Genomic DNA, 57671 nt, shown 5'->3' on the forward strand with positions numbered 1-57671 from the left:
GCAGGCCCACCCCGACCGCTACGCGAACCCCGACTGGCAAGCGCCCGGCGTCGTCCTGGTTTGGGGCAACGAGCCCATCAAATCGAACGCCGACGGCTTCTTGGGCCACTGGCTCGTGCAGTGCGTGCAGATGGGCTCGAAGATCGTCTCCGTCGATCCGCGCCTCACCTGGTGGGGGGCACGTGCCGCGTACTGGCTCCCCGTGCGGCCCGGCACCGACGCCGTGGCGGCCATGGCGCTGCTCAACGTGGTCATCGAAGAGGATCTCTACGACCACGACTTCGTGGACCGCTGGTGCTACGGCTTCGAGGCACTCGCCGAGCGCGTGGCCGACAAGACGCCCGAGTGGGCCGCGCCCATCTGCGAGGTGGACGCCGACGCGCTGCGCGGCGCCGCCCGCCTCATCGCCACGTCGTCGAGCTGCGCCTGCCAGTGGGGCCTCGCCTTCGAGCAGCAGATCGCCGCGCTCGGCGTGACCGAGGCCGTGGCCGACCTCATGGCCGTCACCGGCAACATCGACAACCCGGGCGGCAACGCGCTGTACCGCTGCGCCTTCCTCATCGAGAAGCGCTACGGCCTGGGCGACGAGTACATCGACCCCGAGGTGTACGCCAAGAAGCTCATACCCGCCACCTCGGGCATCAACGAGTCCAACATCGTTTCATGCGCCGACACCGACGCCATCCTGGCAGCCATCGAGACGGGGGAGCCCTACCCCATCCAGATGTTCTGGATCCAGAGCTCCAATGCGCTGGCCTGCGCTTCCATGGACCCGGCCCGCACGCGCGCAGCCCTCATGAAGGTGCCGTTCATCGTGGTGGCCGACCCGTTCATGACGCCCACGGCCCAGGCGGTGGCCGACATCGTGCTGCCCGTGGCCATGAGCTGCGAGCGCAATTCCTGCCGCACCTGGTGGACGCCCGTGCGCACCATGGTGAAGGTGACCGACTACTACGAGGCGAAGTCAGACGAGCAGATCTGCCTCGAACTGGGAAAGCGCATCAAACCCGAGCACTGGCCGTGGGCCGACGACAAGGAATGGTGCACCTGGTACCTCACCGACCAGCTGGCGCCCGGCGGCACCGAGTACGACCGCACCTGGGAGGACACGGTGCAGAACCCGAGCGAGAACAGCTGCAACGGCACCGCGTACTGGGACTGGGACGCCACGTACCATAAGTACGAGAAGGGCATGCTGCGCCCCGACGGCCAGCCGGGCTTCAACACGCCCACCGGACGCATCGAGCTGTGGTCGTTCGGCTACGACCACTGGGGCGTCGACCCGCTGCCCTACCATATCGAGCCGCCCGAGAGCCCGCTCTCCACGCCCAAGACCTTCGAGGAGTTCCCGCTCATCCTCTCCGGCGGCGGGCGCTCCTTCGAGTTCTTCCATTCGGAGCACCGCCAGCTGCCCACCATGCGCGAGTTCCACCCCGACCCGCTCATCATGGTGAGCCCGGAGGACTGCGAGCGCTTTGGCGTGCGCGACGGCGAATGGATCTGGGTCGAGAACAGCCGCGGCGCCCGTTTCAAGCAGAAGGTGAAGGAGACCATTGAGGTCATGCCCGGCCGTGTGCATGCCGAGCACGGCTGGTGGTTCCCCGAGCAGGACGGCGCCGAGCCCAACTTCTACGGCACGTACGACTCGAACCTCAACAACATGACCGAGGCGTTCCGCACGGGACAGGGCGGCATCGGGTCCGCCATCAAGAGCATGCTCTGCAAGATCTACCCCGTGCAGGAAGGCGACGTGCTCCCGCACGAGGTCATCGCCGAGAAAGGCGACTTCGCGCCCTACGAGCCCGGCAAGCCCTACCAGCCGGTCGAAGAGCCCGTCGTCACGGTCATGAGCTAGGAGGCTCGCATGGAAGGCATACTGGTCAACTACGAGTACTGCACGGGCTGCCACTCCTGCGAGGTGGCCTGCCGCAACGCCCGCGGCCTCGCGGCCGGCGAGTTCGGCATCAAGCTCGCCGAGGTGGGACCCTACCGCTACGAGACGCCCATCGACGCCGACACGCCGTATGAGTGGGTGTACAACCCCACCCTCACGAAGGCGTGCGACCTGTGCGCGGAGCGTACCGCCGCAGGCAAGATGCCCGCCTGCGTGCAGGCCTGCCAGGCATGGTGCCTGTACCACGGCGAGGTGGAGGAGCTCGTGCGGAAGATGGACGGCAAAACCCGCTGGGCGCTCTACACTCCCGCAGGAAAGTAACCGCAACCGATCGCCGGCCCCCTTGCCCCGGCGGCAAGGGGGCCGCGCACAAGGAGGGATACCATGGAGATCAACGTGACCATCAGGGGCGAGGAGAAGTTCCGCGCGTTCGTCGAGGAGCACGCGCACATTGGCTACGATGCCGCGAGAAACGACCTCGAGGAGCAGTTCCTCGCCGACGAGAAGGCCGGCCGCTACGTCCTGGCGCCCGAGAAGGCCAAGGACGGACAAGAGCACGTGAAGCCCTGCATGGGCGTGTGCCTGGCCTACGACGCCCAGGGAACGCAGCTCGGCGGCGGCAAGGCCTACCTCGACAAGGGCCAGGAACCGGCCCGCAAGGACCTCACGATCGTGTTCATGTAGGAGCATCGCGGCTCCCTGCCGGGCATTCGGCATACCGGGAACCCGAACGTGCGACGGCCGCCGTCCCCCCTGGGACGGCGGCCGTCGCTTTCCTCCTGCCAAACTTGCGCAGCGCTACGAGGGCCGCTGCCCCGCCTCCAAAATCGGGTGCTCCCGCGCCCATCGCCGGCCGTACTTCTCCAGCTCGTCGCTCACGACGGCATCGTTCCACGCGCGGAAGCACTTTCCGCTCGGGATGGAGGGGTAGAAGCGCCCTGCCGGGCAGTACGCGTCGATGGCGCGGCGCACCTCGGCCCTGATCTCATCCTCGGTGATGTTCTCGATGTCCACCGCCGGGGCGTCGATGCCGCCGATGATGGCCAGCTCGCCCCGCGTCCTCTCCTGAATGGCGGGGAGGTCGTTCTGCGGTATGGCCCCCTGCCAGATGTCGATGCCCATCTCCACCATGTCCTCCACTATGGGCTCGCAGATGCAGTCGGCGTGGTGCACGAACAGCATGCCGCACTCGTGCGCCGCCGCCACGATCTCGGCATGCAGGGGCTTGATCAGCTCGCGCCACACGGTGGGCGGCAGGAACAGGTTCTGCTTCGATCCCCAGTCGTCCTGGAAGAACACCACGTCGGGCTGGAACTGGCGCGCCGCCTCCCGCAGGACGGCTATCTTGTAGTCGGCTATCGCGCGCAGCATGTCGGCCATATCGTCGGGCTCCTCCAGATAGGCGCAGAACGCATCCTCCATGCCCATGAGGAAATGGGAGCGCTCGAACAGCCCCTGTGCCGAGAAGAGCCCCACGAACCGCTCGCTGCGGTCCGCACCGGCGGCGAATTCCCTCGCCGCGCTCCAGTCGAGCCCCTCGAGCGCGGGCACCTTCAGCTGCTCGCGCCATGCCGTGACGTCTTTCACCACGGCGTTCTCCGGCGTGACATGGGGGTGCTTGCCGGGAGAGCCGGGCAGCTTCACGCACACCGTGCCCCAGCTGTCCCGATGCTCCAATCCGTCGTCGGGCACGCTGTCCGCCGCGAAGACGGGGTCCGGCGCGAAGTCGAGCGCCGCCATGAAGTCGCCGTAGTAGTCCGGCTGCTCCCGGTTGAATATCGCCATCATGTTCTCTCTGGGTTTCATGTGTCCTCCTCGTTTGAAAAGCCGCATCTTCCGGTTACCTGCAAGGAAATCCTCCTCGAAGCCCCGCCGTCCCGCCCTACCGTGCGTAGAACTCGTCAACGGCAGCAAAGAACGCGTCGATGTTCTCCAGAGGTGCCATCGGCGGCACGTCGCACCCGGTGGAGATCACGAAGTTGGGATAGCCCGCGCATGCCTCCAGCACTTCGAGCGTCGCCGCACGCACGGAGTCCGGCGTGCCGTTGCGCAACTGCTCGGCGGGGGCTACGTTGCCCATGGCCACACGGTCGGCGGGAACGAGCGGCATCACGTCGGCCATGGAGATGGCGTTGCCGAAGTGGAAGGCGGCGGCGCCGGTGTCCACGATGGAGTCCATCATCTTGGGGACCCCGCCGCCGCAGTTGTGGTAGACCACGGCGAACGAATCGGTTTGCACCTCTTTCACGATGCGGCGCACGTAGGCCGAGGAGAACTTCTCGGCGAGATTGGGCGACAGCAGGCCCGCAAGCGGCTCGGCCAAAACCACGCCGTCGGCGCCCGCCGCGCGGAAGGCGTCCGCGTAGGCGGCCACGAACCCGGCGGCCTTCTCGAGCACGGCATGCACGAGCTCGGGTTCCTCGTAGCACATCACCATGACCTCGGACACGTCCATGAGCCGCCCTGCCAGCGAGAACGGGCCTATGGCACCGGCGAGCACCGGGCGGTCGTCGATCAAGGGAGCCACCTTGGCTATGGCCTCCACGTACAATCCCGTGCGCCCTGCGCCCACCGCGGGCACCACGATGCCGCTGGGGTCGGTGTCCTCGTCGACGAGCGCGCCCACCACCGTGGGAACCTCGTCATCGCTTACGACCGTCTCCGCTCCGAACGCCTCCGCCTCCACGGACAGATCCATGAACGACACCGCAGCCGCTGTCGGATACCTCTGCGCAACAAGGCGCATGGCCTCAGCCTGGTAGTCCGACGACCCGATGAGGTCGCGCACCGAGATGCCCATCAGCTGCACGGCGGGAAACGAGAGCACCGGCAACGCCTTCTTCCTCTCCGACGCAATGATGCCGGAGAGCCACTTCCTCATATCCATGGGATACTTCCCCTCCTTCCGGGCACGCCGCCCATCTTTTACGCGCCCACCAGCTCGGCGGCCTTGACGGCGGCCGCGCCCGCGTCGAGCGTGTACGCATCGGCGCCCACCTCGTCGGCATACGCCTGCGTCACCGGGGCGCCGCCGATCATGACCTTCACCTTGTCGCGCAAACCCGCCTCCTCGATAGCCCTGATAGTCGCTCCGATCTCGGGCATCGTGGTGGTGAGCAGCGCCGAGCAGCACACGATGTCGACGTCGTCGTGCTCCTGCAGAAAGCTCACGAACGCCTCCGGCGCCACGTCTACGCCCAGATCCGTCACCTCGAAACCCTTGCCCTCTATCATCATGCGCACGAGGTTCTTGCCGATGTCGTGCATGTCGCCCTTCACCGTGCCGATGACAGCCTTACCCAAGGGCTCAGCCCCCGCCTCGGCGAGATGCGGCTTGAGCACCTCGGTACCCGCGGACATGGCACGGGCGGCCACCAGCATCTCAGGCACGAACGCTTCGCCAGCGCTGAAGCGATCGCCGATGACGCCCATGGGGGCGATGAGCCCCTCGTCGAGGATGGCCTGGGCCGCCACCCCCTCGTCGAGAGCCCGCTGCACCAGCGGACCCACCTCCTTTTTCTTGCCACGCATCACCGCACTGGCTATTTCCTCGGTCGTTGTCATGAAAGCCCCTCTTCCTCTCGTAGTAGACAGTCGATCGCCTCAGTCTAGGAAGACGCGGCGAAAAGGGCATGGGGCGAGAATGCTTATTTCGGCCGTTCGGCCGTTCGACCCCGGGCCGTGCATCAGGCCCGGTACCCGAAGTTGACCTTAGGGGCCATACGACAGTGCTTATCTTGGGTTTGCGAGCTCCCGACGCCCGCCCCTATGCGCTACCATGCACCTCCCAAGAAGGAATGGGGGGATCATATGGACGTGATCGTGCACGGTCAGGACGGCAACATCAGACTCATCGAAGCGGAGGCGGGACAGACCCTGCTCGAGGCCCTGCGCGAAGGCGGCGAGGCACTGCTCGCCCCATGCGGCGGCGTCGGCACCTGCGGGAAATGCCGCGTGCTCGTGCGCGATAAGGCGGGCACGAGCTATCGCCTCGCCTGCCGGACGAACGTGGCGGCCGGCATGGAGGTCCTGCCCGACGATCTGGGAACCTTGCCGGTAGCCGGAAGCGAGGCGACGACCGCTTCGGGGCCGGCGACACAGGGTGAGAGCGATCGCCGTCTCGGGCTCGCCGTAGACGTGGGCACCACCACGCTGGCGCTGCACCTGGTGGATCTCGACTCCCGGCTCATTGTGGCCAGCGTAGGCAAGGTGAACCCCCAGGTGGCGTTCGGAGGCGATGTGGTAGCGCGCATCGCGGCCGCCTCGGCGGCGGAGGGGTTGGAGGCTCTTTGCTCCTCCCTGCGCGGAGGGCTCGACGACGCGCTCGCCGCCCTCGGGCTCAGTGCGGGGCAAAGCGTCGGCTGGCAGGATCTCGAACGCGTGGCCGTGGCAGGCAACACGGTCATGGAGCACTTCGCCGCCGGCCTCGACCCAAAGCCGATAGGCACCTTCCCCTTCGCGCCCTTCGCGCTCTTCGGGAACGAGTGCAATCTGTGGCAGCCGCACGACTGCGACGAGCCCCCTGTGCGCGCATACCTGGCGCCCGCCGTGGCGGGATACGTAGGCGGCGACGTGACGGCCGGCCTCCACATCTCGGACATGGCAGCCTCCCCTGCACTCCAGCTGTACCTTGACGTCGGCACGAACGGCGAGATGGCGCTCGGCAACAGCGAGCGCATCGTATGCTGCGCCACGGCGGCCGGGCCCGCGTTCGAGGGTGCCGGTATAACGCTGGGCATGCCGGCCCTGAGCGGTGCCGTAAGCGCCGTCGCGCTCGAAGGCGACGGACTCGCTATCGCAACCGTGGGAGGCGCCGAACCGGTAGGCATCTGCGGATCGGGGCTCTTAGACGCTGTCGCCTGCCTGCTCGAGCTAGGCATCGTCGACGAGACCGGGCGCCTGCTCGAAGCCGGGGAGGTCGGCCCGCGCCTCGCGTGGCGCCTGGGCACAGAGCAGGAACAGCGGGTATGCTACCTCGACGCCGAAAAGCGCGTGTATCTCACCCAAGGCGACGTGCGCGGCGTGCAGCTGGCCAAGGCGGCCATAAGGGCGGGCATCGACACGCTGATGGACGAGATGCACGTCTCCTACGACGACGTGCGCCGCGTCGCGTTGGCAGGCGGGTTCGGAGCGCACCTCAGCGCGGCGAGCGCGGCCCGCATCGGCCTTGTGCCCGCCGCCCTCGAGCACAAGGTCGACCTGCTGGGAAACGCGGCAGGGAAGGGGGCAGCGGCGGCGCTCTTCCCGGAAGGGCGAGCAGCCCTGGAGAGCGTCGCCGCCTCCTGCTCGCACGTCGAGCTCTCCACGAGCGCGGCGTTCGCCGCCCACTATCTCGATGCGATGGGCTTCGAGCCATGACGTGCGCAGTATGCGCCTGCCGCGATGCAGGCTGCGCAGGTGAAATGGACGCCCGCAGGGGCGCCTTCGTCTGCGAGCTGGCGGCGCGGGCCCGCAACCGGGGGTTCACCCACTACGGATGCGCTCCTGCAACAAGCCTGTCCGTGAACCCCGCAGTACGCTCCCTGTGTGCGGAGAACCGCTGCCGATCCTATGGACGGAACTGGACGTGCCCGCCCGCGTGCGGAACCCTGGACGATTTCTCGGCAGCCTTGGCAAGCCGCTCCGTCGCACTCGTCGTGCAAACGGTCGGGCAGCTGGAGGACGAGTTCGATGTCGAGGGAATGATGGCGGCGGAACGGGTGCACAAGGAGCGGTTCGCGGTGCTTGCACAAGATGCCCTCGATGGCTTCAACACCGGCAGACAGGGGCTGGGATCAGGCATCCCTCGTCCCCTGCCCCTGTCTGCCGGCGCATGCACGCTCTGCACCACATGCAGCTGTCCCGACGCGCCCTGCCGCCACCCCGATCGCGCGCTCGTCTCGATGGAGGCGGCGGGCCTGATGGTCTCCGAAGCATGCGAGACGGCCGGCCTACCCTACTACCACGGCCTAGGCACCATCTCCTACACCAGCTGCATCCTGCTCTAAGCACTTTCGCCAACTAGCCGCCCTACGCCCGCCCCTCTTCGCCCAGCCCAAGGCGCGCGAGGGGAGTCGTCCCGGCACATGCATCCATCCCCAGCCGGACGAGAAAGCGCGCGCGAAAAGCAAAGGAACCGGCCTAAGAGCCGGTTCCTTTGCTCATAAACGATGCTGCCCTGCCGCTACTCGGCCGCAGGAGCCTCGTTCGGATCCTTCACGGTGATGTCCGCGTGCTCGAGGAGCCACTTGTTCGCCTTGATGCGCTCGGCCGCCTCGCGCAGCGCGAAGCCGCGGCCCGACTCCTCCATCTGGCGACGCACGCCCTGGGGGTTCTGCGGGTTCATGGCAGCGCAGGCCTCCTGCACGTCCTCGTCGCTCACCACCAGGCCCTCGTGGCGGAACAGGGCGTCCAGCGCGTAGCCCTGCACGAGCATCTGGCGCGTCTGCATCATCATCATCATGTTGAACTGCTGCTCGCCGCCCTGCTGCTCGACGAACTGGTCCCATGTCATGTTCTGCTGCTCTACCTCGGCGCGCATGTTGTTCATGAGGTTGCGGGACATGGACTCGTACACCTCGTCGGCGATGCTGCCCTGGAAGCGCTTAGCCAGCTCGCCGGCGGCCATGTTGCGCTTGTAGTTCTCGTACTCGCCCGACAGCTGGCGGTTCAGGCCGCGGCGGATGTCGTCGCGCATGGCGGCAACGTCCTTGTACATGGGCATGAACTTCGCCACCCAGGCGTCGTCGATGACGGGGGCGACCTTCTTCTGGATCTCCTTGACGGTGACGGTGCACTCGATGGTCTCGACGATCTCGTTGCCCTCGTCGTCGATGCCGGGGCCCTCGAACGTGAAGGTCTTCGTCTCTCCCACGTCCATGCCGATGATGTTCTCGTCGAAGCCGTCGGGCATGAGGCCGGCGCCGGCGGAGTACGTGCGCGCGTCGGTGGTCAGTCCGGGCAGCTTCTCGCCGTTCTCGTAGGACTCCATGGCCAGCAGGCAGCTATCTCCCTTGCGCACGGGGTGCGGGTCGTCGGCCACGAACTCGGCGTAGCGCTCGGCAACCTGGTTGATCTGCTCGTCCACCTGGCGCTCGTCGATCGACACCTCCTGGATGGTGATGGAGACCGGCTCGTAGGACGTCAGCTCGTAGTCCGGCTTCGGCGTGAGGTGCAGGCCGAACTGGAACGTCTGGCCGCGCTTGAGCGCCGTCTTGGGCTCGGGCTGCGGCGGGAACGCGGGGATGACGCCGACCTTGTCGATGGCGAACGGCACGAGGGCCTCGACCGCCTGGTTCATGACGACCGAGTCCAAATCCTTGATGCCCATGCGCTCCTCGGCGGCCTGGGCCACCGTCTTGTCCTTCTCGGGGCGCATGCCCATCTGCTGGGCGAACGCGAGGTGCGCGTTGTTGAGCGCGTTGCTCACCTCGGCCGTCGAGGCAACGGCGTCGATCAGCAGGCGGCCGTCGTCGAGCTTCTTCTGAGTGACTTTCATCTTGGTTCCGTCTCCTTCTTACGAGCACTGCGGCGCAGGGCGCCGGATGGAGGCGGAAACGGCGTGCCGACCGCAATGCGATACGTGCAGAAACCGTGCACGGACGTTCCCCTCCAATACCTTGCTAGCTTGCAATTGTAGCGCACATCGCCGCCCACCGCGACGAGATGCCCGCAAATATAAGGCGATGTCCAACCGGCTGTCCTCCGGGGAAAAGAGACTGCACGGCATGCGTTCCGCGAAGCCCAAGAAGGGCGAACGAGGTGCGGGAGGTCTATTCAGGGGGTTCAACCTCCGCACCCGCGCGGCGCATACCGTGCAGCACGCCCCGTACTATACGGAAAGGCCGCTCGAAGTGCATTATACCAAGGGGGCTATTTTGCACCCAGGCCTCATACCAGACGTACCAGATTCCCGGCTGTACGCGGGGAAACGCGCGCCATAGGCCCTCTTGGAAGACCCCATCAGGCCCCGTCACGCCTTAGAACCGCGTTGCCACCGATCCCCTCTTCCCTTTCCCGCACGTCCGCCGCCGCCTCGGCACCCGATACGACAAGACCCCCGGCAAAGAGCGGCCGGGGGTCTGCGTTCGCCGTTGAAGAGGAGGTCGGCGAAAGGGGATAGCTACTTGCCGGGGGTGCCGGGGGCGGCAGGGGGCTTCGGGGCGCCCGGGGCGCCGGGGGCCTTCGGGGCGCCGGGAGCGCCGGGCACGCCGGGAGCGCCCGGGGCGCCGGGCATACCCGGGGCCTTCGTCGCCTTGGCGCCGCAGCTCGGGCACGCGTCCAGGCTGGGGTCCACTTCCGCGCCGCACTTGGGGCACTTGATGGGGCCGTTCAGGTCAACCGCTGCTGGTCTGAAGCACATGAGGAGATCCTTTCTCTTTTATGGTCCGATCGGTCCGTCGCGAAACCCCGGGCCCTGCTCGGGCTTGCGTGGTCTTCGAGGATCGGCCCGGAGCGTGCAGGGGGGCTTGCGCCGGGCCGATCCTCGAAGCGAACTCGACCTCTCGCAGACTACTCTAGCGTTCAGTACCGGGGCCGAGCATCCCCTATAAGCGCTTAAATAGTTGAAAAGCCGTAATACCTATGGTCTGATTCATTTCCACGACCTGCGGTTTTGTCCACAGGGAGAGTTTTGGGAAATCCTTCACGGAAGCGAGCCCTACAAAAACACACCCACTCGCAGGTCGCCCCTCTCACCTGCCGAACGTCAAGCGAGTCGCGCTTGCGGAGAGCGCCTCGGGGCGGCGCTTGATGCGAGTTCCACACGAGCCGAACGCCCCAGCGGGGCGTTCGTGCGAGCCAGGACTGCCCGAGCAGCAAGCGCCGCCCCGAGGCGCTCCTGGAAGGCTTACTCGTTGGACTTCAGGCTCTCCACCATGTCCACCCGTGCGAGCTTGCGGCGCATGGCCAGCATGACCAGCACGGTGAACAGCATGGTGAGCAGAAACGCTATCACGAAGCTCGCCGCATGGATGGTGCGGCCGAACATCACCTGGTCCACTTCCGCCGTCACCACCACGAAGCCCTCCATGAACACGCCGAGCACGAGCCCGACCGCGCACCCGATGACCGACAGCAGCATGGTCTCGCGGTAGATGTAGGCGCTCACCTCGCGCGGCGTGAAGCCCAGCACCTTGAGCGTGGCTATCTCGCGCTGCCGCTCCGTGATGTTGATGTTCGTGAGGTTGTACAGCACGATGAACGCGAGCGCCGCCGCGGCCACCACGAGCACGATCACGATGAGCCCCACGCTCTTGAGCATGGACTTGTACGCGTCGATCACCTCGTCGTTGTAGGCCACGGTCTTCACCCCGTCTATGGCGCGCACCGCGTCGTTGAACTGCGCGCGCTCCCCGGCGTCGGAGCTCGTCACGGCGTAGTACGTGGAGAACGCCGGCTGGCCGCCCTCCATGCGCGCGTACTCGCCCGGGCCGATGAACACGTAGTTGTAGATGTAGTTCTCCATGACGCCCGTGACCGTGAGGTCGAACGTCTTGTCCGTGGCATTGCCCATCTCGTCCTGCTCGGCCAGGCGCACCGTGTCGCCCACGCCCACCCCCAGCTCGTTCGCCAGCTTCTCGGCCAGCACCACGCCGTCTTCGCCGATGGACAGCGGCTCATGGCCCACGCGCGTGCGCACGGTGAGGAAGTCGGCGAGCCCGCCCGGGTCCTCGGGCACCACCACGGACGCATGCACGTCGGCCTTGTCCGGCCCGCTGGCCACCATGCTCGCGCTCTGCACGCGCGTGAAGGACTCCACGGCGCCGCCTGCGCCCAGCAGGTCGTCCAGCTCCTGCTGCGACGCGGCCGGCAGGTCGTCCTCCGTGGTCACGACGGCGTTGTAGTGCACAATCTCGCCGTACTGCTTGTCGATGATGTCGTTGATGGCGTCCTGCAGGCCCAGGCCCGTGAGCAAGAGCGCTGTGCAGCCGGCGATGCCGATAACCGTCATCACGAACCGCTTCTTGTAGCGGAACAGGTTGCGGAACGTGACCTTCCACGAGAACGACAGCCGCCGCCACAGCGGGGCGATGCGCTCGAGCAGGATGCGCTTGCCGGCCTTCGGCGCACGCGGCAGCATGAGGGTGGCCGGACGTTCGCGCAGCGTAGCGAACACGGCCGCCCAGGTGGCGACAAGCGTCACGCCCACGCCGAGACCGGCCGCCAACCCCGCGAGCCCCAGGTCGATGGGCAGCGGCCCGTGTGGCACGAAGTAGATGATGGCGTAGGCCTCGGAGATCACGGCGGGCAGCACCTGCGACAGCACCACGATGCCCAGCACGCTGCCCGTCGCGCTGGCCACGGCAGCGTACAGCAGGTACTTCGAGGCGATGCGCGCGCGGCTGTACCCGAGCGCCTTGAACGTGCCGATGAGAACGCGTTCCTCCTCCACCATACGCGTCATGGTGGTGAGCGCCACGAGCGCCGCCACGAGGAAGAAGATGAACGGGAACACCTGCGCGATGGAGTCCACGCGGTTCGCGTCGGACTCGAAGCTCGCCACGCCGTAGTTCTGGTCGCGGTCCATGACGAGCCACGACGGGTTCTCCAAGTCGTCGATCTTCTGCTGTGCGTCGGCTATTTGCCGCTCGGCATCGGCGAACTGCGCGTCGGCGTCGGCCTTCTGACGCTCGTACTCGGCCAGGCCGCTCTCGTAGTCGGCCCTGCCCTGCTCGAGCTGCGAGCGCCCGCTCGCTATCTGCGCCGCCGCCTCGTCGAGCTGCTGCTGCGCCGCCGCGATCTGCGCGTCGGCCCGCGAGCGCGCGGACGCCAGGTCGGCAGCACCCTGCTCGACCTGCGCGACGGCGGCGTCGAACTGCGCCTTCTGGGCATCGAACGCGGCCTGCTGGGCGTCGAGCTCCCCCTTCGACGCATTGACCGCCTGCTGCTGTGTTTCGAGCTGGGCCCTCCCCGCTTCCGCCTTGGAGAAATCGGCCTGATGATCCCTCTGGAATTGCGTGAGCTGCCCCTTGAGCGCGTCGCGCTGGGCCACGAGCATCCCATAGCTCGGATCGTCCGGATCGAGCGCGCCGATCTGGGCGTCGAGCGCCGCGATCCCCTCCTCCATCTGCTGCACGGCGGCATACAGCGGGTCGGCAAGCGCATGCCACTCGCCCCACCCCGCCGCCAGCGCGTCGGCTCCCTGCTGCCACTGCGCCCAGGCGTCGGCCAGCTGGGCCTGCCCCTGCTCGATGGCGGGGCGGGCGGCGTCGGTCTGGGCGCGGCCGTCGGCGAGCTGCCGTTCGGCCTCCGCAAGCTGCGCCTCGGCGCTCGCGCGCTGGCTCGCCAGCTCGTCCGCGCCGCGGTCGTAGGAAGCTTGCGCGTCGGCGAGCTTCTGCTCGTTCTCGGCGATGGCCTCAGCCGCCTCGTCCAGCTGGCGCTGCGCATCGTCGAGCTGCTGCTCGGCATCGGCCCGCTCGCGCTCGTAGTCGGCGCGCTTCTCGTCGAGCTCCTTCTGGGCATCGGCGCGCAGCCCGTCTACGCGGGCCTGCTCGCGCGCGGGGGCGAGGGCCTCTATGCGGTCCTCCACCTCGTGCACGCGCTCGAAGTAGGCGTCGCTTCCCGAGAACTCGCCCGCCGCGCCCGCCACCGTGACGAAGGCCTCCGTGTAGGGCAGATCCTTCGAGAAATCCGATTCCGGCACGTACATGAACTGCTGCACCGAGCCCGACCCGAGCGAGGTGGTGCCCATGGACGTGGACGACACGTAGTACGAGGAGTGCACGTAGCCCACCACCTGGTACGTGCGCGTGGCCAGCACGTCGTCCACGTCCTGCGAGCCCTCGGTGATCTGCACCGTGTCGCCGATCTTCGTGGGCGTGTTCATCACCTTGTCGGCCGACAGCACGCACTCGCCCTCGCGCACCGGCCACGAGCCCTCCACGAGGACGGGCCGGTTCAGGTAGTCGGCGGCGCCGGAGACCGCGTTCACGCCGTCGCCCGTATCGCTTTCCGCAGCGGCGGCGGGCAGCGAGTGCACGCGGATGGCGTACTGCTCGTCGTTCACCGTGGCCATGACGTCCGTCTCGTAGGCGCCCATGACCTGTGCGACGCCCTCCACGCCGCGCAGGGCGGCCAGGTCGCCGTCGGTGAGGCCGAGCGTCGACACCACGCGGATGTCCATGAGGTTCGCGCCGTCGTAGAACTGGTCGGCCGCGAGCTTCATGTCGGGGGCCGTCATGCGCAGCCCCGCGTAGAATCCCGTGCCCAGCGCCACGATGCCGGCGATGGCCAGGAAGCGCCCGAGCGAGTGCGTGACGGAGCGGAGGACGTCCTTGTTGAATGCGCCCCTCAAGCCCGCTCCCCTACCACTCCAGGACGTCGGCCGACAGCGGCGCCTCGTTGATCTCGACGCCCGCCACGCGCCCCTCGCGGATGTGGATGACGCGGTCGGCTATGGCCGTGAACGCCGAGTTGTGCGTGATGAGCACGACGGTCTTGCCGGTGTCGTAGCACGTGTCCTGCAACAACCGCAGGATGGCCTTGCCGGTATGGTAGTCCAGCGCACCGGTGGGCTCGTCGCACAGAAGCAGCTTCGGGTTCTTCGCCAGCGCGCGGGCGATGGCCACGCGCTGCTGTTCGCCGCCGGAGAGCTGGGCGGGGAAGTTGTCCAGCCGATGCCCCAGCCCCACCTGGGCAAGCACCTCGGCCGCATCGAGCGGGTCCTTGCAGATCTGGCTCGCCAGCTCCACGTTCTCCAACGCCGTGAGGTTCTGCACGAGGTTGTAGAACTGGAACACGAAGCCTATGTCGTAGCGGCGGTAGTAGGTGAGCTTCTTGCTGTTGAACGCGCTGATGTCGCGCCCGTCCAGCATGATGGTGCCCGACGAGCACCCGTCCATGCCGCCCAGCATGTTCAGGAGCGTGGTCTTGCCGGCGCCCGAGGGCCCCACCACCACCACGAGCTCGCCGCGCTCGATGTCGAACGTCATCCCGTCGACGGCCGCAACCTCCACCTCGCCCATCGTGTACACCTTGCGCACGTCGCGGAACTCCACGAATGCCAAATCGATCCCTCTCTTCACCCTCGCAGCTGCGTTTGCCCCACCATACACCAACCGTCCCGTCCGCGCACGCGAGCATACAAACTCGCCATGCGCCCCGGCCCTCCCCCAACACGAAAAGCGCCCCGCAGATGCGGGGCGCTCCAAAGCTTCGGACGGCTCGATAGCCTAGCTGGCGAACAGCTCGATCGTGTCGCCTTCCTTCAGCGTGACCATGGCCTTCTTCCAAGTGCGGGTCTGGCCCAGCTGGTAGCGGACGCGCTTGGGCTTCGGCTTCACGTTCAGCGTGTTCACCTTCACGACCTTCACGTTGAAGATGGCCTCGACGGCCTGGGCGATCTCCACCTTGTTGGAGTCCTTCGCCACCTCGAACGTGTACGTGTTCTTCTCCATCATGTCGTAGCTATGCTCCGTGATGATGGGGCGGATGATAACCTCGCGGGGATCCTTCATTATGCGAGCACCTCCTCGATGTACTTGAGGGCGTCGGCCGTCACCACGAGCTTCTTGTTGTCGATGAGCTCGTAGGTGTTGATGTCGGACACCGGGATGATGTTCACCTTCGGGATGTTGCGGAACGACAGGTACGTGTTCACCGCGTCGTCGGCGATGACGAGAGCCACGCGGCCCTCGAGTCCGAGCGCCTTCATCGCGGCCACGGCGGCCTTCGTGGAGGGCTTCTCGAACTCGAAGTCCTTCACCACCACCAGCTCGCCGTCGGCCAGCTTGGCGGACAGCGCGGAGCGCATCGCCAGCTTGACCTCCTTGTTGTTCACGCGGAACGCGTAGCTGCGCGGATGCGGGCCGAACACGGTGCCGCCGCCGGCCCACTGGGGGGCGCGGATGGTGCCCTGGCGGGCACGGCCGGTGCCCTTCTGGCGCCACGGCTTCTTGCCGCCGCCGCGCACCTGGCCGCGGGTGAGCGTGTTGCTCGTGCCCTGGCGCCAGGCCGCGCGCTGCGAGCGAACGACCGTGTGCATGACGGTCATGTTCGGCTCGATGCCGAAAACGGTAGCGGCGAGGTCGGCGGAACCGGCCTTCTTCCCGCTCGCGTCTTTGATCTCAATCGTGGTCATTTAAACTCCTTATTACTTTCGATCCACGTTTACGCCATGCGGACGCGAACGATGCCATTCTTGCCGCCGGGGACGGCGCCCTTCACGAGGATGAGGTTCTGATCCTCGTCGACGCGCACGACCTCGAGGTTCCTCACCGTCACGGTGTCGCAGCCCATGTGGCCCGGGAGCTTGAGGCCCTTGAACACGCGGGACGGCGTGGCGCACTGGCCCACCGAGCCGGGAGCGCGATGGAAGTGCGCGCCGTGGCCGCCCGGGCCGCCGCGGAAGCCGTAGCGCTTCATGACGCCGGCGAAGCCCTTGCCCTTGGACGTGCCGGTCACGTCGACCTTCTTCGTCTCGGCGAACGCGGCGACCGTCTGCTCGTCGCCCACGTTGTACTCGCCGGCATTCTCCACGCGCACCTCGCGCAGGTAGCGCACGGGAGCCGCGCCCTGCTTCTCGAAGTGGCCCTTCATGGGCTTGTTGACCTTCTTCTCCTTGATGGCGCCGAAGCCCATCTGCACGGCCTCGTAGCCGTCGGTGGCCTTCGTCTTCACCTGGCAGACCTTGTTGGGCTCGGCCTGGATGACCGTCACCGGGATGACGCGGTCGTCCTCGCCGAAGATCTGGGTCATGCCGATCTTCTTACCGTAGATTGCGTTGATCATTATCGCCTGACCCCCTTTACAGCTTGATTTCGATGTCGACGCCAGCGGGGAGATCGAGACGCATCAGGGAATCCACCGTGTTCGGGGTGGGCTCCAGGATGTCGATGAGGCGCTTGTGCGTGCGCATCTCGAACTGCTCGCGCGAATCCTTGTCGACGTGCGGGCCCTTGACGACGCAGTACAGGTTGCGCTCCGTCGGCAGCGGGATGGGACCGGACACCTTGGCACCCGTCTTCTGCGCGGTATCGACGATGAGCTTCGTGGACTGGTCCACGATCTCATGGTCGTACCCCTTCAAGCGGATGCGAATCTTCTGATTAGCCACTTACTTACCTCCGTTATGCTTCAGGTCGCGCGCGCTTACGCGTTCCCGCCGGCCTTGCTGATAATTTCCTCCGCCACGCTCTTGGGCACCGGCTCGTAGGAGTCGAACTGCATGGTGTACACAGCCCGGCCCTGCGTGCCGCTGCGCAGGTCGGTGGCGTAGCCGAACATGTTGCCCAGCGGCACCTTCGCGCTGACCACGATGGCGTTGCCGCGCTTCTCCTGACCCTGGATCATGCCGCGGCGGGAGGGGATGTCGCCCATGACGAAGCCCGTGTACTCCTCCGGCGTCTCGATCTCCACGGCCATGACCGGCTCGAGGATGACCGGGCTGGACTTGCGGAGCGCTTCCTTGATGGCCATGGAGCCCGCCACCTTGAACGCCGCCTCGGAGGAGTCGACGTCGTGGTACGAGCCGTCGACGAGCTCCACGCGCACGTCCTCGACCGGGTAGCCCGCGAGCACGCCGGAGTTCAGCGCCTCCTGGATGCCCTTGTCGATGGAGGGGATGTACTCCTTCGGCACCACGCCGCCCACGATCTTGTTCTCGAACAGGTAGCCTTCGCCGGCCTCCTGCGGGTACATGTTGATGACCGCATGGCCGTACTGGCCGCGACCGCCGGTCTGGCGCACGAACTTGCCCTCGGCGTTCATGACCTCCTTGCCGGGACGCTCGCGGTAGGCAACCTGGGGCTTGCCCACGTTGGCCTCGACCTTGAACTCGCGCAGCAGGCGGTCGATGATGATCTCGAGGTGCAGCTCGCCCATGCCGGCGATGATGGTCTGGCCGGTCTCGTGGTTCGTGGACACGCGGAACGTCGGGTCCTCCTCGGCGAGCTTCTGCAACGCCACGCCCATCTTGTCCTGCTCGGCCTTCGTCTTCGGCTCGACGGCGATGTCGATGACCGGGTCGGCGAACTCCATGGACTCCAGGATGATGGGATGCTTCTCGTCGCAGAGCGTGTCGCCCGTGGACACGTCCTTCAGGCCCACCACGGCCACGATGTCGCCCGCCTGGCAGGCATCGATGTCGACGCGCTGGTTCGAGTGCATCTGCAGAAGGCGGCCGATGCGCTCCTTCTTGTCCTTCGACGCGTTCAGGATGTAGGAGCCGGAATCCAGGCTGCCCGAGTACACGCGCAGGTAGGTGAGCTTGCCCACGAACGGGTCGGTCATGATCTTGAAGGCGAGAGCGGAGAACGGGGCCTTCACGTCGGAGGGACGCTCGTCCTCGGCACCCGTGTCGGGGTTCGTGCCCTTGATGGCCGGGATGTCCACCGGGGAGGGCATGTAGTCCACCACGGCGTCGAGCAGCTCCTGCACGCCCTTGTTCTTGTAGGACGAGCCCACGAACACGGGGTGGATCTGGCAGGCGATGGTGCCCTTGCGCAGGGCGGCCTTCAGCTCCTCGACCGTGACCTCCTCCTCCATGAGCACCTTCTCCATGAGGTCGTCGTCGCAGTCGGCGGCGGCTTCGAGCAGCTCCTGACGGCGCAGCTCGGCCTCCTCGGCGAACTCGGCCGGGATGGCGTCCATGGGCTCGGGGTAGGTCATGCCCTTGTCGTCGGCCTTGAAGTCCCAGGCCGTCATCGTCACGAGGTCGATGACGCCCCAGAAGTTGTCCTCGGCGCCCATGGGAACCTGCGCGGCCACGGCCGGCGCGCCCAGGCGGTCCTTCATGGTCTGGATGGCGTTGAAGAAGTCGGCGCCCACGCGGTCGTACTTGTTGATGTAGGCGATGCGGGGCACGCCGTACTTGCTGGCCTGGCGCCACACGGTCTCGGACTGCGGCTGCACGCCGGCCACGGCGTCGAACACCGCGACGGCGCCGTCGAGCACGCGCAGGGAGCGCTCGACCTCGGCCGTGAAGTCAACGTGGCCGGGCGTGTCGATGATCTGGAAGCGGTACTCCTTGCCGTCGTCGGCACCGCCGGGGTACTTCCAGAAGCACGTGGTGGCGGCGGCGGTGATGGTCACGCCGCGCTCCTGCTCCTGCACCATCCAGTCCATCGTCGCGGCGCCGTCGTGCACCTCGCCGATCTTGTGGGTCTTGCCCGTGTAGTAGAGGATGCGCTCGGTCGTCGTCGTCTTGCCCGCGTCGATGTGGGCCATGATGCCGATGTTGCGCGTGTCTTGTAGAGACATTTTAGCCATAGACTGGGTCCCCCTTAGAAGCGGTAGTGCGAGAACGCACGGTTGGACTCGGCCATCTTGTACAGGTCCTCGCGCTTCTTCACCGACGCGCCGGTGTTCTCGGCGGCGTCCATGATCTCGGCGGCGAGGCGCTCCTTCATCGTGTGCTCCTTGCGCTTGCGCGAGAAGTCCACGATCCAGCGGATGGCGAGCGTCGTCGAACGGCGGGAGTTGACCTCCATCGGCACCTGGTAGGTGGCGCCGCCGACGCGCTTGGGCTTGACCTCGAGGGTCGGGCGGACGTTGTCCATGGCCTTCTTGAACACGGCCAGCGGGTCGCCGCCGGTCTTCTGCTCCACGATGGCGAACGCACCGTAGACGATGCCCTCGGCGGTGGCCTTCTTGCCATCGAGGAGGACCTTGTTGATCAGCTGCGTGACCAAACGGTTGTTGTACTGTGCGTCCGGCTGAACTTCACGACGGACTGCTGCTGCACGACGCGGCATGTATTTCTCCTTCTGGTTCCTGCGCGCTTCCGGGCGGCTCTTCGTCCCGCCCATTAGGCCGCCGCCCCACGCCCCCTTTGGGCGGAAGCGGCCTTAGCGGCCCGCGCGTCTTATCGGTTGCTTACTTGGGGCGCTTGGCGCCGTAACGGCTGCGGGCCTGCTTGCGGTTGTCCACGGCGGCGCAGTCGAGCGCAGCGCGGATGACCTTGTAGCGGACGCCGGGGAGGTCCTTCACGCGGCCGCCGCGCAGCAGCACCATGGAGTGCTCCTGCAGGTTATGGCCGACGCCCGGGATGTAGGCCGTCACTTCCATGCCGTTGACGAGGCGCACGCGGCAGACCTTGCGGAGAGCCGAGTTCGGCTTCTTCGGCGTGGTCGTGAACACGCGGGTGCACACGCCGCGCTTCTGCGGGTTGCCCTTCAGGGCCGGTGTCTTGCTCTTGTCGACCGTCTTTTTGCGGCCCTTGCGGACCAGCTGGTTGATAGTAGGCAAAGCTTCTCTCCTTTTACCTCTTGCTTGTTCCGATTACCTTTATATAGATAGGGAATCGCTTCTGCGGTGCCTCCCTGTGCGCTCAGCTGATTCGCACAGGAAAACATACGCCCACGTGGGACGCGAACGAGAACTTTATCATCGCCCCCGCAGCTTGTCAAACGCCACGCACCCGGGAGTATCTATAGTCTTGCTCTGCGTTTCGCCTGATGGAACGCCTGATAGGCGATTCGATGGGCGGGAGCCTCCACGTAATCTCGAATTTATTCCGCGTCGGCCGCCGCGGCACGGGCGCGCAGGAGCGCGCGCATGTCGACCGGGTCGAGGCAGGCCACGGGCGCGTGGCGCAGCAGCGCCCGGTCCGACGTGACCACGTAGTCGGCATCGACGCGCGCGGCGGCGGCCAGCAGCAGGTCGTCCTCGAAGTCGTCGTGGAGGTCGCGGTAGGTCATGGCGCGCAGGGCCTCGTTCTGACCCACGGGCACGATCAACGAGAGCCCCATGACGTTGCGCACGCTCGACCACGCCGATTCCCGTACCGCCGCGGCAAAATGCTCGTCAACAGGCTCGCCATGCTCCCGCAGATACCGCTTCGTCTCCTGGCAGAGCAGGAAGAAAAGGTCGGGCATCGTTGCCGACGAGGTGTACAGCGCGGCATCGGCCGCCGTCGCCTCCGCCACGAATCCCATCGCCGCCTCGTGCGCCTCGGGCCTGCGCTCGAGGAAGTAATCGACCCATACGTTCGTATCGACGAGCAGCTTCAGCGGCAGGCTCATAGCAGGCCTCTCTCGCACGCCTTCTCGAGGTACGCCTCGTAGCGCAGATCGTCGTAGTAGGCCTCGTGGACCTCGTCGTCGTCGAGCTCCTCCTTCGGCTTGCCGAAGTACTCGTCCTCGCGCAGGTCCTCGGGCGTGATCTTGCGCGGCCCCGGCACGGGCAGCCCGTTGTCGATGAAGAACTTCCGCCAGATGTCGGCCCCCTCGCGCACGAGGGCCAGACGGCGCTGCACCTCGGCGTCGTGCTCGGCGTCGAGCGCGGGGCGCATGAACGCGGGCGGCTCGCCCTTCTCCTCGGCGTACTCCCACACGGCGCGCACCACCTGCGAGGGCGTGAGCCCCCAGCGGGCGAACACCTCGTCGCCGCGGGCCTTCGTCTCCTCGTCGATGCGCACGTTCATCTGCACGGCGGGCATGGCGCCTCCTTTGCGGTCAGGCTGCTTGCTGCTATATAGTATAGCACAGAGAAGGACGCCGCCGGTAGGCGGATCCCGGCGGCGGACGCTACACGGCGCCTTCCTTCACCAGCGCCTCCACGAGACGGGCGGTGCCCTCGAGGTCGGCCACGGAGATATGCTCCTCCGGCGAGTGGAAGGCCGTCATGCCCACGCCGAGCGTCACGGCGCGCACGCCGCGGGCCGCCAGGACGTTCGCGTCGGAGCCGCCGCCGTCGTGGCGGAAGCACGGTTCCAGGCCGGCGGCGCGCGCCGCGCGGGCGGCCGCCTGCACGAGCGCGTCGTCCTCGTCGTAGAGCACGGCGCCGTAGCTCGGCGTCCAGTCGATGCCCACCGTGCCGCCGAAGCGCGCGGCAGCCTGCTCGAGGGCGACCGTCATGGCGGCCTTCTGCGCCTCGGCGCGCTCGGGGTAGAGCGAGCGGCACTCGCCGCGCAGCATGCACGCCTCGGGCACGACGTTCGTCTCGCGGCCGCCGGCGATCACGCCGATGTTGGCCGTGGTGGCCTCGTCGATGCGCCCGAGCGGCATGGCCCCGATGGCAGCCGCGGCCATTTGGATGGCCGAGATGCCCGCCTCGGGCACCACGCCCGCGTGCGACGCGCGGCCGGCGAACGCGGCTTCCAGCGTCCAGTGGCAGGGCGCGCCCGTGATGACGGTGCCGGGCGCGCCGTCGGCGTCAAGAACGTAGCACGGCGCACCGGCGGGCAGCGCATCCGGCGCGAGCGCGCCGGAGCCCAGCAGGTGCAGTTCCTCGCAGGTGGTGAGGAGCACCGTGACGTCGGGGCGCGGCGCGCCCTCCTCCACCACCGAGCGCACGCCCTCCAGGATGGCCGCGACGCCGGCCTTGTCGTCGGCCGAGAGGATGGTGTCGCCGGCCGAGCGCACCACGCCGCCCTCCACCACCGGCTCGATGCCCGCGCAGGGCTGCACCGTGTCCATATGCGCCGAGAGCACCACGTGCCCCGGCGCCGTGCCCGGCAGGTGCGCCACGAGGTTGCCCGTGTCCGCCCCCGTCTGCGCGGCCGAGTCGTCGAAGCGCACGGAGAAGCCCAGGCCCCGCAGCTCGTCGGCGCAGCGCGCGGCCATGGCGGCCTCGTGGCGCGAGGGGCTCTCGATGCGGACGATCTCGCAGAACAGGTCGAGCAGGCGGGTGGGGTTCATGGGTCCTCTTCTTTCTCTTGTGGCAGTGTCGCAAGTTCATCTATTCGCGCGCCGGCGCGAAAACAGCCGCCCCGGTTGGCGCAGCAAGTCAGCGAGGGCGCCTGCAGCACCCGATCTTCGTGCGATCCCGGAGGCTCGCGTGCCCAAGGCACGCTTCGCCTCCGCGATCCCGCGAACCTCGGGCACTGCAGGCGGCCGCAGCGTCGGGCGATTCCGGCGGCCGTCAGGCCGCCGGAACTCCTAGGCTCCCAGGATCTTCGCGGCCACCTGCTTCTTGCGGCTCAAGACGCCCGGCATCCAGGCGCCGCCCTCGGCGGAGCAGTCGATGTTGAACACGCGGTTCACGGTGCGCGGGTTGCCCTCGCACAAAAACTGGCTGCCCTCGGCCAGGATGTCCGTCACCATGAGCAGCACGAACTCGTAGCCGCGGTCGTCCTTCAGGCGGCGCATGTAGGCGCGGATCTCGTCCTCGCGCTTCATGACGGCCGGCAGGTCCACCGTCTCGTGCTGCGCGATGAGCACGGTGGAGTCGCCCAGCTGGAACTCCTTGGAATCGGCGCCCACGAGCTTCGCGACGGGCATGTTGTCCTCGCCGCCGCGGCACTTGAACACGGCCAGGCCGAACGCGGTGGGGTCGACGCCGGCCACGTCCGCCAGGAAGTCCACGATCTCGTGGTCGACGTAGGTGGCGGTGGGCGACTTCAAGATCACCGTGTCGGTCATGACGGCCGAGAGGAGCACGCTCGCGATGGCGGGGGGCATCTCCACGCAGTGGCGGCGGAACTCCATGGCCACGATGGTGGCCGTGGAGCCCACGGGCAGGTTCAGGAACTTGATGGGGTTGGCCGTCATGACGTCGGCGATGCGGTGGTGGTCGACGATCTCCACGACCTCGGCCTCCTCGATGCCGTTGGCAGCCTGGCGCGTCTCGTTGTGGTCCACGAGCACCACCTTGCGCCGCGGGTGCACCGCCACGTCGGAGCGCGTGACGATGCCGATGGCGAACCCGTCGTCGTCCAGCACCACGGCCTCGCGCAGGGCGCTGGCCATGAGGTCCTCGACGGCCTCCTTCAGCAGGCCGTCCTTGGCCAGCTCCAGCACGTCGGTCTCGGTGATGTCGTTGACCTTCTGTCCCAGAGACGCAATGAGGTCGCCCGCCACGGCCATCTCGTTCGCGCCGCCCTCCTCCAGCACGTCGGTGGCCGCGATGTAGCGCTCGGCGATCATGCGGGTGGTGATGAGGCCCCGGTAGGTGCCGTCGTCGTTCGTCACCACGAGCGCGCGCACGTTGTGCTGGCGCAGCAGGCGCCCCGCCTCCAGGAGCGTGGCGTCGTGGGCGATGGAGATGGGGTCGGGCGTCATGACGTCGGACACGCGCGCATGGACGTGGCCCACGACCTCGGGCAGCGGCAGGCCGTTCTCCTTCAGGATCCAGCTGCTCTCGGGGGGCAGCGGCCCCAGGCGCGCGGGCACGTACACGGCCGGCACCTCCCCGTCGCGCGCCTCGCGGCGCGCCAGCTCGTTCTTCAGGTAGGCGTAGCCCACCGCAGCGCAGATGGAATCGTTGTCGGGGTTCTTGTGGCCCACCACGATGATGGGTGCCGCTGTGGCCATGCTCGCTCCTTCGCCGCGCGGCGCCCCGGGCGGGGCGCCTTCGTCTGCCTTTTTTCGTATCGGAGTAGGGCCGCGCGGGCATGCCCGCGGCCTTGATGGGATAACAGTATAGCGACGAAGGGGCGGGCACCGCGGTTTTACCATCGTTTCGTCGTGGAATCTCACGAAATGAGCGGTCGGCGGAGCGCGCTTGCCGTCTTTGCGCTACTATGGCAGCGCAGCAGGCGCCCCGCCGATGAGGGCAGGGCAGCCGGAGCCCGCCCTGCCCCGCCTGCTGACGCAGGGCTGCACGGAGGGCGGTCGGGCCAGCCCCGCAGCAACGGCACACGAAAGGACGCGCATGGATACGTTCGGGTTCGCCGACATCGTCGGCCCCATCATGGTGGGCCCCTCCAGCTCCCACACGGCGGGCGCGCTGCGCATCGCGCGCATGGCGCGCAGCCTGCTGGCGGCGGCGCCGGTGCGCGCGGAGTTCACGCTGTACGGCTCGTTCGCGCACACGCAGTCGGGCCACGGCACCGACAAGGCGCTCGTCGCGGGCCTTTTGGGCCTGGAGCCCGACGACCTGGGCGTGCGCGACTCGTTCGAGCGCGCGCATGCAGCCGGGCTGGCCTTCTCGTTCTGCTGCGACCGCGAAGCCGCCGTGGAGCATCCTAACACGGTGGACGCGCGCATCGTGGACGCGGAAGGCGGCGCGCTGGAGGTGCGGGGCGTGAGCGTGGGCGGCGGCGCGGCCGTCGTCACGCGCATCGACGGCATCGACGTGAACGTCACCGGCGAGCACACGAGCGTGGTCGTGCGCCAGCGCGACGAGACGGGAGTGCTCGCGCACATAGCAGGCTGCTTCTCGGACTGCGCGGTGAACATCGCCACGGCGCGCATGTACCGCACGCGCCGCGGGTCAGAGGCGTTCACGGTCATGGAGCTGGACGGCCCGGCGCCCGCCGAGGCGAAGGCCGCCATCGAGCGCCACCCCGCCGTGCGCGACGTGCGCATCGTGCCCGCCGACGGCGCAGCGGGACGGGCGGCGGGCGATGCCGCGGGACGGCCCGCGGGCGGCACGGGCGCGTGCGCGACCGCAGGTGCGGAGCAGGCCGAGGAGCGCTTCGCCGCCTGCGACTTCGCCTCGGGCGCCGAGCTGCTCGCCCGCTGCACCGAGCAGGGCACGGGGCTGGCCGGCGCGTTCCTGGCGCGCGAGCAGGCGCTCGCCGCCCTCGACGGGCGCGCGTGCGACGCCCTCCCCTACGCCGACCGGGTGCTCGCCGTCATGCGCACCTCGGCCACGGAGCCCCTGCGCGAGCCCGTGCCCTCCATGGGCGGGCTCATCGGCGGCGAGGCGCGCGACGTGCGTCGCTCGCGCGAGCAGGGGCCCGCGGTGGTCGACGGCCTTGCGGGCGCGGCCATGGAGTACGCGCTGGCCGTGCTGGAGACGAACGCGTCCATGGGCCGCATCGTGGCCGCCCCCACCGCCGGCTCGGCCGGCGTCGTGCCCGGCGTGCTGCTGGCCCTGGAGCAGGAGCGCGGCCTGGACGCCGCCGCGCTGCGCCGAGGGCTGCTGGCCGCCGGTGCCGTGGGGTACCTCATAGCCCGCAACGCCACGGTGTCGGGCGCCGAAGGCGGCTGCCAGGCGGAGATCGGCGCAGCCGCCGCCATGGCCGCCGCGGCCGCCGTGGAGATGGCGGGCGGCACGCCGGCGCAGGCGCTCGATGCGGCCGCGAACGCGCTCTCCTCGCTCATGGGGCTGGTGTGCGACCCGGTGGGCGGCCTCGTGGAGGTGCCCTGCCAGAAGCGCAACGCCACCGCCGCGGCCACGGCGCTCGTGAGCGCGCAGATCGCGCTTGCGGGCGTGGGCAACCTCGTGGGCTTCGACGAGACGGTGGCCGCGATGGATGCCGTGGGACGCACGCTGCCCTTCGAGCTGCGCGAGAGCGCCCTCGGCGGCATCGCCGCCGCCCCGAGCGCCTGCGCCTGGTGCGCCGCGCACGCCTAGCCGGACGCCCGGGTGAGCCGTCCGGGCGCATGAGAGCCGCACGGCCTCCGGCTTTCCGGGCGTTCTGCCCGGAAAGCCGGAGGCCGTCGGAGAAGCGGCGGGCGAACCAAAGAGGCGCCGGTCCGGGCGAAGCCTACAGCGGCTCGCTCACGCGCACCTGGCACGGGCGCAGCTCGCCGTCGGGCTGCTCGGTCTTTCCCTTGCGGCAGGGGTTGTAGCACACCTCGCCGCAGATCGTGCAGGTCACCGGCTCCGGCAGGGCCAGGTCGGTCAGGTCGAAGCCGCATTTGGTGCACGGGTTGGGCTTCGAGAAGTGCTCGAGGTCAACCGCGTTGAACATGCCGCATTCGGGGCACTTCACCGGGCGCTTGCGCGGCGGCCGGCAGCCGCCGCAGATGGGATTGCACGACCAGCACATTAGCGGAAGTCCTCGCCCTGGTCGCCTCCCAAGAGCTTCGCCTGCTCCTTCAGGTGCTGCGCCTTCTCGGCGGCGGACACGAAGTCCTCGGGGGCGTCCTCCACCTCGAGCAGCTCCACCTCGAACGTCAGGCTCTTGCCTGCCAGGGGGTGGTTCAGGTCGAACGTGACCAGGCCGTCCGTTATGTCCAGCACGGTGGCGGGCATCGGCGCTCCGTCCTCGCTGCTCGACAGCATGATGCGCTTGCCCACCTTCACGTCGTTCACGGGAATCTGCTCGAGGGGGATCTTCGCCACGTGGCCCTCGAGGTACTCGCCGTAGGCGCCGTACTCGTCCACCGTGAACGTCTTCTTCTCGCCCGCCTCGTTCATCTCCAGGATGGCCTTCTCGAAGCCTTCGATGGCCATGTCCATGCCCGTTTGGAACTTCATGGGCTTCTCTTCCGTGGCGAAGCCGAACACCGTGCCGTCGTCGAGCTTGCCCGTGTACACCAGGGTTACCGTTGAGCCAAGTTGCATCGTCTTGATCTCCTTCTTTCGCATTGACAGGAACGTAAACCGACGGCAAGGCGCGGGCAGGGGCCCTCCCCTCCCCGCGACCACGCGGCGCATGCAGCGCCGAGGGTCCGCGAGCCGTCGGGTCGCCTTCGATTGGATGCCGCAGGAGGGACAGAGGCCCCGCGGCCGGCCTTCAGGTAAGCCGCGCGTCCCGCAAGGCCCCGGCACGCCGGGACGCAGCACGACGAACGGGCTGGGAACGAATGACCGCTTTGACAGTTCTACCGAGTGGACTCCATTGTAGCACACGGACGCCGCCCCTGCCCGCCGTGCCGGCGCCAATCGGCGCCCTCGCCCGACCGGCCCCCGCCCTCACGCCGGATCGGCCGTGTTGAGGCGGATGGCGCACCGCTGCAGCTCGTCCACCATGTCCTGGCTCGGCGGCGCGTCGAGGGGCACGCCCGCCTCCATCCGGCCGTCAAGCTCGAAGCAGGAGCGCACGAACGCCTCGTCCTCGGGCTTGAGCATGCCCAGCCTGCGCGCCTCCCTGAAGCCATCCTCTACGTCAGTGGACCTCGCCACACGCCAGAGATGCAGCGTCACGAGGCGCACCGAGCCGCGGAACCGCCTCTCTATCGAAACCTCTGCCATACCGTCCTCGCTTCCGTTTTCCGACCACAGTCTACCACGAACGGCGACTCGTGCCCTATAATGGAAAGCCGCAGATAACGAAGGAGAATCCCCATGTCGAATGAAGCCCTGGACGCAGCCCTCGCAGAGTACGAGGCGGTGGGTGCGCGCTACGTTGCGGCGCTCGAGGAGAAGGGCCTCGTGTTCGCCGAGGAAGGTGCGGGAGAGCGGCGGCGCGCCGAGCTGCGCGCACAGCTGGCGGCGCGCGGCGTGGCCGTGCGCAACGCGGGCGCCAGCCTGAGCGCGGGGCACTTGTCCCCTGCCTGCGTGGAGTGCACGGGCAATCGCGGGTCGGAGACGTTCTCCACCACGTTCAAGTGCCACCGCGACTGCTACTTCTGCTTCAACCACAACCAGCCCGACTACGAGAAGTTCTTCCGCGAGGGCTGCCCATGGGAGGAGGGCGTGGACCGGGCGGCGGCCGAGAACGGCGCGCTCGCCTGCGTGGGCCTGACCGGGGGCGAGCCGCTGCTCGACCTGGAGAACGCCCTGCGCTTCCTCGGCCGCGCGGGCGAGCTGTGGCCCGGCGCCCACAAGCGCCTCTACACCTCGGGCGACCTGTTGACCGTCGAGGCCGCCGCGCGCCTGCGCGACGCCGGCCTCGACGAGATCCGCTTCAGCGTGAAGGACGACGACGCCCCGGAGCAGCAGGAGCGCGTGATCGCGGCCATGCGGCTCGCCAAGGAGTTCATCCCCTCGGTCATGGTGGAGATGCCGGTGATCCCCGGGGCGCGCACCCACCTTCAACAGCTGTTCCGCCAGTTCGAGGACGTGGGCATCGACGGCATCAACCTGCTGGAGTTCTGCTTCCCCTTCTGCAACTGGGACGAGTTCGCCCGGCGCGGCCTCACGCTCAAGAACCCGCCGTTCGAGGTCATGTACGACTACGGCTACTCGGGGGGCCTGGCCGTTGCGGGCAGCGAGGAGCTGGCGCTCGAGCTCATGCTGTGGGCGCTCGGCGAGGGCCTGGGCTTCGGCATGCATTACTGCTCGCTGGAGAACAAGCACCGCAGCGAGATGCGCCAGAAGAACGAGCGCGCCGCGCATGCGCACCCGTGCGTCGCGTTCGACGAGGGCGATTTCTTCCTGAAGACGGCGAAGGCCTTCGGGCCGGACGTGGAGCCGGTGCGCGCCGCGCTCGAGGCGGAGGGCTGCACGGACTTCATGGAGGATGCCGAGGAGGGCTCGCTCGCGTTCCCGCCGCGCTACCTCGAGACAGTGCGGAGCGTCCGGCGCCCAGACGGCGAGCCGGTACAGCTCCAAAGATGCTTCCTCGTGTACGAGACCGGCGAGGACGGCGGCTACCTCATCGACGTCGCCCTGCGCCCGGCGTAGGGCATGGCACCGGCAGCCAGCACGCCGCGCACTACGGGAAAGGCCCGCGCTTGCGGCGCGGGCCTTTCCCGTAACGATGCTTGCAGATCGGCCCCCGAGGTGCGGGCCCTTCGTGCAGGGAGGGGGATCTAGCAGGCCCGCTTCCAAGGCGCGCCCGCCGGGTTGAGCTTGCGGCGTGCGGAGAGCTCGTCGGCGAACATGATGCAGTAGCGCAGGCCCTTGAGCGTGACGTACAGGCAGGCTATCTCGTGCTTGCCGCCGTGGTTGAACACGTCGTACGTCAGGTACTCGCGCTCGATCATGGGCTCGTAGAGGGGGCTGCCCTTCACCTTCTCCATCAGCAGGTTCGTGGACTCGCGTCCCAGCTCGTCCTGCTTGAGGGAGATGTTGTACAGGATGTCCTCCTGCTCGGGGGTCAGGCGACCCATTTCCTCGATCTCGGCCCTGATGACGTCTTCGGTTCCCATAAGCCCTCGTCTCCTTGTGCGGTTCGGTGCCCGCGTTCCCAATGGTTCCCACAGTTCCCAATACGGTGCCCGTAAGGCTTTATCGCCAGCAAAGCGCTGCAGGCGCCGTAGTGCTCGCCATTCTAAAAGAGGACCCACTTCGAGCAACAAGCGAGTCCTCCCTTTACCTCTGCGCAAGCTTTACTGCTTAAAGCTTAGCTCACCGGCTTGATGTCCTTGAAGCTGCCGCCCAGGCCAAGCTCGCCGGCACCCTCGTTGCCGGTAGCCTTCGTGGAGGTGTAGCCGCCCCAAGCGCGAGCGATGTACTTGTCCTTCACGAAGAAGACGTTCAGCTTCAGCAGGTCCGGCTTGGTAAGCTCGAACTCGGCCGCGGCCTCGTCCTGGGTCTTGCCCTCGGCCATGAGAGCGTTCAGCTTGTCGGCTGCTGCCTGAGGATCGAGATCCATGAACTCATCATGCGTCATTGTGCCCTCCTTGTCAGTCGTTACAGCGTCGTGGCCGCCGTCCGCGAAGGCGGCGGCCACGACAATCATAGCATTATCGGCTTACAGCTGGAACAGGACCATCGGGCGGTCGAACTCCGCCATCTTGGCCTGCATCTCCTCGAGCGTGCCGTAGTACATGGACGCGGACTCCTCGACCTGCACGGCCAGGGGACGCTGGCCGGCCTTGTCGCCGCCGGTGCCCCAGTGCTCGGAGAAGATCGACGTCGGGCACGGGATGTAGAACCACTCCCACGCGTCGCCGTCGGAACCCTCGGCCTTGCGGAAGGGGCCGACCTCGACCTCTTTGATGCCGAACTGGTCGAGCGGGAGGCCCAGCTCTTCCTTGCAGGCGATCTCTGCGGCATGGTTGCCGGAGAAGTAGGTGTAATCAACGAGCAAAGCGTATTTCTGGTCTGCCATTATCGCCACTTCCTTTCGGGTTAGTCTTGGTCCAGGCTACGGACGCGGCGGACGTTGCACATGACACCCTTGTACGGGGCGCCGAAACCGAGCTTGCCAACGTTGAAGTGCGGCACCAGGCTGTTGAAGTTGGACTTCCACACGCCGAACAGGTTGGGCTCCTCGCCGTCCTGCTCGGGGAACCACCAGCCGTGCGCGCAGTTCAGGATGCCAGGCTTCATGACCGGGGTGACCTCGGCCTTGAAGCGGGCCTCGCCGAACATGTTGTACACCTCGCACCAGTCGCCGTCGGTGATGCCGTACTCGGCAGCCGTCTCCGGGTTGATCTGGACCCACGGCCACGGATCGATCTGGCGCAGCGACGGCACGTGGCGATGCTCGGAGTGGAACGAGCTGTAGCGGCGCGAGCCGGACGTGGTGATCAGCGGGTACTGACCGGCGAAGTCGGGCTTGCTGATGGGGCTGTAGTTCGGCTCCTCGTAGTAGGGCAGCGGATCCTCGCCCCAGGATTCGTACAGGATCGAGTAGGCTTCGATCTGGCCCGTGATGGTGTTGAAGCCGGGCTCGCCGTCGAAGCGGAGCAGGCCCTTCTCGTACTTCTCGTACTCGAAGCCATGGGCGCCGGGCTGGTAGAGACCCTCCTCGCGGAACTGGTTCCAGTCCATGCCGAGCTCCTTCAGCTGGTCGCTGTAGAAGTCCTCCACGGCAACCGCCAGGGCGTCGAGGTCGAGGGACTTGCCGTCGGCCGGCTTGTACCACGGCCACCAGGACGGGTTGAGGCGCTGGCCGAACATGAGGCAGATCTCCACGTCGGACTTGCACTCGCCCACCTGCAGGGCCTTGTTCATGGGGCCCATGAACACGGTGTTGCGGCCGTAGTGCGTGAGCACGATGCCGTTGTGCTCGGCCCACGTGGCCATCGGCAGGAAGTAGTCGCCCACGGCCATGGCCGTCGGGGTCATGGTCAGGTCCTGGACCACGACGAACTCGAGCTTCTGCAGGGCCTTGTGCCAACGCTTAGGCTGCGCGGAGCACGTCGGGGTGAGGAAGTTGGAGCTGTTGAACCAACCCATCTTCAGGGCGTAGGGCTGGTCGGTCTCCATGGTGTTCAGCGTCTCGTCGGGCTGGGTGGTAGCCATGCCGGTGGACAGGCCGGGCCACGCCGCCGCGCCGATGCGCTTCTGCCACACGTCGTCGGCCATGGCGCCGCGCTGCTCCATGCGCCACTTGCCGAGCAGGGCCGACGGAGGACCGAGGGTCAGGCCGCCGGGACGGTCGATGGAGCCGGCGAGGGCAGCCAGGACGATGAACGCCTGGGACAGCTGCACGCCGTTCTTGTTCTGGTCGAACGCGAGGCCCCACGCCCAGCCGATCGGGCGCTCGGTGCCGATGATGTGCGCGACGCGCTTGATGTCCTCGGCGTCGACGCCGGTGATCTCGGCAACCTTGTCGACGGGGTACTCGGCCGCGCGGGCCTTCATGTCGTCGAGGCCGTAGATCCACTTCTCGGCGAACTCCTGGTCGTACTCGCCGTTCTCGAACATGAGGTTCATGATGGCGAGGGCCAGGGCCGTGTCGGTCTGCGGGCGGACCTGCAGGTTGATGTTGCCGTCGTGCGCGCCCACCCACGTGATGCGGGGGTCGATGGAGATAATCTTCGTGCCAAGCTTCATCAGGTCGACGAGGCAGTGGCCGAAGAAGCCGTCACCGTTGGAGGGCAGGGGCTCCTTGCCCCAGACCACGATCCACTTCGGCACGGTGTAGCGCGGGTCCTGGTAGCTGCCCGGCAGGTGGCCGGCGTAGTCGAGCTCGGGGTAGCCGGCGCCCAGCACGTAGTCGGAGATGGAGCAACGCGGGCCGTAGCAGGACCAGCCGGACTGCGTGTAGCAGCAGTTGGGCGACTGCAGCACCGAGAACGTCAGCGCATAGTAGAAGATGCAAGCCTCGCGGCCGGTGCCGCCGAAGACCACGATGGACTCGGGGCCGTAGGTGTTCTGGAAGTAGCGAACCTTGTCGCAGATGGTGTCCAGAGCCTCGTCCCACGTGGTCTGAACCCACTTGTCCTTGCCGCGGTCCTCCGGGTTACGCTTCATCGGGTGGATGATGCGGGAAGGCGCGTAGGTGTACTCGCGCAGCGCGAGGTTCATCGCGTTCACGCGGCCCGTGGTGATGGGGTTGTCGTCGTCGCCCTCGATGCGGACGAGCTCGCCGTCCTTCGTGACAACCTTGACGCCGTATCCCACCGGGTGGCTTCCCGGAGGCGACCACGTGTTGCTGCGGGTTACGACAGTCCCGTCTTCCATCACGGTTTGCCACTGTTTACCGTATGCCATGTTCTCCTTCTTTCTACACTCTCACTCGTGTTTCGGTAGAAGCATCTCTGCGCTTGTCATCGCGCGAAACCTCGTGTAGATCCTCGTGCTGGGGACCACCCCCTTCCGTGGTCGCGGCGCCCGTCCCCTTTGCAGGCGCCGCTTAAAGCATCGCGTCCGCTTACGCGGTGGGAGGCTTGGGAGCGCCGGGGGCCGCGGGGGCCTTCGGGGCGCCGGGAGCTGCGGGGGCCGCGGGGGCACCGGGAGCCGCGTTCGGCAGCGGCTTCTCACCGTTGATGTACGGCGTGAAGTCAGCCTTGCAGAACGGGCATGCCTTCAACGTAACGCCGGCCATCATCTGGATGGTCTTGCCGCACTCGGGGCACTTGTTCATGCCGCCGCTCGCACCTGCATCTGCTGGTCTGAAGCACATAGGGGAATCCTCCGTCTCATTTCTTCGGCCGGCTCGGGCGGCGCATCGCGCCGTCTTGCTGCCAACCCCTTGCCATAATGTTCGTCAGCGAAAGCCTGACGGGAAACAGCTTAGTTGCCTGGGCGGATGGGGCATCGAATCACGGGGACAATTTTGAGGATCATACCATCGTCCCCGGAGGTTGATTTTCGTCAACCCGGTGGGTTACTGTTTGTTATTTTACCTGTTCAAAGGCCATTTTTAGACTTTCGTCACCAAAGCGCTCAAACCCCGACGAAGCCCCTGAAAACAGCCCCGAGCGCCCTGCGCCAAGCACCCCTGCGCTATAATCGAAGCAAGCGAAAACGCGCCTTTTAAGGGGGATTTCTTTGAAGAACAACAAGGTGTACTTTCCGGTGGACGCCATCGCGCGCCACGAGGACTTCGACGTGTGGTACGAGGACGGCGACGTGTTCCTGAGCCTCAAGGGAGCCTGGTCGGGCGAACGCGACCGGGTGGCCATCTTCGGCCGCATGGGCGGAGAGATGGGCTCCATCAAGCCCGATGCGAAGGCGCTCACCTACTACCTGAAGCTGGAGCGATGGGAGTACGTGTTCCACACGCTGCACCTGTTCGAGCACTACTACGTCAACGGGATGAAGTGGCAGATCGACGGCAGCCTGAGCAACCCGCCCTTCGACTTCGTGGACGAGGAGGACGGCCGCAAGGAGGTGCACGTGCAGGTGGTGGACTTCAAGAACCGCGGAGCGTGCTACGAGATACGGGTGCGCGACGTGGCCAAGCTGCGCATCGCCACGGCGGCCGTCATCGCCATGGGCATCAAGGAGGAGTACAAGGGCCTGAGCGAGGGCCTCAAGAACCCGGGCGCCACCAAGCTCGAGAAGGCGAAGAACTGGCTGTTCTCGGGCAAGGGCTACACCTACGAGGAGCTGCTGGCGCAGGAGGAGGGGGGCAACGCCTAAGGGCTGCAGCCTTTCCCGCACCGAGCACCATGAGAAAGGGCCGGAACCCGCAGGTTCCGGCCCTTCTCGTTCAACGCGCGTATGCGCGGCAGGTCAAAGAGCGCTTAAGCCTTCGTGGAGGCCTCGTCGCCCAGGGAAGCGGAGGCCTTGGCGGCCTTGTTCTTGGCGAGCTGCGCGCCGCCGAACACGAAGAAGTACACGAACGGGAGCAGCAGGCCGATTGCCATGAGCGGCAGGGCGTAGGGCTGCTTCGCCCAGTTCGGCACGATGAGCGGGCAGGCGATGCAGAGCACGGCCAGGATGGCCACGATCACCAGCATGATGATGAAGCGCATGTTGCCGTCGCGCTCGGAGGCGCCGAGCTTCTCCTCCTCGGCCGCCAGCTGGTCCATGGTCTTGCCAGCCGTCTCTTTCACGAACAGCACGGTGCAGACGAAGCCCAGGGCGAACGGCACGATGAGCACGAGCACGACCGTCGACCAGTTCGTGGCGCCGGTGGCCGTCTGGAAGAACGCCATGCCGGCGATGCCGCCGAGCACGATGGAGGAGGCGGAGCCGCCGAAGCGGGCGAACGCCTGGCACCAGGACGTGCCGGTGTTGCGAATGGCCGTGGGATAGCTCTCGGGCATGAGGGGCTGGACGGCCGTGATGGCGTAGTTCAGCGCGAAGCCGAACAGCAGCATGAGGGCGATGCACAGGCCCATGTTGTTCGGGGCCACGAAGATGGAGCACAGGACGATGGCCACGATGCAGAAGAGCCAGGAGAACGCCAGGTTGCGCTTGCGGCCCACCTTGTCGGACACGAAGCCCACGGCGATGTTCGAGGCGATGGCCGCCACGTTGTTCCACGTCTGGAGGGCGACCGAGTCGGCCTGCGAGTAGCCCAGGCCCACGAACCACGTGGGGATCCAGGCGTTCATGCCGTACACGCAGAACTGGCCCACGAAGTAGGCGGCCCAGATAGCGCAGGTCGCCACGATGAACTTGCTGGAGAACAGCACGCTCGGGCCCGTCTTGGCCGGCTTCGGCGGCACGATGAGCAGGGCGGGGTCGTACTCATGGGACGTGTGGCGCGTGGCCTGCTCGATCTCGGTCAGGCGCTTGCAGGCCATGGCCTTGTTGCCGGAGTTGGCGTACCAGTGCGGCGTCTCGTGCATGGCGAAGATGAGCACGATGCCGTAGAGCAGCGGGATGGCGCCGATCAGGTAGCACAGACGCCAGTTGGCGTACATCGTGGCGGTGCCGCCGTCCGCGAGCGTGTAGGTCACCTGGTTCGTGAAGTCGCCCAGCAGCGGCGTGGCCGCGTTGCAGATGGGGTTGGCGATGAGGCCCGCGAGCACCCAGCCCACGACCATGAACGCCATGCCGAACGTCACGAAGATGCCGCGCTGCTTGGAGGGCATGCTCTCGGAGAACACCGTCGTCACAACGGGGATGCAGGAGCCCACGCCGAAGCCGGCGATCAGGCGGAACGCGGCGAAGAACGCCAGGTCGTTCGCGAACGCCTGCGGCAGCGTGAACAGGCCGTAGAACATGACGGCCGCGATCAGCGTCTTCTTGCGGCCGATCTTGTCGGACATGATGCCGCCGAACGCGCCGCCGAGCACCATGCCCAGCAGGCCCCACGTGGTCAGCGAGCCCATGAGCGCGCCCGGGTTCGCGTTGTCGGGCCAGAACGTATGGGCCACGAACAGGTTGGTCGAATTGACGATCATGAAGTCGTAGCCGTCGAAGATCATGGCAAAGGCCAGCAGCACGAACACGACCCACGTGTGCTTGCTGATGCCGATAGAGTCGATGACTTCCGAGACCGTGAACTCTTTTTTATCCATCAGTCCCTCCTTTTGAGGTAACTCGTATGATAAGGAACCGGGTCGCCCGCCCCCGCTCGAAGCGGGTGCGTGCGCCTCCGGCGCTTAACTCTTCCCCTTTGCACAGTGGCAAGACCGGAACCGCAACGTGCCTTCAGGAAATTACGGACGCTTCAGTATTGCTTGAATAACCGACGCTTCCGTAGTTTCGACCGCCGTCCCTCAACGGCGTTCGCAACCTGCCTACAAGACCGTGCCGTCTCCAGAAGAAACGACTGCGCGCACCCTCCTTCCCCGATTCTCTTGCCTGATCGCGTTATTTCCTTTTGCGCAGGAGACCGAAACGGCCGTGAGCATGCAAAAGAAATATCCAAGTCGAAGGGTACGAAACACGGGGCGAGCGGTCATCCTCTCGCGGGTACGCTTTACCGACCGGGCATCGACCCCTGGGATCGATTTATCGGACGCGCCTTTTCAGGTCGTTTCGCGCAGGCCCGGGCTGGCCGGACGGCCGAGGGCCGGGCGGGCGCAGGGCGCAGGACTGTGCAGACACCGGCGGGCGCTGGAGGGCGGTCGGTGGGCCGTCGCCCCGACCTAGGCCGATCGGCAGCGCAAGCCTCCCCGCCTGCAGCTATCCCGCGCGCGGGCCGGCCCAATCCTTGCAGGACGGCCGCGCCCCTTACGGCGCCGCACGGGGAAGCATCGTCCCGAGAGGTTGATTTTTATCGTCCCTACGGCATAGACAACCCAATATCCCCAGATAAGGGTGGTAGCCACGCGATCGCGTCATTTGAACAGAACCGCGGAAACGTTTATAGTGGAGCCCATCGGCCGGATCGGCGCCGCAGGCGACGCCGACAGACACGGAGGCAGCAGCAGGACAGCATCCGACCGAGAAGACTATGTCCGATGATCGCCTCGACAGGGGAATGCGAGGAAAAAACGCCCATGGCCATCAACCTCCCGCGCATCAGCATCACCGTAGACGACCACCGAGGCATGGGGACGCAGGGAGAGCTCAATATCCTGTCCTTGGGCTTCGGCATACACCAGGCATGGATCTACGCTGCCATGTTCGGAACGAACTCCATCTTCCAGATCCCCTCGCCCGAGGGGTTCTTCGGCCAGTCGCACTCCTTCGTATCGTATGTTTTCCTCATCTCCATCGTGGTGTTCGGGCTGTCGCTTCTGTTCGCCGCCATAACCGACCAGAAACTCCTCAAGCTCTACACCGCCAAGCGCGTGCTGCTCGGAGCGGGTATCCTCACCTCGGCGGGCACGTTCGCCGTGTTCGCCGCCACGCTGCCCGGGACGCTGGGCATAGCGGCCACCGTGTTCGCCGGTGTGTCCACGGGCATCGGATCGGCCTTGCTGCTGCTGTTCTGGGGCACCGCCTATTCGCGCCACGGCGCCGCCACCATCGTCATGAACACGGCCGTGGCCATCGTCATAGCCGTGGCCATCTACTCCATCGCGCTCCATATGGTGCCCGCGCCCTACTCGGGCGTGCTCACCGCCTGCCTGCCGCTGCTGGAGCTGCCCATTTTGTGGCACCTCACGCCGGTGAGCTATGCCGTGCGCCACGCCATACCCATCTTCAACCCGCTGCCGGTGCACAAAGGGCCGTTCTGCCTGCGCTTCGCGCTCCCAGTGTTGCTGTTCGGCTTCGCGCTGGGCGCGCTCCGCTCGCTGTCCACGCAGGTCATCTTGCCGTCGTCCGACCTCACCACGCAGCTGCTGGCGCTGTTCGCCGGCGGCGCGGCCACCGTGCTGCTGTTGGTCACCACGTTCTCCATCGACAAGCGCAGCCACTGGGATTTCCTGTTCCGGCCGCTTGTACCGTTCATCGCCATCACGCTGTTCTTCCTGCCGTCCCTCGCGTTGGACAACTCCATGATCGCGGCACTCGTGCTGCTCACCGGCTACATGTGCTTCGAGGCGCTCATGTGGGTGTTCTTCGGCGAGCTGTCGCAGGAGTTCCGCCTGTCGCCCATCTTCGTGTTCGGCATCGGGCGCGGCTGCCTGGCCCTGGGCTCGATAGCCGGGTCGCTGTCGATGGCCGACCTCACGTTCCTGTCGTCCCTCTCGCCGTTCGGCGAGGCCGGTGGCGCCGTGCTCATCATGATGGCCATGGTGGTGGCGTACGCGCTGCTGCCTCGCGTACGCGACATCAAGCGCATCGTGGTGAAGGGCGGACGCGATTTCGACGCCATAGAGTCCTTCAACCATCAGATAGAGAGGGTTGTCTGGGCTTCGCGCCGGGCAAGCACGGAGGCATCCGACGACAGCGCCGAGATGGAGGCTTTGCCGATGCCCACGCCCGGAACGCTCTTCGGCATGGACTCCGTGGCGGCCGAGACGCCGTCAGACCTTCCCTCTTACGGCTCGGCCGGCACTCCCGGCTGGCGCGCCGCCAGCATAGGAAGCGCGACGCCGTCCAAGCTGGCGGCGGACACCCAGCTGGCCAAGGAACCGGCGAAAGAGGCGGTCAAGGATCCGGACGCGGCCTCGTCGGAGGCCGAGCGCTCGCGCAAGAGCGGGCGGTTCCGCTCGCAATGCGAGGTCATCGCCGACCGCTACCTGCTGTCGCGCCGCGAGACCGAGGTCATGTTCCTGCTGGCCAAGGGCCACAACGCCGCCTACATCCAGGACAAGCTGTGCATCTCGAAGAGTACGGCCAAGACGCACATCAGCCATATCTACCGCAAGCTGGACATCCACAACCAGCAGGAGCTGCTGTCCATGGTGGAGGAGGCGCGCGACGAGCTTTAGGCGCGGCTATGGCTGCAGCCGCGGCGAGACCGCCTCGCGGGCAAGGGCTCTGCCCTTGCCGCCGACCGGGGCCATTCGCCACGCTGCTGCAAGGGCAGAGCCCTTGCCCTGCACTCTACCTGCCAGCCTGTTTACGAGAGATCCAAGTCAGGGCATGCGGCCAGGTCGACTGCCTGGATGGCGATGCAGCTGGGGCCGCCCTGCGTGATGAAGGCCGGGCCGAGCTCGAACAGGCCGAAGCGGCAGCCCGGGAAGCGCTCCTCCAGGTAGGCGAGCGCCTCGGCTGCCTGGCAGGGGTTGTCGGCGTGGCTCACGCCCACGTAATACCCCTCGCCTATCCCGCGTCCCTCGAAGTCGGCCGCAACGGCGGCGATGGCCTTCTTGAACGAGCGGGCGATGGCAAGCTTGCCCAGCCTCCGACCGTCGTCGGTCTGCTCCATCACAGGGAACGCCTTAACCAGGTGAGCGAACTTGGCCGCAAGGGGCGTGAGCCGGCCGCCGCGGCGCAGGTAGTCGAAATCCTCGGGTATGAGGCAGGAGCGCGCGGTGCCCATCATGGCCTCCAGCCGCCCCACGACCTCCGCCGCGCCGAGGCCCTGTGCAGCCAGCTTCACGGCATAGCACGCGAGCGCACGGTGCGGCACGCAGAGCGTCCGCGTGTTCAGCACGTGAACGCGCTCGGGGTGCCGAGCCTGATCGCGCAGGCCGCAGGCCATCTCGTAGGCGCCGGACAGGCCGTCGGCCATGGCCAGGTGCACCACTTCCTCGTCCGTGTCGTAAGCTGCCAGCGTGAGCGCGGGCGGCGGGGAGGCGCTCTGGGGAAGGGCTCCGGCACGCACGAGGGCCAGGAACTCCTCCGACGAGATATCCTCGTATTCAAGCCAGGTAGCTCCGTCTATGGACACGGTCAGCGGAAGCACCGCCATGCCGCGCCTCGCCCCCTCCTCCACGGAGAACATCACGGATGAGTCGGCCACGATCCTCATGCGGGCCTGCTTTCTCCTCGTCGTCGTCAGGGTACGCACCGCCCCCCCCCGCGGTATCGCGCACCCCCGTTGAATTCCATCATGCAGGATCAAGCCGCAACAAGCAAGGCCGCTGCGAAAAAAGCGCGCGTCACCGCACCGTCGGCGCCTGCCGCCTAAGCGCCGATCTTCACGATGGGCGCGTAGTCCTTCAGCAGCTTCTTCGTCTGGCCCGACTTGGCGAACTTCACGTAGAGCGTGTCGCCGTCCACCTTCGTCACCTTGCCGCGGCCGAACGTCTTGTGGTCCACGGAGTCGCCGGCGGCGAACGCCATTTTCGCCGCAGCCTTCTTTCCCGCGTCGGGACGCGCGTACGCCTCGGCGCGACGGTCGGAGCGGCCGGCGGAACCCGAGGCGCTCGAGCGGCCGAACACGCGGCCCTCCCCCGCCTCGGCGCCGGAGCCCGCGATGCCGCGGCGGCTGCCGCGCTTCTCCCAGCCCGTGCCGCTGAAGCCCGCCGACCCCACGCCGGAGGACTGGCGCAGCTCGGCAGGGATCTCCTGGATGAAGCGCGACACCGGGTTCGCCGACGTCTGCCCGAAGATCTGGCGCTGCGAGGCGCAGGTGAGGAACAGGCGCTTGCGGGCGCGCGTGATGGCCACGTAGGCCAGGCGGCGCTCCTCCTCGACGCTCGCCGCGTCTCCCACCGAGTTCATGTGGGGGAACAGCGTCTCCTCCATGCCGGCCACGAACACGCAGTCGAACTCGAGGCCCTTCGACGAGTGCACGGTCATGAGCGTGACCGCGTTGCCGTCCTCCGCCACGGTATCGAGGTCGGTGCGCAGGCGCACCCACTCGATGAAGTCCGCGAGCGAATCACCCCGCAACACGCGCGCGGGGGCCGCATCTGCAGCCTCGTCGTCGCCCTCCGCCGTAGGGGCCGCGTAATCCGCATCCTCGTCGTCATGGGTATCCACGAACTCGTCCACCACGCCCAGGAACTCCTGGATGTTCTCGATGCGGCCGCGCGCCTCGTCGGTGTTCTCGGCCTGCAGGGCGCCGATGAGGCCGCTCTTGTCGATGACGGCCTCGATGACCTTGCGCAAGTCGCCGCCGTAGGTGCGCGCCTCGTTGATCAGGCCCACGAACGAGGCCACTGACTGGCGCGTGGAGGCGCGCAGCTCCGGGTCCACGATGGCGAGCTCTGCCGCCTCGATGAACGGCATGTCCATCTCGCGCCCGAACTGCTCGATGCGCTCGATGGTGGTCTTGCCGATGCCGCGGCGCGGCACGTTGACCACCCGCTTGGCGGCGATGTCGTCGGCAGGGTTCACGATGAGCGTGAGGTAGGCCATGACGTCGCGGATCTCGGCGCGGTCGAAGAAGCGCGTGCCGCCCACGATGCGGTAGGGCACGCCGGCGCGCAGCAGCATGTCCTCCAGCATGCGGGACTGGGCGTTCGTGCGGTAGAACACGGCCATCTGGTTGTACGAAAGGCCCGCCGAGCGCTGCTTCTCTATCTCGCCGGCTATCCAGCGGCCCTCGTCGCGCTCGTCGGAGGCCAGGTACACGTTGATCTTCTCGCCATCCTCTGAGGCCGTGAAAAGCTTCTTCTGCTTGCGGTGCTGGTTGTTCGCGATGACGGCGTTGGCCGCGGCCAGTACGTTGCCCACGCTGCGGTAGTTCTGCTCCAGCTTCACCACGTGGGCGTTCGGATAGTCCTGCTCGAACTCCAGGATGTTGCGCAGATCGGCGCCGCGCCACGAGTAGATGGACTGGTCGTCGTCGCCCACCACCATGATGTTCTTGTGCCCCTCCGCCAGAAGCTGCGTGATGGCGTACTGGGCGTGGTTCGTGTCCTGGTACTCGTCCACCATGAGGTAGCGGAAGCGCTGCTGGTAGGCGGCGCGCACGTCCTCGTGGTTCTTGAGCAGCAGGTAGGCGTAGAGCAGGAGGTCGTCGAAGTCGAAGGCGTTCGCGGCGCGCAGGCGCTCCTGCAGGCGCGCGTACACGCGGGCGGCCACCTTCCCCACCGGGTCGGAGGCCTGTTTCTCGAAGTCGCCCGGCACCACGAGCTCGTTCTTCGCCGTGGAAATGCGGTTCATGAGCGCGTTCACCGGGAAGCGCTTGGGGTCGATGTCCAGCTCGGCCATGATCTCCTTGTACAGGCGCTTCTGGTCGTCCACGTCGTAGATGGTGAAGTTGCGCGTGAAGCCCAGCTTCTCGGCGTCGGCGCGCAGGATGCGCACGCACATGCTGTGAAACGTGGACACCCACATGCCGCGGCAGCGCGGGCCCACGAGGCCGTTCAGGCGCTCGCGCATCTCGGCGGCCGCCTTGTTCGTGAACGTGATGGCCAGGATCTCCCACGGGGCAACGCCGTGGTTCTCGATGAGGTTCGCGATGCGGTACGTGAGCACGCGCGTCTTGCCCGAGCCGGCGCCCGCCAGCACGAGCAGCGGCCCGTCGATGGTGACGACCGCCTCGCGCTGCGGCCCGTTCAGGGTTTCGATGTCGATTGGCATGTGAGCAGTCTCCTACGGATGGAGGTGAAATCAAGCTTCCGTATTCTACCGCTTTTCCCGCAGGGCCGCGGACAAACGCGCGCAATCTGCGCAAGGGGCAACGTCGGTAGGTTCGCCGAGAGCGCCGAGAACCTGATTCCATGGCAGTTTTTGACGTTAGTCGATCATCGGGCGGCACCGCAGCATCGCCGCCAACATCTCGCCCGTCCATCGCCCCAGCTCAGCGATGTGGCGCCTCATACCCACGCAGCAAGGGAGCCGAGGGAATGATCAACTAACGTCAAAAACTGCCACGAGACGTCGTTTCGCGCGCTTTCGCACCGAAAGCGGCAGGGCAACGTGAGAAAACACGACTATGAGACGTCATCCCCGTCCCTGCGTCTCCGTCCTGCGTCTCCGTCTCCCCACCACGTCTCCCCATCTCGCCCCAGGCTGCCGGCCCGCTATGCGCACGCCTCGGCCAGCTCGTCGAGCGGACCGGCGGGCTCGTCGCCGCCGGGGCGGCCGGCGCCGAGGGAGTCGCGCCACATGGACAGCTCCGCGCCGTGCTCCACGAGGTTCGAGCACTCGTTGCCCGCGCGCTCGAGCCCGAGCAGCAGCTGGTTGTACACGGCCTTGTTCTCGGGCGCGCACTGGCGGCTGCTCACGCGGCGGAAGTGGGCTTTGCGGGCCTTGCTCTGGCGCTTGATGATGGCGCGCCGGCGCTCGTCGAGCACCTGCTCGGATGCCGCATCCTGGTCGCTTAGGAACCGCAGCACCGCATCGTACATCTCCGACACCATGGCAGCGCTCTCGGCCAGCTCCTCGCGCGCCTCGTCCGAGAACGGCTTCTTGGATGCGAGGTTCTCGCCGTAGAGCCCGGCCACCTCGCCGCAGCGCGAGCCGATGCGGCCCACCGCGTCCACGATGGACATGAGGTCGGTGATCTCGGCCGCCTGCCGCTCCGAGGTCGCGCCGGCACTCAGCAGCTCCACCGCGTAGTTCGCAAGCTCCACCTCCGCGGCCTCCACCTGGGCGCAGTCGCCTTGCAGGGCCTTGAGCGCGGCGGCGTCCCGGCTCGCGACGGCCCCGGGCAGCGTCTCCAGCATGGAGCCCACCTTGTCGCAGAACTTCTGCAGCTCCTCGCCGAACATGCGGATGGCGAACACCGGCTGGCCGAGGATGTTCTCGTCGAGCGTGACGAGCGCGCCCGGCCCGTGCTCTTCCTCCTTGCCCGGAACGAGGAACGTGACGATCTTCACCATCACGCCCAGAAGCGGCAGCCACAGAAGCGTGCAGACGACGTTGAAGGTGGTGTGGGCGTTCGCGATCTGCCGCGCGATGACGTCAAGCTCGGGACCCGGCGTGATGAGCTGCACGAACGAGGCGAGCACTGGCACGAACCAGATGAACAGAAACGCGCCCGTGACGTTGAACACGCTGTGCGCCACGGCCGTGCGCTTCGCGTCGCGCGACTGCCCGATGCAGGCCAGAAGCGCGGTGATGGTGGTGCCTATGTTGTCGCCCAGCAGGATGGGGATGGAGCCCTGCAGGCCCAGCACGCTGGTCACGCCGTCGGGGCCGGGCTGGGAGGCGAAGCTCTGCAGCACGGCGATGGTGGCGCTCGAGCTCTGCACCACGAGCGTCATCACCGTGCCCACCACCACGCCGAGCGCAGGGATGTCCTTCACCTGGTCGATCATGGTCAGGAACACGTCGCTCTGCGCGAGCGGCTTCATGACGGCGCCCATCGTGTCGATACCCACGAACAGGAGGCCGAACGCGAACACGGTCTGGCCGATGTTCTTGATTCGCTCGTCTTTCGCCACGAACCACACGATGAAGCCCACGAACACGATGAGCCAGATGTAGTCGCTGATCTTGAAGGCCATGAGCTGGGCCGTCATCGTAGTGCCGATGTTCGCGCCGAAGATGACCGCGATGGCCTGGCGCATGGTCATGAGGCGCGCGCTCACGAAGCCGATGGCCATGACCGTGGTGGCGCTCGAGCTCTGCAGCACGGCGGTGGCCACGGCGCCGGCCAGCACGCCGAGCACGGGATTGGAGGTGAGCAGAGACAGGATCGACTTCATCCTGGCGCCGGCGGCCTTCTGCAGGCCCTCGGACATCATGTTCATGCCGAACAGGAACACGGCCAGTCCGCCCAAGAGGCCGAACACGGTTTCCATCGGAGCGTTCACGCGGGACTCCCCTTCGCTTCATCGGTTGCAGCGTCAGTGCACGTGAGTCGAAAGGATACCGGGCGGACGGTAAGGCCTTCGTCAAGGGAAGGTAAAGCTCGGGTAAAGTTTTTACGAACGGGGCGTGTCCGCCGGGTTTCCGCCCGTCGGACGCGTCCGATCCTTTACACGATGCGCTTGCCGAAGACGGCGGCGATCTCGCGGAGCTTGGCGACGAGCACCTCGAACTGGGCGGGCGTCAGCTGCTGCGGGCCGTCGGAGAGGGCCGCGGGCGGGTTGGGGTGCACCTCGATCATGAGGGAGTCGGCCCCGGCCGCCACGGCGGCGTAGGCGAGCGACGGCACGAGGTCGCGCTGGCCGGCGGGGTGCGACACGTCGATGCACACGGGGCACAGCGACTGCTTGTGGATCACGGGCACGGCCGCGATGTCCAGCGTGAAGCGCGTGGCCGTCTCGAACGTGCGGATGCCGCGCTCGCACAGCACCACGTTGTCGTTGCCCTCGGCGGTGAGGTAGTCGGTGGCGGCCAGCCACTCGGCGATGGTGCCCGCGAAGCCGCGCTTGTACAGCACCATCTTGTGCGACTCGGCGGTCACCTGACCGATCTTCTTCAGCAGGCTGAAGTTCTGGAAGTTGCGCGCGCCCACCTGTAGACCATCCACGTAGGAGTGCACGAGCTCGCAGTGCGCGGAGTCCATGACCTCGGTGAGCGTCTTCAGGCCGTGCTTCTCGCCCGCGTCGCGCATGATCTTGAGGGCTTCCTCGCCCAGGCCCTGGAACGAGTGCGGGTTCGTGCGCGGCTTGAACGCGCCGCCGCGGATCCAGGTGAGGCCGAGGCCGGCCACACATGCGGCCACTTCGTCGAACTGCTCGACCGACTCCACGGAGCACGGGCCGGCGAAGATGGTGATCTCGTCGGAGCGCGATCCGAGATCGGGGATAGAGGGGATGTTGACTTCGCTCATACCGACGGGGTCTCCTTCATGATCTTGAGAATGGTGGCGTAGATCTCGCGCAGGTTCTCGTTGTACAGGGGACCCTCGTTGTAGCTGCTCACCTTGGCGAAGATCTCCTCTTCGCGCTTGGCGTCGTACAGGCCCAGATGGGCACCGGGCTTGAGACCGCGGATGACCAGCGAATGGCCGGCGCGCTTGTTGAGCAGCGCGACGATCTGGCGGTCGATCTCGTCGATCTTGGCACGATGTTCCTGAATCTCCGCAAGGGAGGTGTCTTTCTCAGACATCGGCTTTCCTCTCATGGCTCTCATGCGATAACGTGCGTTTCGGCCCGCGCCCCCGCACGTTGGAGGGCCTCTTCGGGCAACACGTGTGCCTGACATGATAGCAAAAGCGGCGCGCCCGGTAAGCGCGCCGCTGGGATTTAGCGGGAAGAACCACGGAAGCGGACGGCCATACGACGATCAGTCAGCGTTCGCCTCTTGGAGCCTTCGGCGGGACCGGTGCCGCCGGCGCGCCCGGGGCCGGTGCCCCGGCAGGCGCCGCAGCGGCGGGGGCGTCGGCGGGCGGCGCGTCGAACGGCTCGCCGCACTGCGGGCAAACCGTCGCCGCCACGTCGTCGCAGACGTAGTGGCATGCAAGGCAGATGCGTGCGCCCATGGTGGTCGATGCAGGTCGGAAGCACATAGATACTACGCCTCCCCCTCTTCGCACTTGTACACCTTGGCGGACGCGCCGGTGAGCGGCCACGAGCCCATGAGCGGGTCGAGGTACTTCGGATCGTCGTCCAGGATGACGTTCACGTTCGACTCGTACACGCCGAACAGCGACGGCTCGGCCTCGGGCTTCTCGGGGAACCACCAATCGTGCTGCACGCTGATGACGCGCGGGTCCACGATGGTGGTCGTGCGGGCGCGCTGCCTGATGCGGCCCTTGTGCGTCTCGATCCAGCACCAGTCGCCCGGGGCGATGTTGAGCGCCATGGCCGTGTCGGGATGGATGTCGAAGATCGGGTCGGGATGCAGGTCGCGGTACGCGCCGGGCTGGCGATGTTCCGTGTGGTAGAACGGCATGAAGCGGGCACCCGTGATCATGCACAGCGGGTACTCCTCCGCATAGGCGGGGTCGGCTTCGGGGAAGTTCGGCGGATACTCGAAGCTCGGCAGCGGGTCGAAACCCTCGCCCAGCTTCTCGATGATGGTGGAGTACAGCTCCACCTTGCCGGTGGGCGTGAGGAACCGGAAGCCCTCCTTCTTGTACTTCTCGGGCTCGTTGGGCACCTTGAGGTACTTCACCTTCTCGCAGAAGTCGCGGAACTTCATACCAAAGGGAGCAACCTGGTCGTTCATCATATCCTCATAGGACGGCCCCCACCACTTGTCGGCGAAGCCCAGGCGCTCGGACAAGCCGTACCAGAACTCGTAATCATCGCGGAAGTCGATGTCGGTGCCGCCCTCGAAGCGCTCGACCACCGGCATGCTGCCGGCCATGCTCACCTGCTCGACGTCCATCGTGGGGTAGCCGATGCTGCAGCGCTCGAGCCACGTGGCCGCGGGCAGCACGTAGTCGGCGAGCGCCGCCGTGGGAGTCATGAAGTAGTCGTGCACGATGAGCAGGTCGAGGCTCTTCAGGGCCTCGTGCACGAGGCGCGTGTTCGAGAACGCGAGCATGGGGTTGTCGGCCTGCACGATGCACGCCTTGATGGGGTACGGGTCGCCGCTTACCATCTGGCGGAACAGCAGCGGGGCATTGCTGTAGGGGTAGAAGCGCGGATAGGCTTCGGAGATGATGTCCCAGCCCTTGAACGTGAGGCCGGGGTACACGTCGTTGCCCACCATCTTGTCGCGCTGCTCCTGCGGCAGGGCGTCATGGGAGAAGTTCATATCCTCGGTGTTGCCGCGATCGCCCGGCATGGTGAGCTGGTCGCCGCCCACCTTGTCGATGTTGCCCGTGATGGAGCGCAGGATGGCCTTCGCGCGGATGGCGCTCGTCGCGTTGATGCCGCAACCGTCACCTCCCTTCTCGCCCCACGGCAAGCACGCCGGCTTCGTGGTGGCGTACATGCGGGCGGCCTGGCGGATCTTGTCAGCGGGGATCCAGGTGATCTCGGCCACCTTGTCCACCGGGTACTCGGCCGCACGGACCTTGAGCTCGTCGAACCCGTGGCACCATGCGTCCACGAACTCGTGGTCGTAGAGGTCCTCCTCGATGATCACGTTGATCATGCCGAGCGCGAGCGCTGCGTCGGTGCCGGGGCGGATCTGCAGGAACAGGTCGGCATGCTGGGCCACCTCGCAGTAGCGCGGGTCGATGACGATGAGCTTGGCGCCGCGCTCCTTCATGTTCTTGAGCGTCCACTGCCAGTTGAGCAGCTCGGATGCGGCGGGATTGCGACCCCAGAGCACCACGAGGTCTGCGCGCTTCCAGTCAGACTTGTCGGAGCAGAAGCCGCCGTAGGTGCAGGGCTCCAGCCACATGTCGGAGCTGTAGCAGATGGTGCCGTTGCCGCCGGTGTTGGGACTGCCGAACAGGTTCGTGAACTTGTAGTGCAGGTTCGACTGGGTGCGGTACGTACCCTCGAGGAAGCAGAGCGTCTCGGCGCCGTACTCGTCCCGCAGCGCAGCCAAGCGCTGCGCCATCTCGTCGAACGCCTGATCCCAGGAGATCTCCTCCCATTTGCCCTCGCCGCGCTCGCCCGCGCGCTTGAGCGGCTTCTTCAGGCGGTTGGGGTTGTACTCGAAGTCTTTCCAACGATCCTGCTCCAAGCGGGCGCACACGTAGCCCTCGTTGTGCGGGTTGTCGGGGTCGCCCTCGATCTTCACGATGCGCCCGTTCTCCTTCGTGCAGAGCACGCCGCAGTTCAAGTGGCACAGGAAACACGACGCCCGCTTGACTTCCCTCGTCGTCTCGGCCATAACACAGCTCCTCTCTCGCCCGTCGCCGCTTCTGCGGCGATCCCCGGATGCCATCGTTTGACACAAGGTGCGACGTTGCGCAAAGATGGTGGGTAGACGATACGGCCGAGCAAAGGCGCCCGTCATCACCCTGGGATCGTGATCGGCTGCCCACCAGGCCGAAGAGCGTCACCTTCGCAGAGTGATCCGCGAGGACGAGAGGCGGCAGAATGGCAGAGAACCAAAGCGATCGAAACGGGAGGGAGGCGGAGGGAAGCGCCTCGGCCATGCGAGGATCGGCGGCCTGCGTGCTGGCAACCTTAGGGTTCGCCTGCCTGACCGTCTGGGGAACCTATATCGTATTCTCGCCGGCGTTGCCGCTCTTGTCGTTCGAGGCCGTGGAGGTCGGCGTAGCCTGCCTCATCGTGTCGCGTGTGACAGCCAACGCCGCGCTGTTGTTCTGCCTGCGAAGGCCCGATGCCGTGTTCGACCGGCTGAAGAGGCTCGTACTCCCCGGCTCGCTCGCGCTGCTGGCGCCCGCGTTCGCCCTCTCGGCGCTCTGCTGGAGCGGGGCCGTGGGCGGTGACGCCGTGCTACCCGTGCTGGTGGCCGCGTGGGTGCTGCTCGGCGCTGCGGAGCTCGCGCTCTCCCTGTCGTGGGCGGTGCTCTTCAGCATGATGCCGGCGAAGTGGACGGCGCTCTCCATCGCCTGCGGCGGAGCGCTCGCCACGCCCCTGTTCCTGCTGGTGGCCGGAGCCGGCGAACCTCTTGTAGGATTGCTCGGCATAGCGTTTTGCCTCGTTGCCTGCGACCTTCTGGCATACTTTCTGCTGCGGAAAACCGGTGAGGAAGAGCTTGCGGCCATGAAGGGGTTCCACCGCGAGCCCGCGATCACTTTGAAAGCAGCGTTGTCGGTGGCGACAAACGGGCTCGTATACGGTTACGTCGTGGTCATGCTTGCGCTCATGGGCCTGCCTTCGGTTCTCGTAGCCGCCGCTGCCGGCGTGGTGGGCGCCGGAGTGGCCATACTCTGGGCCGTCAAACGCACGAGGTCGAGGTGGGATGTGGGCACCATGCAACGGGCCACCGTGCCCATCGTGGCCGCCTCCATCCTGTTCATCCCGTTCTGCGACGAAGTGGGACGCACCGCATGCGGGGCCGTAGCCATCGGGACGTTCGCCTATGCGACGCTCATGGAGTGGACCGACCTCGTGGTCTCGAATGCCGAGTTCCAGCTCTACCCGGTCAGGCGCTACGCCAAGGGCCGCTTCGCGCAGTGGACGGGTTTCACGGCGGGCGTGCTCGTTGCCTACTTCGCGTTCCACGCCTTCCCGCTCGCCGCCGAGCAGCTCGCGCTGCTGTCGTGCATCATCGCCGTGGTCGTGGTGGCGGCGTTCGCACTCTACGGGGCAGACGACTCGGAGACGAAGGAGGCGCTGCTCGCAGTCATGACGGCCGGGGCCGACAGCCCGCCGATCATCGACCCGCCGAAGAACGCCGCGCCGTTCCGCGAGCGCTGCGACGCCGTGATGCGTCAGTACGACCTGTCGCAGCGCGAGATGGAGGTGTTTTTATGTTTGGCGAAGGGACGAAACGCCGAGTACATCCAGCAGAAGCTGTTTATCAGCGGCAATACGGCGAAAACTCACATCGCCCATATCTACCGCAAAATGGGCATCAACTCGCAGCAGCGGCTCATCGATATGGTAGACCGCGAGGCGGAGGCGACGCGCAAATGCGACGAGCCCTACGGCAGCATGCCCATCGACTCGAACACGAAGTAGCCCAGCACCAGCACGCCCACCACGATGCGGTACCAGCCGAACGCGGTGAAGTCGTTCTTCTTGATGTAGCCCATGAGGAACTTGATGGCTACCACCGACATGACGAACGCCGTCACGATGCCCACCGCGAGCACGACGACCTCCGTCATGGTCATGGCCAGGCCCGCGGCGAAGAACTTGAGGCACTTCACCAGGCCCCAGCCGAACATGATGGGAATGGCCAAGAAGAACGTGAACTCGGCCGCCGCGGTACGCGAGCAGCCCGACAGCATGCCGCCGATGATGGTGGCGCCGGAGCGGCTCGTGCCGGGGATGATGGCGAGCACCTGGAAGCAGCCGATCTTGAGAGCGGTCTTCCAGTCGATCTCGTCCACGTCGGTGATCTTGAACAGCTGCGCCTCGGCCTCGTCGGCCACGTCGCCGTACGGCTGGCGCGCGTGGCGGCCGCGCGGCGCGGCGAGGACCGCCTCCGCCTCGCGCAGGCGGCGGCGGTTGCGACGCTCCAGCACGATGAACGCCACGCCGTACACGATGAGCATGGCCGCGACGGTCACCTTGTTGTAGAAGTGCTCGTTGACCCAGTCGTCGAACAGAAGCCCGATGATGGCGGCCGGGATGCAGCCGATGGCCACCATGCCCCAGAGGCGCCAGGTACTCTTCTTCTGCACGCTCGTCTTCTTCGGCGAGAAGGGGTTGAGCTTATGGAAGTACAGGATGAGCACGGCCATGATGGCACCCAGCTGGATGACCACGAGGAAGAGCTTGAGGAATTCGTCAGACACCTGCAGCTTCACGAACTCGTCCACGAGAATCATGTGGCCGGTGGACGAGATGGGCAGCCACTCGGTGATGCCCTCCACGATGCCGATGAGAAACGCTTTCAATGCTTCGATGATCATGCGCGAGTACTTCCTCGTTGTCCTTCGATATTACTGTTTGTGCTGGTAATGGTCCTGCAGCATGGCGATGGCCAGCAGGGCGACCGAGAGGCACAGCCCCATGAGCACGAACTTGGGGGCTTCCTGCCCCACGGCGATGGTGGCGAACGCCACGACGGCTATCACAAGCGCCGCCAGCTTGCACAGGTACGAGATGCGCCGGTTGAACGAGGCATGCAGGTCGCGCCTGCGCTCCTCGTCGAGCTCGCCTCTGTCCCTGTTCGCTTTCTCCATGCCGGGCATTGTACACGACGCCGACCGGCGAGGTCGAAGAAACCACAGGGGGAACACGGGCGGATTGGGAAGGTGATCGGGACGCCGCGGATGCCAGGAGGACGCTAGTTCTCCAGGTAGGCGCGCTCGAGAAGGGGCTTCACCTCTTCGAGCTCGTCGAGCGAGGTGAGGCCGACCTCGATATCGCCTGTTCCCCAATGGCCTTTGCCCGAGCAGTCCCTCACCAAACTCGTCTCCGCAACCGTCGAGGCGTCGAGCGCCAAATGAAGGATCACCCGCTTCTGGTTGACCTCTATGCACACGATGTTGCGCACCTTCTTGATGGCGAGGTAGAGCTTCAGCTCGTTCTCCGACACGTCGTCGCCGAACGAGGCCATGTAATGGCGGACCTCGTCGACCACCTCGCGCAGCTTCTCCGGCGCTCCGGCCAGCTGCTCGGCGAATGTCTTGTCCACGTATTTCTTGCCGAGCGATCCGCCCGTCGTCGCCGAAACCGACGGAGCGGTCGACGGCGCGTTCAAGAACTCGAACAGGATGACGTCGTCGCTCTTCGCGTAGCGGACGAGCCGGATGTTGCGATTCATCTGCTTGATTGCGTGGAGATCGTATTTTCCGAAGGAGCTGGCGACGCAGTACACCGCCGGAGAGCTCCAGTCTATCGAGTCGGCGACCTGCTTGCCGAGCTTGTCGAGCACTAGCCGCCAGAAGTCCGCACGATGATCCATGAGCCAGTCCAAGTAGAACAGTCCCTGATTGATGACGTTCTCGTTGGAGTCGCGTTTGTACTCGAACACGATCGGAGAGTTGTTCTCGTCAATACCGAGGCTGTCGATCCGACCGGCCTGGTTCTCGTATTCCCCCGCATGGTTGATGACGTACTCCGTTTGCAAGAACCTGATGCCGAAGAAGGCCTCCATGTTCGCCTCGATGAGCTGCTGCACGCCTTTCTCGAGCTTTGCCGGCTTGAGCTCGATGGCGCGCACCGAAGGCTTGATGTTGAACAGCTTGATGTCTCCCATTGGATTCCCCTTCGCATGGCGAGTGATGGCTCAATTTGATTATAAAGGCTGTCAGGCCGGCGGCTCATGCTGTTTTTTGTGCAGTGCGCGTATATGAAGCTGCGACCTGCGCCGGAGACGGTGATTCGTGTAAGATGGGACGCTGAGAAGAGAGATGCGTACTGCGGGCGCCTCCGCTTGGCCGCCGCCCGCGCGAAGGAGAGCCCCATGCCTGCCACCCCGTCCAGCCAGTTGGTCATCGTCGTCGATTTCGGAGCGCAGTACGGGCAGCTGATCGCCCGCCGCGTGCGCGATCTGCACGTGTACTCGGAGATCGTCCCGTGCGACGTCACCGCCTCCGAGGTTGCCGCGCTGGCGCCGGCGGCCATCATCCTGTCGGGCGGGCCGGCCAGCGTGTACGCCGAGGACGCGCCGTCCATCGATCCGGGCATCTTCGAGCTGGGCATTCCGGTGCTCGGCTTCTGCTACGGGCAGCAGATCATGGCCGTGACGCTGGGCGGCACGGTCGGCCACACCGAAGCCGGCGAGTACGGGGCGGCCTCCTTGACGCGCCGCGACGAGGGCGCGTCCGCGCTGTACGGCGAGACGCCCGTCGAGCAGACGGTGTGGATGAGCCACCGCGACGCCGTGGCCGAGGTGCCCGCGGGCTTCGCGGTGACGGCCTCGACCGCCACGTGTCCCGTGGCTTCGATGGAGTGCGCCGAGCGCCGTTTGTACGCGACGCAGTTCCACCCCGAGGTGCGCCATACGCCGTACGGCGACGAGCTTTTGCGCAACTTCCTGTTCGGCATCTGCGGCCTCGAGGCCAGCTGGACGATGAACTCCATCATCGACGACGCCGTCGCGGCCATCCGCGCGCAGGTGGGCGGCGACCGCGTGATCCTGGGCCTGTCGGGCGGCGTGGACTCCTCCGTGGTGGCCGCACTGTGCGCGAAGGCCATCGGCAAACAGCTGACCTGCGTGTTCATCAACCACGGCCTGCTGCGCAAGAACGAGCCCGAAGAAGTGGAAGAGGTGTTCACGAAGCAGTTCGACGTGGACTTCGTGCACGTGCACGCCGAGGATCGCTACGCCGCCCTGCTGGCCGACGTCGTCGAGCCCGAGCAGAAGCGCCGCATCATCGGCTCGCAGTTCTGGAAGGAGTTCTTCGCCGTGGCGGAGGACCTCGCCGAGGGCGGCCGGCCGGTGAAGTACCTGGCCCAGGGCACCATCTACCCCGACATCATCGAGAGCGGCGCCCGCAAGACCGGCGGCAAGGCATCCACCATCAAGAGCCACCACAACCTGATCCCCTTCCCCGACGGCGTGTCGTTCGACCTGATCGAGCCGCTGGATCACTTCTTCAAGGACGAGGTGCGCGCGCTGGGCACGGCGCTCGGGCTGCCCGACCACATCGTGCACCGCCAGCCCTTCCCGGGGCCGGGCCTGGCCATCCGTATCATCGGCACCGTGACGCGAGAGAAGCTGGAGATTTTGAAGAACGCCGACGCCATCGTCCGCGAGGAGCTGGACGCCTACAACGCCCGCGTTTTCGAAGAGACCGGCGAGCGAAACAGCGAGCGCAGCGTATGGCAGTACTTCGCCGTGCTGCCCGAAATCAAGAGCGTAGGCGTCATGGGCGACGAGCGGACGTACGGCTACCCCATCGTCGTCCGCGCCGTGGAGTCAAGCGACGCCATGACCGCCGACTGGGCAAAGCTGCCCTACGACGTGCTGGACGTGATCTCAAGCAGGATCGTGAACGAAGTGGCGGGAGTCAACCGCGTGGTCTACGACATCACGAGCAAACCGCCTGCGACGATCGAGTGGGAATAAAGTGATTCTTTTCCCGGAAAAGGAATACTCTCGGAGAATGCTCGATGAGCTGAATTACATCGGTTACGGATTTCTTGAATCAGCAACCGAATATCTTATCGATGAGACCGACGAAGAGTATCTGGAGCAAGAGCTTAAGTGGTATTTTCCCGAATACTTAGTAAATCAGGATCCAAATCGTTGTTTTAGTAAGCTAAAAACACTTTATGAATGGATCAAGGATGAAAGTCTTTATCACCCTGTAACGCGTTTACACGAGTATGTGCTGATGCGAGCAATTCATAACGAATGGATGTTTTTCAACGACCTGCCTGATGCCGAGTCGCAAGAACTGCGTGAGACGTTTTACCGCTTGTCTGGAAAGGCCCAACTCTCGGAAAAAGAAGCAGCGCAGATCAGCAGTATGAAGGATAACGAACTCGCCACAATGAAAGCCTTTTTTGAAAATATGAACTTTGGAGAGCTGGAATTGATTGGTGCGTTTTATCAAGAACCTCTATGCACATTTTTACGCTTCTAATTGAGTTTTTTCGTCAAATGCCCAACTATTTCCATCAACCATTTTAAGCCTTTCAAGGAGGTGACCGTATTCGTCTTCGTTTTGTTCCGGATCGACGATCAGCATCGTAAGGCAATCGCAAATTCCGTGAGCGCACTTAGACGCCAGGTGCGCTAAATCCCTCGCTTGTCGACCAGAAATAAATGAGAGTTTCGCAAGCTGTTCGAGAACCAAAACTGCAGTTGCCAATGCGCAAATTGTCGCAACCAGAGAGCTGTCAAATTCCGTATAAAGGTCTTCTTCATAAAAACAGCAGCGCGCAGTAAAAGCATCGATGTGAACAAATTGACAAGCTGGCCGATAGTAACAATCGTAAAGATCTGAGTCGACCTTGGGGCCAGATTGTTTGTTCAACTGATATAGGGTTTTACTCTTTTCGCGCTTTGTGCTGCTTATTGCTTTTGATATATGCATCTTACTGTAATTAATCTGACCATCCTTAACCTCGAAACCATACTCGTGAGAGGTCAAAATGGGGTAAATCTCTTCAGTAAAAAAGGCTTGATCGCTATTGATATTCTTCAAGTACACGTAGCACTCGAACAAGCTTCGGCCGATCGAATAGATAGATTCGGTTTCGTATGATACCGCCAACATACGAATAGACCTTAGCGCCTTAATTGTTCGAATCGCAATGAACGATGAGTACTCATTCAGAGAGTTCGGAGGGTTTACTATATAACCTTTTTTATCACTAGTAGTGTTCAAGAAGTATTCCAGACCACTCAATACGTGAACTAAAGTAGTATCACAAGTCGATTCAAGCATCTCATTGGCAATGGATGTTAAAAGGAGTACATTAATCTGGCCGTCTCCAAAGTCTGTGTCCATTAAATCAGTGTACTCGCGGCAGTAGTCCCCAAATAGATCAAGATCATTTTTGGATAAGTACTTCTCATTTTCGATCGTCGGCATCAAGCCGTCCGTTCTGTAATACGCGTATATCCATTCTTTAGGGAGACCTAAATTGCGCAAAAAGGTAATGCCTTTTCGAAAGAATTCACTGTCATGAGCTGAAACGTCAAATAGAAGCAAGTCACCATCGACAGGCTCACGACCAAACAATGTGAAGAATTTTTGCTTATACTTTTCGAAAGACTCGATGCCTTCTTGCGGTAATTGAGCTTCATACTGCTGTTGAAGAGCATCCCCGTCTCTATACCATCGGATCCCATTTGACTTGCAGCACTCTGCATACGACATTCCTCGACCACATGGACATACATCTTCATCATCCAATTCCTTCATAGCTCTCCAATGATTTAGACCAGAATAGATCGCCATAAACTCGATTTTGGAAAACTATACCAGCAGCCTAGTAAGAATGTGACCATATTTCATACAGGAGGCGAATTCCGCAGTGTCCACTCGCAGTAGCCGAGCCGTCTCCCGATCGCGCGCGAGAAACAAGCGGATTCATTCTGGTTATTCCAAAGTTCTTTTTCGAAACAAACAGTTTCTAAAGATTGAACCAATCAATCCATGTAAACATAGATGCCTTATCAAGAGAAGAAATTTATCTTGCAAAATGAGCTCAATCCAGGAATTTCAGAGTTTTCAGGGTAACGTATGCTCATGCTTACGAAATCAAACATAAAAAGCCTCAAGCAACCTCGCCATCTCCGAGCAACAGACTCTCTTTAGAAGAGTCTGTCAAAACATAGATGATGATGTAATATATAAGCATAATAGACATTCATCTTTTTAGTGAGGAACCATGAACGACCCCGCTTATCTCTCCGAAGTATGCTCGGATCAAGCTTTGCTAAAAAGGGAAGCGAAGTGGCGCAAAAAGGCCTTTGAAGAGATATCTGTTAACAAATCAGACGTTCCTCGCTACGAAGATCAAGGCTATAAAATTAGTCAAGAGCTTGTAAGAAAAGCCCGACTAAGAAAAGAATGGCCTTCGGACAAACAATTAGAGAACAAGGTCTGGCTACTATTTCATAAGCTAGGATACCCGGAAATGAGTCACGGCGACGCATTCCTTGTACGCATAGAGAGAAAAGCGCAGGAACCCTTTTACGAGCCTTTCAGCGTTCTCGCCAAAGACGACGAAACCGTAGTTGTCGCACAATGTCGATCGTTTGAAGAGCCCACGCGAATAAGCATGACAAACGAGATTCTGTCCTTTTCCGAGCTTAAGGGCCCCGCCGCAAGCTCAATCAATCATTACTATGAAAACGAGGGCGCGAAGCTCAAAATTATATGGATCATCGTCACACATAATGTTTTGTGGACGAAACTGGATAAGCAACTTGCAGAGCAAAAGAACATTCATATCGTTACAGAAAAAGAACTTCGATATTATTTGCAGGTTGCGGAGCATTTAGGAGCTGCTGCACGTTATCAATTTTTGGCCGAATTTTTAAAAAATCAAAAAATTCCCGCATTGAGCAATATAAAAATTCCTGCCATAAAAGGAAAGCTTGGAGGCCATCAGTACTATTCTTTTGTATCAACCCCAAGGCAACTATTGAAGATCTCGTTCGTTAATCACCGCTCCTTGAATGATCCAGAGGGAGCACCCGCTTACCAACGTCTTATAAACAAAACTCGTCTATCGCAGATCTCAAAGTTTATACAAAATGGAGGCTTTTTCCCTACAAACATACTTGTCAATTTCACAAGCAAGTGCCGATTCGAGCAAATCACCCGCAACCCGTCCTGCGATAACGCCTATGGATATTTGTACTTACCTTCCCAATATTGCTCTGCATGGATCATTGATGGACAACATAGATTGTACGGATACGCTTCTCTCAACGATCATCATCTAGACCAAAATATTATGGTCGTAGCATTCGAAGAACTCGATCCGACAGAAGAGGCGAACCTCTTTGTCACAATAAACCACGAGCAAAAATCGGTTCCCAAAAACCTACTCGACGATCTTGAGGGCGATTTGAAATGGGGGTCAAAAAAGCCAAGTGAAAGAATCGGCGCCGTTGCCTCTCGCCTGCTTTCGGTTCTGAATGAAGATCTTGGAGAACCTCTTTATGGGAGAATAACGCAGCAAGGCATAACGAGCACCGACTTAACATGCCTCACTATCCCGGAACTCAAAAATGGGCTCAGGAAATCAGGCCTTATTGGCACGAGTATGCGGCATAATAAAGAATATCTGCCCGGTCCGCTCTGCGG

The 57671-nt window shown here is 65.0% G+C and carries 50 protein-coding genes (2 of these 50 cut by a window edge); 13 read left to right on the forward strand and 37 right to left on the reverse strand.

The window, feature by feature from the left end; all coding sequences use genetic code 11:
• The 3 genes from K9U15_RS10205 to K9U15_RS10215 all read left to right on the forward strand — a co-directional run.
• Window positions 1-1855, forward strand: partial view of a molybdopterin-dependent oxidoreductase gene (locus tag K9U15_RS10205; protein ID WP_123674360.1) — the 3' portion only. 569 nt of this gene lie to the left of the window's left edge; the window shows 1855 of its 2424 coding nt (coding positions 570-2424); its start codon lies off the left edge, out of view; it ends in the stop codon at window positions 1853-1855.
• A 9-nt stretch (window positions 1856-1864) separates the two neighbouring features.
• Window positions 1865-2215, forward strand: a complete 351-nt coding sequence (locus tag K9U15_RS10210; RefSeq protein ID WP_015540486.1) for a 4Fe-4S dicluster domain-containing protein — start codon at window positions 1865-1867, stop codon at window positions 2213-2215.
• Window positions 2216-2278: 63 nt separating this feature from the next.
• Window positions 2279-2578, forward strand: a complete 300-nt coding sequence (locus tag K9U15_RS10215) for a hypothetical protein (protein WP_154270196.1) — start codon at window positions 2279-2281, stop codon at window positions 2576-2578.
• 114 nt (window positions 2579-2692) lie between these two features.
• On the opposite strand, the gene K9U15_RS10220 is transcribed toward K9U15_RS10215, so the two are convergent.
• The 3 genes from K9U15_RS10220 to K9U15_RS10230 all read right to left on the reverse strand — a co-directional run bounded on the left by K9U15_RS10220 (window position 2693) and on the right by K9U15_RS10230 (window position 5458).
• The gene (locus tag K9U15_RS10220; RefSeq protein ID WP_301156044.1) at window positions 2693-3700 is read right to left on the reverse strand and encodes a uroporphyrinogen decarboxylase family protein; all 1008 of its coding nucleotides are present in this window, start codon (window positions 3698-3700) and stop codon (window positions 2693-2695) included.
• 76 nt (window positions 3701-3776) lie between these two features.
• Window positions 3777-4781, reverse strand: coding sequence for a uroporphyrinogen decarboxylase family protein (locus K9U15_RS10225; protein ID WP_123674358.1), 1005 nt, complete (start codon window positions 4779-4781; stop codon window positions 3777-3779).
• A 38-nt stretch (window positions 4782-4819) separates the two neighbouring features.
• A complete protein-coding gene (locus K9U15_RS10230) occupies window positions 4820-5458 on the reverse strand; it encodes a corrinoid protein (protein ID WP_123674357.1) in 639 nt (212 codons plus the stop codon).
• 246 nt (window positions 5459-5704) lie between these two features.
• On the opposite strand from K9U15_RS10230, the gene K9U15_RS10235 reads away from it, so the two are divergent.
• Window positions 5705-7252: an ASKHA domain-containing protein gene (locus K9U15_RS10235; RefSeq protein WP_161959770.1), complete on the forward strand. Its 1548-nt coding sequence runs from the start codon at window positions 5705-5707 to the stop codon at window positions 7250-7252.
• A gap of 44 nt (window positions 7253-7296) precedes the next feature.
• Entirely contained in the window at window positions 7297-7881 is a 585-nt protein-coding gene (locus tag K9U15_RS10240) for a DUF2284 domain-containing protein (protein ID WP_123674355.1), read from the forward strand.
• Window positions 7882-8057: 176 nt separating this feature from the next.
• On the opposite strand, the gene tig is transcribed toward K9U15_RS10240, so the two are convergent.
• From tig to K9U15_RS10315, 15 genes are all read right to left on the reverse strand, one after another.
• Window positions 8058-9371 (reverse strand): trigger factor, encoded by a 1314-nt coding sequence (tig, locus tag K9U15_RS10245; RefSeq protein ID WP_087191845.1) that lies wholly within the window; start codon window positions 9369-9371, stop codon window positions 8058-8060.
• A 624-nt stretch (window positions 9372-9995) separates the two neighbouring features.
• Window positions 9996-10235: a hypothetical protein gene (locus K9U15_RS10250; RefSeq protein WP_123674354.1), complete on the reverse strand. Its 240-nt coding sequence runs from the start codon at window positions 10233-10235 to the stop codon at window positions 9996-9998.
• Between the two features lie 486 nt (window positions 10236-10721).
• Window positions 10722-14168 (reverse strand): FtsX-like permease family protein, encoded by a 3447-nt coding sequence (locus tag K9U15_RS10255; protein ID WP_123674353.1) that lies wholly within the window; start codon window positions 14166-14168, stop codon window positions 10722-10724.
• Between the two features lie 10 nt (window positions 14169-14178).
• Window positions 14179-14880 carry an ABC transporter ATP-binding protein gene (locus tag K9U15_RS10260; RefSeq protein ID WP_096226998.1) on the reverse strand — a complete coding sequence of 234 codons (702 nt, stop codon included), beginning with the start codon at window positions 14878-14880 and terminating at the stop codon, window positions 14179-14181.
• Between the two features lie 165 nt (window positions 14881-15045).
• Window positions 15046-15330: a 50S ribosomal protein L23 gene (gene rplW / locus K9U15_RS10265; RefSeq protein ID WP_015540478.1), complete on the reverse strand. Its 285-nt coding sequence runs from the start codon at window positions 15328-15330 to the stop codon at window positions 15046-15048.
• Window positions 15330-15953: a 50S ribosomal protein L4 gene (gene rplD / locus K9U15_RS10270; protein WP_087190458.1), complete on the reverse strand. Its 624-nt coding sequence runs from the start codon at window positions 15951-15953 to the stop codon at window positions 15330-15332. The genes rplW and rplD overlap by 1 nt, the downstream gene beginning before the upstream one ends.
• Window positions 15954-15982: 29 nt before the next feature.
• Entirely contained in the window at window positions 15983-16603 is a 621-nt protein-coding gene (gene rplC / locus K9U15_RS10275; protein ID WP_087190457.1) for a 50S ribosomal protein L3, read from the reverse strand.
• Between the two features lie 16 nt (window positions 16604-16619).
• Window positions 16620-16928 carry a 30S ribosomal protein S10 gene (rpsJ, locus tag K9U15_RS10280; RefSeq protein ID WP_009304899.1) on the reverse strand — a complete coding sequence of 103 codons (309 nt, stop codon included), beginning with the start codon at window positions 16926-16928 and terminating at the stop codon, window positions 16620-16622.
• A 35-nt stretch (window positions 16929-16963) separates the two neighbouring features.
• Window positions 16964-19081, reverse strand: coding sequence for an elongation factor G (gene fusA / locus K9U15_RS10285; protein ID WP_096227000.1), 2118 nt, complete (start codon window positions 19079-19081; stop codon window positions 16964-16966).
• A gap of 14 nt (window positions 19082-19095) precedes the next feature.
• Complete coding sequence (rpsG, locus tag K9U15_RS10290) at window positions 19096-19566, reverse strand: 30S ribosomal protein S7 (protein WP_041240690.1); 471 nt, start codon at window positions 19564-19566, stop codon at window positions 19096-19098.
• Between the two features lie 121 nt (window positions 19567-19687).
• Window positions 19688-20059, reverse strand: a complete 372-nt coding sequence (gene rpsL, locus K9U15_RS10295; protein WP_041239796.1) for a 30S ribosomal protein S12 — start codon at window positions 20057-20059, stop codon at window positions 19688-19690.
• Between the two features lie 263 nt (window positions 20060-20322).
• Window positions 20323-20835, reverse strand: coding sequence for a PIN domain-containing protein (locus K9U15_RS10300; RefSeq protein WP_154270190.1), 513 nt, complete (start codon window positions 20833-20835; stop codon window positions 20323-20325).
• Window positions 20832-21251 (reverse strand): type II toxin-antitoxin system RelB/DinJ family antitoxin, encoded by a 420-nt coding sequence (locus K9U15_RS10305; RefSeq protein WP_154270189.1) that lies wholly within the window; start codon window positions 21249-21251, stop codon window positions 20832-20834. The genes K9U15_RS10300 and K9U15_RS10305 overlap by 4 nt, the downstream gene beginning before the upstream one ends.
• A gap of 88 nt (window positions 21252-21339) precedes the next feature.
• The gene (locus K9U15_RS10310; RefSeq protein ID WP_301156049.1) at window positions 21340-22452 is read right to left on the reverse strand and encodes a M20/M25/M40 family metallo-hydrolase; all 1113 of its coding nucleotides are present in this window, start codon (window positions 22450-22452) and stop codon (window positions 21340-21342) included.
• 240 nt (window positions 22453-22692) lie between these two features.
• The gene (locus K9U15_RS10315) at window positions 22693-24066 is read right to left on the reverse strand and encodes a putative manganese-dependent inorganic diphosphatase (protein WP_096227004.1); all 1374 of its coding nucleotides are present in this window, start codon (window positions 24064-24066) and stop codon (window positions 22693-22695) included.
• 340 nt (window positions 24067-24406) lie between these two features.
• Between K9U15_RS10315 and sdaAA the strand changes: the two genes are divergently transcribed.
• Complete coding sequence (gene sdaAA / locus K9U15_RS10320; protein WP_301156051.1) at window positions 24407-26056, forward strand: L-serine ammonia-lyase, iron-sulfur-dependent, subunit alpha; 1650 nt, start codon at window positions 24407-24409, stop codon at window positions 26054-26056.
• Between the two features lie 133 nt (window positions 26057-26189).
• On the opposite strand, the gene K9U15_RS10325 is transcribed toward sdaAA, so the two are convergent.
• From K9U15_RS10325 to K9U15_RS10335, 3 genes are all read right to left on the reverse strand, one after another.
• On the reverse strand, window positions 26190-26474 hold the full coding sequence (locus K9U15_RS10325; protein WP_015540474.1) for a hypothetical protein: 285 nt from the start codon (window positions 26472-26474) through the stop codon (window positions 26190-26192).
• Window positions 26474-26992, reverse strand: coding sequence for an FKBP-type peptidyl-prolyl cis-trans isomerase (locus K9U15_RS10330; protein ID WP_157780539.1), 519 nt, complete (start codon window positions 26990-26992; stop codon window positions 26474-26476). Before K9U15_RS10330 ends, K9U15_RS10325 begins: the two co-directional genes overlap by 1 nt.
• Window positions 26993-27343: 351 nt before the next feature.
• Window positions 27344-27622 carry a hypothetical protein gene (locus K9U15_RS10335; protein WP_096227007.1) on the reverse strand — a complete coding sequence of 93 codons (279 nt, stop codon included), beginning with the start codon at window positions 27620-27622 and terminating at the stop codon, window positions 27344-27346.
• 93 nt (window positions 27623-27715) lie between these two features.
• On the opposite strand from K9U15_RS10335, the gene K9U15_RS10340 reads away from it, so the two are divergent.
• The gene (locus K9U15_RS10340; protein ID WP_096227008.1) at window positions 27716-28996 is read left to right on the forward strand and encodes a radical SAM protein; all 1281 of its coding nucleotides are present in this window, start codon (window positions 27716-27718) and stop codon (window positions 28994-28996) included.
• A 128-nt stretch (window positions 28997-29124) separates the two neighbouring features.
• Here K9U15_RS10340 and K9U15_RS10345 read toward each other — a convergent pair whose 3' ends face one another.
• The 5 genes from K9U15_RS10345 to K9U15_RS10365 all read right to left on the reverse strand — a co-directional run bounded on the left by K9U15_RS10345 (window position 29125) and on the right by K9U15_RS10365 (window position 33113).
• Window positions 29125-29463, reverse strand: a complete 339-nt coding sequence (locus K9U15_RS10345) for a hypothetical protein (RefSeq protein WP_087190446.1) — start codon at window positions 29461-29463, stop codon at window positions 29125-29127.
• A gap of 194 nt (window positions 29464-29657) precedes the next feature.
• On the reverse strand, window positions 29658-29927 hold the full coding sequence (locus tag K9U15_RS10350; protein ID WP_015540471.1) for a hypothetical protein: 270 nt from the start codon (window positions 29925-29927) through the stop codon (window positions 29658-29660).
• A gap of 81 nt (window positions 29928-30008) precedes the next feature.
• Entirely contained in the window at window positions 30009-30368 is a 360-nt protein-coding gene (locus K9U15_RS10355; protein ID WP_015540470.1) for a hypothetical protein, read from the reverse strand.
• Between the two features lie 20 nt (window positions 30369-30388).
• Window positions 30389-32701: a molybdopterin-dependent oxidoreductase gene (locus K9U15_RS10360; protein ID WP_154270474.1), complete on the reverse strand. Its 2313-nt coding sequence runs from the start codon at window positions 32699-32701 to the stop codon at window positions 30389-30391.
• Window positions 32702-32861: 160 nt separating this feature from the next.
• Window positions 32862-33113, reverse strand: a complete 252-nt coding sequence (locus K9U15_RS10365; protein ID WP_087190442.1) for a hypothetical protein — start codon at window positions 33111-33113, stop codon at window positions 32862-32864.
• 368 nt (window positions 33114-33481) lie between these two features.
• Between K9U15_RS10365 and K9U15_RS10370 the strand changes: the two genes are divergently transcribed.
• Entirely contained in the window at window positions 33482-34075 is a 594-nt protein-coding gene (locus K9U15_RS10370; RefSeq protein ID WP_096227011.1) for a hypothetical protein, read from the forward strand.
• Window positions 34076-34179: 104 nt separating this feature from the next.
• On the opposite strand, the gene K9U15_RS10375 is transcribed toward K9U15_RS10370, so the two are convergent.
• Entirely contained in the window at window positions 34180-35907 is a 1728-nt protein-coding gene (locus K9U15_RS10375) for an MFS transporter (protein ID WP_096227012.1), read from the reverse strand.
• Between the two features lie 927 nt (window positions 35908-36834).
• On the opposite strand from K9U15_RS10375, the gene K9U15_RS10380 reads away from it, so the two are divergent.
• The gene (locus K9U15_RS10380; RefSeq protein ID WP_301156053.1) at window positions 36835-38658 is read left to right on the forward strand and encodes a response regulator transcription factor; all 1824 of its coding nucleotides are present in this window, start codon (window positions 36835-36837) and stop codon (window positions 38656-38658) included.
• A gap of 131 nt (window positions 38659-38789) precedes the next feature.
• Here K9U15_RS10380 and K9U15_RS10385 read toward each other — a convergent pair whose 3' ends face one another.
• The 6 genes from K9U15_RS10385 to K9U15_RS10410 all read right to left on the reverse strand — a co-directional run bounded on the left by K9U15_RS10385 (window position 38790) and on the right by K9U15_RS10410 (window position 48199).
• Complete coding sequence (locus tag K9U15_RS10385) at window positions 38790-39644, reverse strand: DegV family protein (protein ID WP_301156054.1); 855 nt, start codon at window positions 39642-39644, stop codon at window positions 38790-38792.
• Window positions 39645-39799: 155 nt separating this feature from the next.
• Entirely contained in the window at window positions 39800-42148 is a 2349-nt protein-coding gene (locus K9U15_RS10390; RefSeq protein WP_096227014.1) for an ATP-dependent helicase, read from the reverse strand.
• Window positions 42149-42591: 443 nt separating this feature from the next.
• Window positions 42592-44328: a Na/Pi cotransporter family protein gene (locus tag K9U15_RS10395; RefSeq protein WP_096227015.1), complete on the reverse strand. Its 1737-nt coding sequence runs from the start codon at window positions 44326-44328 to the stop codon at window positions 42592-42594.
• 164 nt (window positions 44329-44492) lie between these two features.
• A complete protein-coding gene (gene aroF / locus K9U15_RS10400) occupies window positions 44493-45293 on the reverse strand; it encodes a 3-deoxy-7-phosphoheptulonate synthase (RefSeq protein WP_096227016.1) in 801 nt (266 codons plus the stop codon).
• Window positions 45290-45571, reverse strand: a complete 282-nt coding sequence (locus tag K9U15_RS10405) for a chorismate mutase (protein WP_015540464.1) — start codon at window positions 45569-45571, stop codon at window positions 45290-45292. The genes aroF and K9U15_RS10405 overlap by 4 nt, the downstream gene beginning before the upstream one ends.
• A 405-nt stretch (window positions 45572-45976) precedes the next feature.
• Complete coding sequence (locus K9U15_RS10410; protein WP_301156056.1) at window positions 45977-48199, reverse strand: molybdopterin-dependent oxidoreductase; 2223 nt, start codon at window positions 48197-48199, stop codon at window positions 45977-45979.
• Between the two features lie 209 nt (window positions 48200-48408).
• On the opposite strand from K9U15_RS10410, the gene K9U15_RS10415 reads away from it, so the two are divergent.
• Window positions 48409-49962 (forward strand): LuxR C-terminal-related transcriptional regulator, encoded by a 1554-nt coding sequence (locus tag K9U15_RS10415; RefSeq protein ID WP_301156057.1) that lies wholly within the window; start codon window positions 48409-48411, stop codon window positions 49960-49962.
• Here the strand turns inward: K9U15_RS10415 and K9U15_RS10420 are convergent.
• The 3 genes from K9U15_RS10420 to K9U15_RS10430 all read right to left on the reverse strand — a co-directional run bounded on the left by K9U15_RS10420 (window position 49926) and on the right by K9U15_RS10430 (window position 52153).
• Window positions 49926-50861 carry an undecaprenyl-diphosphate phosphatase gene (locus K9U15_RS10420; protein WP_096227017.1) on the reverse strand — a complete coding sequence of 312 codons (936 nt, stop codon included), beginning with the start codon at window positions 50859-50861 and terminating at the stop codon, window positions 49926-49928. The genes K9U15_RS10415 and K9U15_RS10420 overlap by 37 nt on opposite strands.
• A gap of 30 nt (window positions 50862-50891) precedes the next feature.
• Window positions 50892-51134: a hypothetical protein gene (locus K9U15_RS10425; protein WP_227114948.1), complete on the reverse strand. Its 243-nt coding sequence runs from the start codon at window positions 51132-51134 to the stop codon at window positions 50892-50894.
• 104 nt (window positions 51135-51238) lie between these two features.
• Entirely contained in the window at window positions 51239-52153 is a 915-nt protein-coding gene (locus K9U15_RS10430) for a DUF5655 domain-containing protein (RefSeq protein WP_096227018.1), read from the reverse strand.
• A 207-nt stretch (window positions 52154-52360) separates the two neighbouring features.
• Here K9U15_RS10430 and guaA point away from each other — a divergent pair, with 207 nt between their 5' ends.
• Together guaA and K9U15_RS10440 are read left to right on the forward strand one after the other, a co-directional pair.
• Entirely contained in the window at window positions 52361-53968 is a 1608-nt protein-coding gene (gene guaA / locus K9U15_RS10435) for a glutamine-hydrolyzing GMP synthase (protein WP_301156058.1), read from the forward strand.
• A gap of 37 nt (window positions 53969-54005) precedes the next feature.
• Window positions 54006-54488, forward strand: coding sequence for a hypothetical protein (locus K9U15_RS10440; protein ID WP_227114946.1), 483 nt, complete (start codon window positions 54006-54008; stop codon window positions 54486-54488).
• Here K9U15_RS10440 and K9U15_RS10445 read toward each other — a convergent pair.
• Window positions 54477-55775 (reverse strand): DUF5677 domain-containing protein, encoded by a 1299-nt coding sequence (locus K9U15_RS10445; RefSeq protein WP_301156059.1) that lies wholly within the window; start codon window positions 55773-55775, stop codon window positions 54477-54479. The genes K9U15_RS10440 and K9U15_RS10445 overlap by 12 nt on opposite strands.
• A 469-nt stretch (window positions 55776-56244) precedes the next feature.
• On the opposite strand from K9U15_RS10445, the gene K9U15_RS10450 reads away from it, so the two are divergent.
• Window positions 56245-57671, forward strand: the 5' portion of a protein-coding gene (locus K9U15_RS10450; RefSeq protein ID WP_301156060.1) for a DGQHR domain-containing protein. The gene runs 889 nt beyond the window's last position; the window shows 1427 of its 2316 coding nt (coding positions 1-1427); its start codon is at window positions 56245-56247; the stop codon falls past the right edge of the window.

This window comes from Gordonibacter sp. RACS_AR68 (assembly GCF_030418485.1).
GTDB classification, from domain to species: Bacteria; Actinomycetota; Coriobacteriia; order Coriobacteriales; family Eggerthellaceae; genus Gordonibacter; species Gordonibacter urolithinfaciens.

Coding starts and splice junctions, on each gene's coding strand:
- K9U15_RS10405 (WP_015540464.1), bottom strand. CDS start 45,571: ATGTCTGAGAAAGACACCTCCCTTGCGGAGATTCAGGAACATCGTGCC.
- aroF (WP_096227016.1), bottom strand. CDS start 45,293: ATGAGCGAAGTCAACATCCCCTCTATCCCCGATCTCGGATCGCGCTCC.
- K9U15_RS10310 (WP_301156049.1), bottom strand. CDS start 22,452: ATGAACCCCACCCGCCTGCTCGACCTGTTCTGCGAGATCGTCCGCATC.
- K9U15_RS10230 (WP_123674357.1), bottom strand. CDS start 5,458: ATGACAACGACCGAGGAAATAGCCAGTGCGGTGATGCGTGGCAAGAAA.
- K9U15_RS10345 (WP_087190446.1), bottom strand. CDS start 29,463: ATGGGAACCGAAGACGTCATCAGGGCCGAGATCGAGGAAATGGGTCGC.
- K9U15_RS10215 (WP_154270196.1), top strand. CDS start 2,279: ATGGAGATCAACGTGACCATCAGGGGCGAGGAGAAGTTCCGCGCGTTC.
- K9U15_RS10390 (WP_096227014.1), bottom strand. CDS start 42,148: ATGCCAATCGACATCGAAACCCTGAACGGGCCGCAGCGCGAGGCGGTC.
- K9U15_RS10350 (WP_015540471.1), bottom strand. CDS start 29,927: ATGACGCATGATGAGTTCATGGATCTCGATCCTCAGGCAGCAGCCGAC.
- K9U15_RS10410 (WP_301156056.1), bottom strand. CDS start 48,199: ATGGCCGAGACGACGAGGGAAGTCAAGCGGGCGTCGTGTTTCCTGTGC.
- K9U15_RS10425 (WP_227114948.1), bottom strand. CDS start 51,134: ATGGAGAAAGCGAACAGGGACAGAGGCGAGCTCGACGAGGAGCGCAGG.
- K9U15_RS10235 (WP_161959770.1), top strand. CDS start 5,705: ATGGACGTGATCGTGCACGGTCAGGACGGCAACATCAGACTCATCGAA.
- rpsG (WP_041240690.1), bottom strand. CDS start 19,566: ATGCCGCGTCGTGCAGCAGCAGTCCGTCGTGAAGTTCAGCCGGACGCA.
- tig (WP_087191845.1), bottom strand. CDS start 9,371: ATGAAAGTCACTCAGAAGAAGCTCGACGACGGCCGCCTGCTGATCGAC.
- K9U15_RS10240 (WP_123674355.1), top strand. CDS start 7,297: ATGGACGCCCGCAGGGGCGCCTTCGTCTGCGAGCTGGCGGCGCGGGCC.
- K9U15_RS10225 (WP_123674358.1), bottom strand. CDS start 4,781: ATGGATATGAGGAAGTGGCTCTCCGGCATCATTGCGTCGGAGAGGAAG.
- K9U15_RS10360 (WP_154270474.1), bottom strand. CDS start 32,701: ATGGCATACGGTAAACAGTGGCAAACCGTGATGGAAGACGGGACTGTC.
- K9U15_RS10430 (WP_096227018.1), bottom strand. CDS start 52,153: ATGGGAGACATCAAGCTGTTCAACATCAAGCCTTCGGTGCGCGCCATC.
- K9U15_RS10335 (WP_096227007.1), bottom strand. CDS start 27,622: ATGGCAGAGGTTTCGATAGAGAGGCGGTTCCGCGGCTCGGTGCGCCTC.
- K9U15_RS10365 (WP_087190442.1), bottom strand. CDS start 33,113: ATGTGCTTCAGACCAGCAGATGCAGGTGCGAGCGGCGGCATGAACAAG.
- K9U15_RS10375 (WP_096227012.1), bottom strand. CDS start 35,907: ATGGATAAAAAAGAGTTCACGGTCTCGGAAGTCATCGACTCTATCGGC.
- K9U15_RS10340 (WP_096227008.1), top strand. CDS start 27,716: ATGTCGAATGAAGCCCTGGACGCAGCCCTCGCAGAGTACGAGGCGGTG.
- K9U15_RS10305 (WP_154270189.1), bottom strand. CDS start 21,251: ATGCCCGCCGTGCAGATGAACGTGCGCATCGACGAGGAGACGAAGGCC.
- rplD (WP_087190458.1), bottom strand. CDS start 15,953: ATGACCACGATTGAGATCAAAGACGCGAGCGGGAAGAAGGCCGGTTCC.
- K9U15_RS10380 (WP_301156053.1), top strand. CDS start 36,835: ATGGCCATCAACCTCCCGCGCATCAGCATCACCGTAGACGACCACCGA.
- K9U15_RS10415 (WP_301156057.1), top strand. CDS start 48,409: ATGGCAGAGAACCAAAGCGATCGAAACGGGAGGGAGGCGGAGGGAAGC.
- K9U15_RS10445 (WP_301156059.1), bottom strand. CDS start 55,775: ATGAAGGAATTGGATGATGAAGATGTATGTCCATGTGGTCGAGGAATG.
- K9U15_RS10330 (WP_157780539.1), bottom strand. CDS start 26,992: ATGCAACTTGGCTCAACGGTAACCCTGGTGTACACGGGCAAGCTCGAC.
- K9U15_RS10325 (WP_015540474.1), bottom strand. CDS start 26,474: ATGTGCTGGTCGTGCAATCCCATCTGCGGCGGCTGCCGGCCGCCGCGC.
- rplC (WP_087190457.1), bottom strand. CDS start 16,603: ATGATCAACGCAATCTACGGTAAGAAGATCGGCATGACCCAGATCTTC.
- K9U15_RS10250 (WP_123674354.1), bottom strand. CDS start 10,235: ATGTGCTTCAGACCAGCAGCGGTTGACCTGAACGGCCCCATCAAGTGC.
- K9U15_RS10210 (WP_015540486.1), top strand. CDS start 1,865: ATGGAAGGCATACTGGTCAACTACGAGTACTGCACGGGCTGCCACTCC.
- sdaAA (WP_301156051.1), top strand. CDS start 24,407: ATGGATACGTTCGGGTTCGCCGACATCGTCGGCCCCATCATGGTGGGC.
- rplW (WP_015540478.1), bottom strand. CDS start 15,330: ATGAAGGATCCCCGCGAGGTTATCATCCGCCCCATCATCACGGAGCAT.
- K9U15_RS10355 (WP_015540470.1), bottom strand. CDS start 30,368: ATGGCAGACCAGAAATACGCTTTGCTCGTTGATTACACCTACTTCTCC.
- K9U15_RS10220 (WP_301156044.1), bottom strand. CDS start 3,700: ATGAAACCCAGAGAGAACATGATGGCGATATTCAACCGGGAGCAGCCG.
- K9U15_RS10440 (WP_227114946.1), top strand. CDS start 54,006: ATGCTCGATGAGCTGAATTACATCGGTTACGGATTTCTTGAATCAGCA.
- K9U15_RS10420 (WP_096227017.1), bottom strand. CDS start 50,861: ATGATCATCGAAGCATTGAAAGCGTTTCTCATCGGCATCGTGGAGGGC.
- K9U15_RS10300 (WP_154270190.1), bottom strand. CDS start 20,835: ATGAGCCTGCCGCTGAAGCTGCTCGTCGATACGAACGTATGGGTCGAT.
- guaA (WP_301156058.1), top strand. CDS start 52,361: ATGCCTGCCACCCCGTCCAGCCAGTTGGTCATCGTCGTCGATTTCGGA.
- K9U15_RS10385 (WP_301156054.1), bottom strand. CDS start 39,644: ATGAGGATCGTGGCCGACTCATCCGTGATGTTCTCCGTGGAGGAGGGG.
- K9U15_RS10315 (WP_096227004.1), bottom strand. CDS start 24,066: ATGGCCACAGCGGCACCCATCATCGTGGTGGGCCACAAGAACCCCGAC.
- fusA (WP_096227000.1), bottom strand. CDS start 19,081: ATGGCTAAAATGTCTCTACAAGACACGCGCAACATCGGCATCATGGCC.